Origin of the sequence: Pseudogracilibacillus sp. SO30301A (assembly GCF_037072025.1) — a bacterium.
Taxonomy (GTDB): domain Bacteria; phylum Bacillota; class Bacilli; order Bacillales; family Amphibacillaceae; genus Pseudogracilibacillus.
On the sequence record NZ_JAXHDD010000021.1, the window covers coordinates 1 to 57,671 of the forward strand.

At 35.4% G+C, this 57,671-nt stretch carries 54 protein-coding genes and 2 pseudogenes (1 of these 56 running past the window's edge); 15 read left to right on the top strand and 41 right to left on the bottom strand.

Going from position 1 to position 57,671, the window contains the following annotated elements; all coding sequences use genetic code 11:
• The 3 genes and pseudogenes from SPD89_RS11475 to SPD89_RS11485 all read left to right on the top strand — a co-directional run.
• Positions 1–244: pseudogene (locus SPD89_RS11475) on the top strand (hypothetical protein); the annotation flags it as partial.
• A gap of 487 nt (positions 245–731) precedes the next feature.
• The gene (locus SPD89_RS11480; protein ID WP_336262150.1) at positions 732–983 is read left to right on the top strand and encodes a DUF3173 domain-containing protein; all 252 of its coding nucleotides are present in this window, start codon (positions 732–734) and stop codon (positions 981–983) included.
• Positions 976–2,154 (top strand): site-specific integrase, encoded by a 1,179-nt coding sequence (locus SPD89_RS11485; RefSeq protein WP_336262093.1) that lies wholly within the window; start codon positions 976–978, stop codon positions 2,152–2,154. The genes SPD89_RS11480 and SPD89_RS11485 overlap by 8 nt, the downstream gene beginning before the upstream one ends.
• Positions 2,155–2,220: 66 nt before the next feature.
• On the opposite strand, the gene guaA is transcribed toward SPD89_RS11485, so the two are convergent.
• Positions 2,221–3,756 carry a glutamine-hydrolyzing GMP synthase gene (guaA, locus tag SPD89_RS11490; protein ID WP_336262094.1) on the bottom strand — a complete coding sequence of 512 codons (1,536 nt, stop codon included), beginning with the start codon at positions 3,754–3,756 and terminating at the stop codon, positions 2,221–2,223.
• A 270-nt stretch (positions 3,757–4,026) separates the two neighbouring features.
• Between guaA and SPD89_RS11495 the strand changes: the two genes are divergently transcribed.
• Both SPD89_RS11495 and SPD89_RS11500 read left to right on the top strand, forming a co-directional pair.
• Positions 4,027–4,905 (top strand): PucR family transcriptional regulator, encoded by an 879-nt coding sequence (locus SPD89_RS11495; protein WP_336262095.1) that lies wholly within the window; start codon positions 4,027–4,029, stop codon positions 4,903–4,905.
• A 121-nt stretch (positions 4,906–5,026) separates the two neighbouring features.
• Positions 5,027–6,124 carry an ABC transporter ATP-binding protein gene (locus SPD89_RS11500; protein ID WP_336262096.1) on the top strand — a complete coding sequence of 366 codons (1,098 nt, stop codon included), beginning with the start codon at positions 5,027–5,029 and terminating at the stop codon, positions 6,122–6,124.
• A 207-nt stretch (positions 6,125–6,331) separates the two neighbouring features.
• Here the strand turns inward: SPD89_RS11500 and SPD89_RS11505 are convergent, their stop codons facing one another.
• The 3 genes from SPD89_RS11505 to SPD89_RS11515 all read right to left on the bottom strand — a co-directional run bounded on the left by SPD89_RS11505 (position 6,332) and on the right by SPD89_RS11515 (position 9,672).
• The gene (locus SPD89_RS11505) at positions 6,332–7,684 is read right to left on the bottom strand and encodes a TRAP transporter large permease subunit (RefSeq protein ID WP_336262097.1); all 1,353 of its coding nucleotides are present in this window, start codon (positions 7,682–7,684) and stop codon (positions 6,332–6,334) included.
• A gap of 81 nt (positions 7,685–7,765) precedes the next feature.
• The gene (locus tag SPD89_RS11510) at positions 7,766–8,452 is read right to left on the bottom strand and encodes an aspartate/glutamate racemase family protein (protein ID WP_336262098.1); all 687 of its coding nucleotides are present in this window, start codon (positions 8,450–8,452) and stop codon (positions 7,766–7,768) included.
• 32 nt (positions 8,453–8,484) lie between these two features.
• A complete protein-coding gene (locus tag SPD89_RS11515; protein WP_336262099.1) occupies positions 8,485–9,672 on the bottom strand; it encodes an NAD(P)/FAD-dependent oxidoreductase in 1,188 nt (395 codons plus the stop codon).
• A 142-nt stretch (positions 9,673–9,814) separates the two neighbouring features.
• On the opposite strand from SPD89_RS11515, the gene SPD89_RS11520 reads away from it, so the two are divergent.
• Entirely contained in the window at positions 9,815–10,525 is a 711-nt protein-coding gene (locus tag SPD89_RS11520; RefSeq protein WP_336262100.1) for a glycerophosphodiester phosphodiesterase, read from the top strand.
• 152 nt (positions 10,526–10,677) lie between these two features.
• Here the strand turns inward: SPD89_RS11520 and SPD89_RS11525 are convergent, their stop codons facing one another.
• The 11 genes from SPD89_RS11525 to SPD89_RS11575 all read right to left on the bottom strand — a co-directional run bounded on the left by SPD89_RS11525 (position 10,678) and on the right by SPD89_RS11575 (position 21,045).
• Positions 10,678–11,367, bottom strand: coding sequence for a copper homeostasis protein CutC (locus SPD89_RS11525; RefSeq protein WP_336262101.1), 690 nt, complete (start codon positions 11,365–11,367; stop codon positions 10,678–10,680).
• A complete protein-coding gene (locus SPD89_RS11530; RefSeq protein ID WP_336262151.1) occupies positions 11,358–11,630 on the bottom strand; it encodes an ROK family protein in 273 nt (90 codons plus the stop codon). The genes SPD89_RS11525 and SPD89_RS11530 overlap by 10 nt, the downstream gene beginning before the upstream one ends.
• Before the next feature lie 454 nt (positions 11,631–12,084).
• Complete coding sequence (locus SPD89_RS11535; protein ID WP_336262102.1) at positions 12,085–12,453, bottom strand: HAD-IIIA family hydrolase; 369 nt, start codon at positions 12,451–12,453, stop codon at positions 12,085–12,087.
• Positions 12,454–12,516: 63 nt separating this feature from the next.
• Complete coding sequence (gene nagE / locus SPD89_RS11540) at positions 12,517–13,974, bottom strand: N-acetylglucosamine-specific PTS transporter subunit IIBC (RefSeq protein WP_336262103.1); 1,458 nt, start codon at positions 13,972–13,974, stop codon at positions 12,517–12,519.
• A 163-nt stretch (positions 13,975–14,137) separates the two neighbouring features.
• The gene (locus tag SPD89_RS11545; RefSeq protein ID WP_336262104.1) at positions 14,138–14,956 is read right to left on the bottom strand and encodes a PRD domain-containing protein; all 819 of its coding nucleotides are present in this window, start codon (positions 14,954–14,956) and stop codon (positions 14,138–14,140) included.
• A gap of 32 nt (positions 14,957–14,988) precedes the next feature.
• Positions 14,989–15,489 (bottom strand): PTS sugar transporter subunit IIA, encoded by a 501-nt coding sequence (locus SPD89_RS11550; RefSeq protein WP_336262105.1) that lies wholly within the window; start codon positions 15,487–15,489, stop codon positions 14,989–14,991.
• A 590-nt stretch (positions 15,490–16,079) separates the two neighbouring features.
• The gene (locus SPD89_RS11555) at positions 16,080–16,205 is read right to left on the bottom strand and encodes a hypothetical protein (protein WP_336262106.1); all 126 of its coding nucleotides are present in this window, start codon (positions 16,203–16,205) and stop codon (positions 16,080–16,082) included.
• Between the two features lie 207 nt (positions 16,206–16,412).
• Entirely contained in the window at positions 16,413–17,942 is a 1,530-nt protein-coding gene (locus SPD89_RS11560; protein ID WP_336262107.1) for an amidase family protein, read from the bottom strand.
• Between the two features lie 325 nt (positions 17,943–18,267).
• Positions 18,268–18,981 carry a glucosamine-6-phosphate deaminase gene (gene nagB, locus SPD89_RS11565; RefSeq protein WP_336262108.1) on the bottom strand — a complete coding sequence of 238 codons (714 nt, stop codon included), beginning with the start codon at positions 18,979–18,981 and terminating at the stop codon, positions 18,268–18,270.
• A 5-nt stretch (positions 18,982–18,986) separates the two neighbouring features.
• Positions 18,987–20,153, bottom strand: coding sequence for an N-acetylglucosamine-6-phosphate deacetylase (nagA, locus tag SPD89_RS11570; protein ID WP_336262109.1), 1,167 nt, complete (start codon positions 20,151–20,153; stop codon positions 18,987–18,989).
• 16 nt (positions 20,154–20,169) lie between these two features.
• A complete protein-coding gene (locus tag SPD89_RS11575) occupies positions 20,170–21,045 on the bottom strand; it encodes an ROK family protein (RefSeq protein WP_336262110.1) in 876 nt (291 codons plus the stop codon).
• 152 nt (positions 21,046–21,197) lie between these two features.
• On the opposite strand from SPD89_RS11575, the gene SPD89_RS11580 reads away from it, so the two are divergent.
• Positions 21,198–22,223, top strand: coding sequence for a glycoside hydrolase family 3 N-terminal domain-containing protein (locus SPD89_RS11580; RefSeq protein ID WP_336262111.1), 1,026 nt, complete (start codon positions 21,198–21,200; stop codon positions 22,221–22,223).
• A gap of 331 nt (positions 22,224–22,554) precedes the next feature.
• On the opposite strand, the gene SPD89_RS11585 is transcribed toward SPD89_RS11580, so the two are convergent.
• The 7 genes from SPD89_RS11585 to SPD89_RS11615 all read right to left on the bottom strand — a co-directional run bounded on the left by SPD89_RS11585 (position 22,555) and on the right by SPD89_RS11615 (position 28,595).
• Positions 22,555–23,277, bottom strand: coding sequence for an amino acid ABC transporter ATP-binding protein (locus tag SPD89_RS11585; protein ID WP_336262112.1), 723 nt, complete (start codon positions 23,275–23,277; stop codon positions 22,555–22,557).
• Positions 23,277–23,912: an amino acid ABC transporter permease gene (locus SPD89_RS11590; protein ID WP_336262113.1), complete on the bottom strand. Its 636-nt coding sequence runs from the start codon at positions 23,910–23,912 to the stop codon at positions 23,277–23,279. The genes SPD89_RS11585 and SPD89_RS11590 overlap by 1 nt, the downstream gene beginning before the upstream one ends.
• Positions 23,913–23,997: 85 nt before the next feature.
• The gene (locus SPD89_RS11595) at positions 23,998–24,828 is read right to left on the bottom strand and encodes a transporter substrate-binding domain-containing protein (RefSeq protein ID WP_336262114.1); all 831 of its coding nucleotides are present in this window, start codon (positions 24,826–24,828) and stop codon (positions 23,998–24,000) included.
• A gap of 459 nt (positions 24,829–25,287) precedes the next feature.
• On the bottom strand, positions 25,288–26,010 hold the full coding sequence (locus SPD89_RS11600) for an amino acid ABC transporter ATP-binding protein (protein WP_336262115.1): 723 nt from the start codon (positions 26,008–26,010) through the stop codon (positions 25,288–25,290).
• Positions 26,011–26,015: 5 nt separating this feature from the next.
• Positions 26,016–26,735 (bottom strand): amino acid ABC transporter permease, encoded by a 720-nt coding sequence (locus tag SPD89_RS11605; RefSeq protein WP_336262152.1) that lies wholly within the window; start codon positions 26,733–26,735, stop codon positions 26,016–26,018.
• Positions 26,736–26,848: 113 nt separating this feature from the next.
• Positions 26,849–27,625: a basic amino acid ABC transporter substrate-binding protein gene (locus SPD89_RS11610; protein WP_442961139.1), complete on the bottom strand. Its 777-nt coding sequence runs from the start codon at positions 27,623–27,625 to the stop codon at positions 26,849–26,851.
• A gap of 616 nt (positions 27,626–28,241) precedes the next feature.
• Positions 28,242–28,595 carry a DUF3006 domain-containing protein gene (locus SPD89_RS11615; protein ID WP_336262117.1) on the bottom strand — a complete coding sequence of 118 codons (354 nt, stop codon included), beginning with the start codon at positions 28,593–28,595 and terminating at the stop codon, positions 28,242–28,244.
• Between the two features lie 219 nt (positions 28,596–28,814).
• Between SPD89_RS11615 and SPD89_RS11620 the strand changes: the two genes are divergently transcribed.
• The 4 genes from SPD89_RS11620 to SPD89_RS11635 are packed head-to-tail and all read left to right on the top strand — an operon-like array spanning position 28,815 to position 31,699.
• Entirely contained in the window at positions 28,815–30,032 is a 1,218-nt protein-coding gene (locus tag SPD89_RS11620) for an MBL fold metallo-hydrolase (RefSeq protein ID WP_336262118.1), read from the top strand.
• Between the two features lies 1 nt (position 30,033).
• Positions 30,034–30,294, top strand: a complete 261-nt coding sequence (locus SPD89_RS11625; protein ID WP_336262119.1) for a DUF3006 domain-containing protein — start codon at positions 30,034–30,036, stop codon at positions 30,292–30,294.
• Between the two features lie 55 nt (positions 30,295–30,349).
• Positions 30,350–31,087: a DUF3784 domain-containing protein gene (locus SPD89_RS11630; RefSeq protein ID WP_336262120.1), complete on the top strand. Its 738-nt coding sequence runs from the start codon at positions 30,350–30,352 to the stop codon at positions 31,085–31,087.
• A gap of 9 nt (positions 31,088–31,096) precedes the next feature.
• On the top strand, positions 31,097–31,699 hold the full coding sequence (locus SPD89_RS11635; RefSeq protein WP_336262121.1) for a class I SAM-dependent methyltransferase: 603 nt from the start codon (positions 31,097–31,099) through the stop codon (positions 31,697–31,699).
• A 733-nt stretch (positions 31,700–32,432) separates the two neighbouring features.
• On the opposite strand, the gene SPD89_RS11640 is transcribed toward SPD89_RS11635, so the two are convergent.
• Positions 32,433–34,115: a M20/M25/M40 family metallo-hydrolase gene (locus SPD89_RS11640; protein ID WP_336262122.1), complete on the bottom strand. Its 1,683-nt coding sequence runs from the start codon at positions 34,113–34,115 to the stop codon at positions 32,433–32,435.
• Positions 34,116–34,481: 366 nt separating this feature from the next.
• On the opposite strand from SPD89_RS11640, the pseudogene SPD89_RS11645 reads away from it, so the two are divergent.
• Positions 34,482–34,676 (top strand): annotated as a pseudogene (locus SPD89_RS11645) (DUF4277 domain-containing protein); the annotation flags it as partial.
• Positions 34,677–34,912: 236 nt separating this feature from the next.
• Here SPD89_RS11645 and SPD89_RS11650 read toward each other — a convergent pair.
• From SPD89_RS11650 to SPD89_RS11670, 5 genes are all read right to left on the bottom strand, one after another.
• Positions 34,913–35,833: an LCP family glycopolymer transferase gene (locus SPD89_RS11650; RefSeq protein ID WP_336262124.1), complete on the bottom strand. Its 921-nt coding sequence runs from the start codon at positions 35,831–35,833 to the stop codon at positions 34,913–34,915.
• 150 nt (positions 35,834–35,983) lie between these two features.
• Positions 35,984–36,925 carry an MBL fold metallo-hydrolase gene (locus tag SPD89_RS11655; protein ID WP_336262125.1) on the bottom strand — a complete coding sequence of 314 codons (942 nt, stop codon included), beginning with the start codon at positions 36,923–36,925 and terminating at the stop codon, positions 35,984–35,986.
• Between the two features lie 81 nt (positions 36,926–37,006).
• The gene (locus tag SPD89_RS11660; protein WP_336262126.1) at positions 37,007–38,497 is read right to left on the bottom strand and encodes a PH domain-containing protein; all 1,491 of its coding nucleotides are present in this window, start codon (positions 38,495–38,497) and stop codon (positions 37,007–37,009) included.
• Positions 38,490–38,969, bottom strand: coding sequence for a PH domain-containing protein (locus SPD89_RS11665; protein ID WP_336262127.1), 480 nt, complete (start codon positions 38,967–38,969; stop codon positions 38,490–38,492). The genes SPD89_RS11660 and SPD89_RS11665 overlap by 8 nt, the downstream gene beginning before the upstream one ends.
• A gap of 667 nt (positions 38,970–39,636) precedes the next feature.
• Positions 39,637–41,091 (bottom strand): DEAD/DEAH box helicase, encoded by a 1,455-nt coding sequence (locus SPD89_RS11670; RefSeq protein ID WP_336262128.1) that lies wholly within the window; start codon positions 41,089–41,091, stop codon positions 39,637–39,639.
• Between the two features lie 461 nt (positions 41,092–41,552).
• On the opposite strand from SPD89_RS11670, the gene SPD89_RS11675 reads away from it, so the two are divergent.
• On the top strand, positions 41,553–42,470 hold the full coding sequence (locus tag SPD89_RS11675; protein WP_336262129.1) for a DMT family transporter: 918 nt from the start codon (positions 41,553–41,555) through the stop codon (positions 42,468–42,470).
• Positions 42,471–42,551: 81 nt separating this feature from the next.
• Here SPD89_RS11675 and SPD89_RS11680 read toward each other — a convergent pair whose 3' ends face one another.
• The 4 genes from SPD89_RS11680 to SPD89_RS11695 form a co-directional block, all read right to left on the bottom strand.
• The gene (locus SPD89_RS11680) at positions 42,552–43,262 is read right to left on the bottom strand and encodes an alpha/beta hydrolase (RefSeq protein WP_336262130.1); all 711 of its coding nucleotides are present in this window, start codon (positions 43,260–43,262) and stop codon (positions 42,552–42,554) included.
• Between the two features lie 131 nt (positions 43,263–43,393).
• The gene (locus tag SPD89_RS11685; protein ID WP_336262131.1) at positions 43,394–43,852 is read right to left on the bottom strand and encodes a YppG family protein; all 459 of its coding nucleotides are present in this window, start codon (positions 43,850–43,852) and stop codon (positions 43,394–43,396) included.
• Between the two features lie 67 nt (positions 43,853–43,919).
• Complete coding sequence (locus SPD89_RS11690; protein WP_336262132.1) at positions 43,920–45,302, bottom strand: hypothetical protein; 1,383 nt, start codon at positions 45,300–45,302, stop codon at positions 43,920–43,922.
• Entirely contained in the window at positions 45,295–45,993 is a 699-nt protein-coding gene (locus tag SPD89_RS11695) for an ABC transporter ATP-binding protein (protein WP_336262133.1), read from the bottom strand. Before SPD89_RS11695 ends, SPD89_RS11690 begins: the two co-directional genes overlap by 8 nt.
• Before the next feature lie 271 nt (positions 45,994–46,264).
• On the opposite strand from SPD89_RS11695, the gene SPD89_RS11700 reads away from it, so the two are divergent.
• Positions 46,265–46,894: a VOC family protein gene (locus SPD89_RS11700; protein WP_336262134.1), complete on the top strand. Its 630-nt coding sequence runs from the start codon at positions 46,265–46,267 to the stop codon at positions 46,892–46,894.
• A 45-nt stretch (positions 46,895–46,939) separates the two neighbouring features.
• Here the strand turns inward: SPD89_RS11700 and SPD89_RS11705 are convergent, their stop codons facing one another.
• The gene (locus tag SPD89_RS11705; protein ID WP_336262135.1) at positions 46,940–47,746 is read right to left on the bottom strand and encodes a DUF368 domain-containing protein; all 807 of its coding nucleotides are present in this window, start codon (positions 47,744–47,746) and stop codon (positions 46,940–46,942) included.
• 444 nt (positions 47,747–48,190) lie between these two features.
• Between SPD89_RS11705 and SPD89_RS11710 the strand changes: the two genes are divergently transcribed.
• Positions 48,191–49,690 (top strand): catalase, encoded by a 1,500-nt coding sequence (locus SPD89_RS11710; RefSeq protein WP_336262136.1) that lies wholly within the window; start codon positions 48,191–48,193, stop codon positions 49,688–49,690.
• 250 nt (positions 49,691–49,940) lie between these two features.
• Here the strand turns inward: SPD89_RS11710 and SPD89_RS11715 are convergent, their stop codons facing one another.
• The 8 genes from SPD89_RS11715 to SPD89_RS11750 form a co-directional block, all read right to left on the bottom strand.
• Positions 49,941–52,091, bottom strand: coding sequence for a Tex family protein (locus SPD89_RS11715; protein WP_336262137.1), 2,151 nt, complete (start codon positions 52,089–52,091; stop codon positions 49,941–49,943).
• 295 nt (positions 52,092–52,386) lie between these two features.
• Positions 52,387–53,187 (bottom strand): RNA polymerase sigma factor SigB, encoded by an 801-nt coding sequence (gene sigB / locus SPD89_RS11720; protein ID WP_336262138.1) that lies wholly within the window; start codon positions 53,185–53,187, stop codon positions 52,387–52,389.
• Entirely contained in the window at positions 53,162–53,644 is a 483-nt protein-coding gene (gene rsbW, locus SPD89_RS11725) for an anti-sigma B factor RsbW (RefSeq protein ID WP_336262139.1), read from the bottom strand. Before rsbW ends, sigB begins: the two co-directional genes overlap by 26 nt.
• A 5-nt stretch (positions 53,645–53,649) precedes the next feature.
• Complete coding sequence (locus SPD89_RS11730) at positions 53,650–53,985, bottom strand: STAS domain-containing protein (protein WP_336262140.1); 336 nt, start codon at positions 53,983–53,985, stop codon at positions 53,650–53,652.
• 68 nt (positions 53,986–54,053) lie between these two features.
• Positions 54,054–55,064, bottom strand: a complete 1,011-nt coding sequence (locus SPD89_RS11735) for a PP2C family protein-serine/threonine phosphatase (RefSeq protein ID WP_336262141.1) — start codon at positions 55,062–55,064, stop codon at positions 54,054–54,056.
• A 318-nt stretch (positions 55,065–55,382) separates the two neighbouring features.
• Positions 55,383–55,757: a DUF4870 domain-containing protein gene (locus tag SPD89_RS11740; RefSeq protein ID WP_336262153.1), complete on the bottom strand. Its 375-nt coding sequence runs from the start codon at positions 55,755–55,757 to the stop codon at positions 55,383–55,385.
• A gap of 125 nt (positions 55,758–55,882) precedes the next feature.
• Complete coding sequence (locus SPD89_RS11745) at positions 55,883–57,148, bottom strand: cytochrome P450 (RefSeq protein WP_336262142.1); 1,266 nt, start codon at positions 57,146–57,148, stop codon at positions 55,883–55,885.
• Positions 57,149–57,609: 461 nt separating this feature from the next.
• Positions 57,610–57,671: the end of a penicillin acylase family protein gene (locus tag SPD89_RS11750; protein ID WP_336262143.1), read on the bottom strand. It continues 2,302 nt past the right edge of the window; only the last 62 of its 2,364 coding nucleotides appear in the window; the start codon falls outside the window, past its right edge; its stop codon occupies positions 57,610–57,612.

The window sequence follows — 57,671 nt, forward strand, 5'->3', positions numbered from 1 at the left end:
AAAAAATAATGATTTCATTTGGCATTTCATAAAAAGTCTTGTTGAAGGTTATGAAAGGGGAAATCATCGCCCACTTTGCAGTATCCATATGAAGGAAAAGAAAGACAAGGTTTTCAAGTGGCTCACTTCAAAATTACTTGCAGAAGCAATGAAAGTGGTCGTTCTGCATTATGGAAGCTATATGAAAAGCCTGTCTACGCATAGCTCCGTGTTGAACAAGGAACTACGCATCAGGGATGGATAAAAATACACATGATTGCTTACGAGCGAAGATTGTGAAGCGGTTTCACCTTTCAAGATTTGATGAAATAATGGTTAAGTTTTCCCTTTCATTAATCATATGTTTGTTCTTTAACAAAGAAAGCACAGAAAATAACACTGTGCAGTATAAGCAAAAAATCAGATACATTCTGCTGATGATGAGCTACTTGATTCTTGCGCCATGACTTTCTTTGGAAACGAGCGATTATCTATGAATCTAATGCAATCGTGGTGAATTGCTGGCGATAACTCATTAGTTAGGATAATGATACTCCCCTACCGTCATGGTTCGAGCATTCAAAGCGTCGCAAGCTATTAGTAGGCTGGAAGAAATACTTGCAGGGGTGAAATTCCCGTGGAGCTGTACCAACAGCCGTCTGATTTTTAAAGTTTGCTCTATCAAAAAACATCATGAAGCATGGTATAATAAATATATATTGTATTGGCTCGACCGAGAAAGGAGCAATATGATAATTACTATAACCCGTAAAGACTTAATTGCTTTAGGTTATGGTCCATCTTTCTCCCGTGACATTATCCGTCAGGCTAAATGTCTAATGGTGCAGAAAGGATATGGTTTCTACAATACGAAAAAATTAGGTCGAGTACCAGTAGAAGCTGTAGAAGAGATATTGGGAATAACACTTAATCAAGAAGATTTATTAAAATCTTGTGGTTCCAGTGAGGCTGCTTTAATCAAGGAAAGGAAAAACAATGATTAAAGTGAAGAAACACCCCAATGGAACATATCAATTTAGGGTAAGTTTAGGATTTGATCCAGTCACAGGAAAAAGAATACAAAAAAGAATGAGTGGATTTAAAACTAAAGCGGAAGCTGAAAACGCTTATGCTAAATTGATTTTAGATCATAGTGAAGGTGCTTATAACCCAAACAGTAGTATGACTTTTGAGAAGTTTACGAAGGAGTTTTTTGTACCTTGGTATAAGAACCAAGTTAAAGAAAGCACTTTTGAGAATAGGCAACACACAATAAATAAACACTTTGCTTATTTTTATAACGTAAGTCTTTCAGATATCACGCCATTAATCTTGCAAAGATGGCAATTAAACGCTACCGAAAAATACTCTAGTCAATACGTTCGAGGCATACAAGGTTTATTATCCTTAGCTTTTGATAGAGCGATTGTATTAGGTTTAATGAAAGAAAATCCATCAAAGATAATTGGAAATGTTAAAAAAGTTACAGCCGAAATTGACTTTTGGACGAAGGAAGAATTTGAGGCTGTTATATCCAAGATTTATCTAGGCGATTACTTTCAGCATTTTCAATTTATCATTATCTGGCTTTTATTCATGACAGGTATGCGTATTGGTGAAGCCTCTGCCTTACAATGGGATGATGTGGACTTTGAAAAAGGCACATTAGATATTTCTAAAACACTCTATTATAAGAATGCTGCGGATTACCGCTTTACCGAACCTAAAACCAAAGCAAGCATTCGTGTTATTGCTTTAGATTCTGACACACTGCGTTTATTACAGGAATGGAAAGAAATCCAACAGAAACAATGTAAGACCAATTTCATATTGTCTTACAATGGCATTCCGACTCAAAAGCACACTGTTACTCATTCGATTAGACGTTTTTCCAAAGCTGCTAATGTCCATCGAATTAAGATTCATGGTCTCAGACACTCGCATGCTTCTTTGTTAATTAGTATGGGAGAAAATCCTTTAGTAATTAAAGATAGACTGGGACACGAAGATGTACAGACCACTTTAGGTACTTATGGACACCTTTATCCAAACAGTAACTTTCAAGTTGCCAACAGGTTAAGTAATGTAATTCAGTTCAAAACAAGCGAGGATACACAAATTGAACATTACAGCAGTAACCAATTTGTGAGAACGACTTTTCGAAGTGTGCCATAACTGTGCCAAAGAAAATATAAAAGCCCTAAAAACCCAGTGTTACCAAGGCTTTTAGGGCACCTATTACTACTCCCACTCAATCGTCGCCGGCGGTTTACTTGTAATATCATACACGACACGATTCACTTGCTCTACTTCCGCAACAATACGACGAGAAATTTTCTCTAAAATATCCCAATCAATACGTGCCCAATCCGATGTCATGCCGTCGACTGAATGAACCGCGCGAAGTCCAACGGTATAATCATAGGACCTTGCATCTTCACGTACACCTACACTACGAATGTTCGGTAGTACTGCAAAGTATTGCCAAATATCACGATCTAATCCTGCCAAGGCAATTTCTTCACGTAAAATAGCATCTGCTTCTCTTACGATCTCTAACTTTTCTTTTGTTACCTCACCGAGGACACGAATTCCAAGTCCGGGTCCTGGGAATGGTTGTCTCCAAACAATTTTATCTGGCAATCCTAATGCTGTACCGAGTTCTCTCACTTCATCTTTAAAGAGAGTACGAATTGGCTCGATAAGTTTAAATTGCATGTCCTCAGGTAGTCCACCTACATTATGGTGGGACTTGACCATTTTACCCATCTCAGTTCCACTTTCAATTACGTCACTGTAAAGCGTCCCTTGTGCTAAAAAGTCAACATCTGTTAATTTACCTGCTTCTTCATCAAAAACTTCAATAAATTCGTTCCCAATAATTTTTCGCTTTTTCTCAGGATCGTCTACACCAGAAAGTTTTGATAAAAAGCGGTCAGCTGCATCGATTTGAATAATATTCATATGAAAATCTTCAGCTAATGATTCCATAACTTCGTTCGCTTCGTTTTTTCGTAATAATCCATGGTCAACAAAAATACAAGTTAACTGATCCCCAATCGCTTTATGGATCAAGGCTGCAACGACAGAAGAATCTACTCCACCACTTAATGCACATAGAACTTTTCTATCTCCAACAACTTCTTTTATATGAGCTTTTTCCGTTTCTATAAACCTTTCTATCGTCCAATCACCTTTACAATTGCTAACAGTAAACAAGAAATTTTTAAGCACATCTTTTCCATACTCAGACTCTTTTACTTCAGGGGAAAATTGAATGCCGAACACTTTTTCAGGTTCATTACTAATTGCTGCAATCGTTCCATCTTCCGTTTTTGCATCTATTTGAAATTGATCTGGTACAGTAGAAATAGTATCCCCTTTGCTTATGTATACACCTTGTTCTTTATCTAAGTCACTAAACAATTGGGCGTCACGTTCAATCGTTATGGTTTCCGTCTCATATGATCGTTCTGTTATATGCTTAACCTTTCCACCAAAATGGTTGGTTATTAACTGAGCTCCATAGCAAATTCCTAAGATCGGAATACCACTTGAATAGAGTGAAGCATCAATCCGATATTTATGTTCATCATGAATATGATACGGCCCACCAGATAAGATAATTGCTTTGGGAAAAATAGCCTGTACCTCTTTAGCAGTTACTGTATGGGAGCGTAATTCACTATACACTCCGAGACTTCGAATCTGTCTCATCAACATTTGCGTATATGGACTTCCAAAATCGATAACTAATACTACTTCATTTTTACTCATGTTATCTTCTCCTCACTCACTTATCATACTTGCCTATTATACAACTTCACGATTAAATTTGGTAATATATTAAAAAAGACCTTAAAGTGCGTGTTCAAAAAGGAGGTTAAAAAGGATCAAGAAATTCGAGGCGGCGCAGCTCCCGTCAGCGGAATGTATGCATTTAAATACATGAGCGGCGGAGAAACAAGCCAACAAAGAAATTCGAAGTGTCATTTTTACCGGACTTTTTGAACATCCTCTTAAATCCACACAAGGAGTTTTGCTCTTATGTTAAATCAATTAAAAACAATTTATCCATCTATCATTAGGTATGACCAACAAAAACAAGAACACGTAAATGACTACGTTTGGTTTATAACGGATCAAAAAGAAGTATTTGGTATACTTCGAAAAGAACTTTCCAAAAAGGACCTGATCCTATTATCCACTTTATTAAAACGATATAATCAACTTTTACCTGAAAAAACAAACGAAGAAGAGTATTGGTACGACTTAATAGCGGAAAAGTCGAGTACAGCTCACTTATCCCCTTTTCGATTCATTTATTTTACGATTCAGCCAGACCAAATTGATCCTACTTCCTTTAAAGCAGCAATTACTGAATTATTTGGTAAGTATGTTCCTATATTATGGGAGGATGAAACGACTGGAATTTTAGTCGAGGAAATTTCCATTACAGAAGAACAAATTGATTATGCCCAAATTATCGATATTTTAATGGCAGATTTATCGGTTCATATTCATTTTTATATTGGAGATATACAGGCTAATAGTAGCGATATAAAACAATATTATACTTCTTTATTAAAAGGTGGCAAAATAATTTTTCAATTAACAAACGAAGAAGTAATTAGCTATCAACAATCTATCCCTTACTTACTATTAAATCAAACGGATAAACAAACGAAAAAACAGTTAATCACATCTGTTTTAAAAAAATTTGAAGACGATGAGGAAATGTTAAAAACGTTAGAAATGTTTTTTAATCACAATTTAAATGTCTCCGAAACCGCGAAAAAAATGTACATGCACAGAAATAGTTTACAATACCGAATCGATAAGTTTACGAATGAAACCGGTATTAATATCCAAAAGTTTGATCAAGCGCTTGCTGTTAAACTGGCACTAGTAGCTAAAAAAAGTTAATACTTCTCTTCATTCGTCAATTTGCACATAAAGCAGACAAATCTTTGTGCAATTTTGTCATATATGAAAGCGCTGTATTATTTTACAATTACAGTAAGATAAAATTTAAGGGGATGAAGAGATGGCAGAACTTAAACTAAATAATATCAAAAAAATATATGGAAAAGATGTTGTAGCGGTTAAAGACTTTAATTTACATATTGAAGATAAAGAATTTATCGTATTTGTAGGTCCTTCCGGTTGTGGAAAGTCTACAACTCTACGGATGATTGCGGGACTGGAGGAAATCTCTGATGGTGAATTATATATTGACAATAACTTAATGAATGATGTTGCACCAAAAGACCGTGACATTGCGATGGTTTTCCAAAACTATGCACTTTACCCACATATGAATGTTTATGACAATATGGCATTTGGATTAAAATTACGAAAGTTTAAAAAAGATGAGATAAAAAAGCGTGTAGACGATGCTGCTAAAATTTTAGGACTGGAAGACTTTTTAGACAGAAAACCGAAAGCACTTTCAGGTGGACAACGCCAGCGTGTTGCTTTAGGAAGAGCAATTGTTAGGGATCCAAAAGTGTTCTTAATGGATGAACCTTTATCAAATTTAGATGCTAAATTACGGGTTCAAATGCGTGCAGAAATTCAAAAGCTTCACAATCGTTTACAGACAACAACCATTTACGTTACTCACGACCAAACAGAAGCGATGACAATGGCAACTCGTCTTGTAGTTATGAAAGATGGAATCATTCAACAGGTTGGAACACCGAAAGAAATTTATGATAATCCGGAAAATGTGTTTGTCGGTGGTTTTATTGGATCGCCTGCAATGAACTTCCTACATGGAACCGTTACAAATGGTCATATCCAATTAGGAGAGAATTCAGTTAAAATCCCTGAAAACAAATTAAAAATGTTGAAAGATAAAGGATTTGACAACAAAGAAGTGATTCTTGGTATCCGTCCTGAAGACATTTATGACGCTACTTCTAACCAAGACTATTCAAATGAATTAAATATTGACATTCGTGTTGACGTCGCTGAATTAATGGGATCTGAAACGATCGTATATGGAGAAGTGAATGGACAAAATGTTGTATCCCGAATCGATGCTCGAACTGGAATTGTAGCGGGCTCTACATTGAAGCTTCATTTTGATATGGATAATTGTCACTTCTTTGATCCTGAAACAGAATTAAGAATTAGATAACGAACAGTATTTTAAACAAATCCGCTGCCAGATGAGCGGATTTTTTTGTACATATGGGATACGGAATCACACGCTGAAATTTTGGTTTAATCGATGAATTTATTTGTGTATTCGATGAATACTTAAGGAAAACCGCTGAATTTCCAGGCAATTTCGCTGAATCTTTATCAACTAGAAAATAATACGAAGGTTCGTTCTACTATGAACTTAAATAAACCAGGCAATTAGACCAACAAGCAAGAAGTAAAAAGAATTTGGTAGTGCTAGTATCATCACTTTAATCGGATCAACTTCTTTACTTAAAATTCCGCCGATTAATCCACAAACGACAAAAGCAGTTAACCCAACTGGTGGCATATTTTGTCCAGCCGCCGCGATATGAGAAGCCCCGAGTGCAATTAACGTTGGATCGACATTCATATTTTCTAAAATAGGACCTAAAAATGTAACATTTACTGTCTGAGCGGTAGTTTGTGATCCGGTCAACATTCCTACAACGACAATCGATGCAGCACCGCCAATTTTGATCATTGATGCCGCTAATCCTTCTGTCATCGCTGCAACCTTGTCAATTAATCCAGATGCATAAAAAACTCCAACCATAATCCCCGCACAAAGTTGAATTTGGACTGTTTGGCTAACTTTTGTAAGTCCACCTTTTAATACACCTTTTGTTTCTTTCCAAACCGATGGAAATAAAAAACTAACGAAAATAGCAATAATAATAGCGGAAACTACTTGGAAAGATATTCCTTGTAGAATTGGTACTTCCTTGATTGGCTCCAATATGGCAGCAAATATAGCCCATTCTGAGAAAATATTATACTCAAAGAGTGTATTTGCAATAACGATTGCAATAAGTATGGCTAACGGGATGAGCGTGTTCCATTTTTCTTTTATTATTTGAAATATAGATTGGGTTGTTTTTAAATGTTCAGGCATCTGCTTACCTTTTACAAATCGGAAAGACTCAAGGATTGCAAATACTCCTCCGATCGCGACAGTGATATAACCAATTTTTATGACAGGACTTGGGTCAATACCAATCAAAGAAGAAGAAAGAAAAATACCTTGCGTTATCGGTGGCATTATTGAACCAACAGAAGCCCCAACTAAAATAATCATCCCTATTTGTTCCGGTTTTACTTTTAATTCATATAAAGAATGAATCACTAAAAAGCCAATTACGGTTGCTGCTGCAATTGCATCACCAAGAAAAGAACCTGCAATTATTAATGTAATAAAAATTGCAGCAATTAACCCTTTTGGTGAATTTCCAAATGCTGAACGAAGACTATTTAATGTCGTGTCCATCGCTCCAAGCTTAACTTGCGATTCGGCATATAAAGAACCGAAAACAGATAGCATAATGACCCATGAGAGTCGATCAATCCCATCAATAAAAGCCAAAACTGTTTCCATTGGACCAAGACCAGAAATGATGGCAGAGGTAATTGCAGCAACGATTAACGCAACTCTAATATTTCCTCCAATTTTCGGAATCTGCTTTACTAAGGCAATGATAAAAAGCAATAATAACGGCAGAACAATTTCAAGCATAAAACCAATCCCCTTCGTTTTTTAGTTTTGCTTGATAGTACTAACTTTCACCAAAACTTACTCTTACAAAAAATAAATCAATTAATCTGGCAAACTCCTATATACAGATTCTATTAATGTATTGCAATCGAAAATTGGTATATTCGTTATTTCCCTAATAGCTCGTAGGTACGGAGGCATGTTTGTGCATTCTAAAACAATTGCTTTAAGATCTGGGTTTTCTTTTATAAGTTTAGTAGTAACTTGCTTCATTTCTCCATATACTGCCGTTTCATTAAGGCATATCATTTCATCGATGATTGCACCGGTAAAATTAGACATCTCATCCATTCCCTCGATAACAAGCTGATATCCTAATGCGTTAACACCATTTAAATGTTTTGTTGTTAAACTCGTTTTTGAAGCAGTAATCACTCCGATTGGCTCACCTGCTATCATACTGATAAAAGGAATCTGTAGGAGACTTGATGATAAAAATGGTACATGTAGTGCTGTTTGAATTTCCTTTTGAAAAATCGCTAAAAATCCACAACTCGTTGAAATAGCTTGAATACCTTCTTGTTCAAATTCTTTTGCCGCTTTAATAAACGCTGCAACTAAATGGGCATCCGCTTCACGTACAGCTCGGTTAATCGTTGCTCCCACTACTGTCTTATATGCAACTGGAAATGAAAAAGTATCTTTATTCCCTATATCACCGACAGGTCTATGAAAATGATTGTCTAACATGAGAATTCCAAGCTTTGCATTTTTCAATTTATACGTCATTACACCACCTTAAAATTTTTCATTTTAATCATTTAACTTCCAAGTGCAAATCGTTCCAGTTTTAAGCCATCTAATAAATTATTCTTTTTGCCTTGGACTAAGTCAGCGACAAGTTTTCCCGTAATCGGAGCTAGAGCAATTCCATCTCCTTCATGCCCTGCTGCAATAATTAGCCCTTGAACACCTGGTGCTTCATCAATAATCGGTAATCCGTCTCCAGTAAACGGTCTGAAACCAACCATCGTGCGAATGATTCGCAAATTACCTAAGACAGGAGCAATTCGGCAAGCATGACGGGCTATTTCAGAGAAAACTTCGGTAGAAACTTTTTTGTTGAACCCAACAAATTCTCTGCTTCCACCGATTAATAAATTCCCACTCTCTGTCTGCCCCAATGAAAGACCTATTCCAAAGGGCGATAATTTTTCTTCTGGGGTTAAATGTTTTGCAGCAAGATATTGCGAGCATAAAATACTGCCATTAATGATTGGTCCAACTTTTTCTGTAATTAAAATGACCCCTCGTCGCGGCTTTATTGGTAAATCTACGTTCACCATTTTAGCTATACTGCTTGCGAACGGGCCTGCTGCATTAATAACTAGATTAGTCGCTATTTTTCCTTTATTAGTTTCCACACAAGTAACTTTTCCTTTTCTCACTTTAATACGGATAACTTCCGTGTGAGTACGTATATCCACGCCATCTCTTATTGCTGCATCAGCAAAAGCTTGACTTAATAATAAAGGATTTACTTCAGCATCATCCTTACAATAAGTAGATCCAAATACATGAGAGGAAAAGCAAGGTTGTTGTCTTAGTGTTTCCTCTTTATCCAGTAGTTTTACATCCATCCCTGCCATTCGTTGACTTTTAATAAAAGACTCCATAAAAGGGAGATGCGATTCTGATTCGATCACTATCATTCCACCAGATTGCTTATATTCAACGGACATATCAAGTTCTTCCTCAAGATTTCTATACATATTACTGCTCGCTTTTGCTAGTTTACTAGGAAATCCAGGTCTTTTTGATTGTAAAAAAATTGCTTTGTCACAGGATGCAGAAGTTTGTCCACCAACTTCTCCTTTTTCAATTACTACAATCTTTTTAAAAAGTTTTGCCAAACGAAATGCAATGGAAGTTCCAATTACACCTCCACCGATAATAACAACATCTGTGGTTTCCATATGTCCATCACCTTTATTAACGTTTTCATTCATTTTAGATTTCATCAAAAAAACGAGAAGTTAATTTTAGATTTTTAACATAATTACTATAATATATATTATGATTTAATAGCGAGAAATATTATGTACATTTTGTTATAGTGGGAATAAGCTTTTGAAAGAGAGGATAAAAATAATGAATATTATTGCACATAGAGGTGCTTCTACATATGCTCCTGAAAATACGTTAGCCGCTTTTCAAAAAGCACTTGATCAAGGAGCAGATGGAATTGAACTAGATGTCAGACTTACAAAAGATAATGTACCTGTCATTTGCCATGATGCTACAGTGAATCGAACGAGTAACGGAAAAGGATTTATACACAATATGACTTTAAACCAATTGAAAAAACTTGATTTCGGATCAACGTTTAGTAAAAAATTTAAAGGAGAAACGATACCCACCTTGGATGAAACTCTATCATTGATCGGTGATAAACCAATAACGATTCATATTGAATTAAAAAATGGTCCTGTTATCCCTAAAGACTTGGAACGAAAAGTCCTTGATCTCGTTTACCGTCATGGCGTTGAACATAAAGTTGTCTATTCATCTTTTGATCATGTTAGTTTACAAAGATTAACAAATATTGACCCAAATGCAAAAATAGGATTACTATTTCATATAAACTTAATTAACTTATTTGATTATATACAGAATACAGGTTTACATATTTATAGCATTCATCCTAACCATTTCTATGTAACGGAAGAGATGATTGACGAAGCTCATGAACGAAATATAGAAGTGAATATTTATACGGTCAATAATCGAGACCAGGCAAAAATATACCAAGGATTAGGTATCGACGGATTAATAACAAACGACCCACTAATATTAAAGTAACTTTGAATGCAAGAAAAATAGAAACCTAAGGCATGAAGTAAGCCTCAGATTTCTTTTTTCTACGCGAGTAATGATATTCATTTTATGATATTTATGATTTTAATATTTGTTAATACCATGAAGGCTTCATTACGTCTACTAAAAATGAGCCTTTATTTCGCTTTGGTTAACTCTTTAATTCTGGTAATTTGTTCTTTAGAAAGATCCTTATCAAAATCGAAATTTTCTCTTACACCTGAACCAAAATGAAGTGCCTTTGGTTGGACTTCTTCATAAAATGACCGTAATGTTTCAATCCGTAATCCATGCCCCGGCATAATCGTCAAATTCGCTCCTTTTGCTCTTTCAATTAAGCGAATTAAATTTGATGCTGAATCGGTTGCAAGTCCATCACCGCCAGCTGTTAAAATAGTTGTAATTTGCTTGTACTTAAGGATTGTTTCTAATGCTTCCATTTGATCACTTACAAAATCAAATGCTCGATGAAAAGTAACTTCTAAGCCGTCAGCCGCTTCCAATAAGACTTTTAACGCAGGCTCATCGATTGTTCCTTCTCGTGTAAGAGAGCCAATAACGATCCCATTAGCTCCTATCTGTTTAATTGCTTGAATATCATGACAAATCGTTATGAGATCATCTTTATCATAAACAAATGATTTATTATGAGGCCTAACCATTACATTGATCGGTATATCCACTGCTTCTACAGCTGACTTTATTAGTCCATAACTCGGAGTTAATCCATCTTCAGCTATACTCTGACATAGCTCTACTCGATCAGCATAATACTTTTCAGCTGCTTTTACATCCTTTAAAGATGTTCCAATCACTTCTAATAACATGTTGCTGTCTCCTTACTCAGTGCTGTTTTAATCAAATAACCAGCACCAATAATTCCTGCATCATTGCCTATCTTTGCGATTTCTACTTGTGTAGTTTGACTAATCCAACGAAGAGAATGTTTTTTAAAAGATGCCTCTATTTGTTGTACAAATGTAATTCCTGCTTGTGATAGGCCGCCACCAATTAATATTTTATATGAATTAACGACTGTTCCAACGTTTGCCAAAACAAATCCAAGATAATCAACTAATTGGTTAATAATTTCCTATGAATGTGCGTCCCCTGCTTCCGCTAATTGAAACACATCTTTAGCGGTCAGTTGCTGATGAGAGGAATATAATTTTGCTAACTTGGAATTTGGTTCCTGCTGCACAATTTTCATTGCTTCTCGTTCTATGCCAGTTGCAGATGCATGAGTTTTCAAAGCGTATTTAAACGAATAGCATAATCTTTGGTACTGTACAATGATAACTCTAAAGGAAGATTCAAGACTAACCTAACCAATTCATCTCACGACTTTATTAAGTTCGAAATTTTTCTCTTTTTAAATTAATTATAATCCAATTAACTGCATCTAGAAGATGAGACGCGACATAATCGGTTCAATCGTTTCCCAATGCTTGCGATCTTTAGTCAGTGACCCTTCTCCCCAACCTGTTTTAACGAGCACTTTTTTGTACCTGCTCTGTCATCAGCTATCATATCAGTACTGCTTATCACCTACAACATAACATTCTTCGAGAATTAAATGTGCACATCTCTTTTGCTTTTAACATCAATCCAATATTTGATTTTTGACAACTGCATCTGTCCTCAGGCTTATGTGGGCAATAGAAAATATCATCCAGAAACGCAGAGTGGCTCGCTAGTTCTTCCTCCATCAGCTTAAATCCGTTTAGCAAAGCTGTCTCTGTAAAATATCCTCTTCCTACTCGTGTTTGATTCGTAAAAAGAAATACTTTTATTCCATTGTCGTTAAGCGATCTTATCGCTTTAGGGGAAAAATCATACAATGAAACGTCTAATGGATGCACTCCGCCTGTACCACCAATGGTACTATCTCGGTCTAAAAAGACAGCTCTCACCTAATGGCATCTCCTTTATCACTAAAAGAAAAGCCATCCCCGCAAAGGACAGCTCTTCTCTCATCATTTATTTTTTCGGATTTTTTCAATAGCGTCAGCGACAAACTGGACACTTGTTCCGACGATGACCTGAATATTATGTTTTCCTACGACATTCGTTCCCGGAACACCTGTCGATTTAATTTTTTCTTCATCCACTTTATCCATGTCCTTAACCTCAACACGTAGACGCGTTGTACAGTAATCAACAGATGCGACATTGTCATCTCCGCCAAGACCTTCGTAAATTTGAGCAGCCATCACAGCGGTTTGATCCTCTTCTTTTGGAACGTCTCCACCTTCTACTTCTTGGGTGTTTTCAAGTTCATCTCCGTCTTCACGGCCTGGTGTTTTTAAGTCAAATTTAACAATCAAGAATCGGAATAAGAAGTAATAAATGACGGCAAACACAAGCCCTTGAACGAGCAACATGTATGGCCGGTTAGCAATTGGATTTGTAAAATGTAATATATAGTCAACAAATCCAGCACTAAATCCGAAACCTGACGTCCACTGGAATGTTGCAGCGATAAAGAGTGACAATCCTGTTAAGAGTGCATGAACTACATACAGGGCAGGTGCAAGGAACATGAAAGCGAACTCAAGTGGTTCTGTGACACCTGTGAAAAATGCAGCGAATGCAGCTGCCATCATTAAGGATGCAGCTGTTTTCTTACGGGCTGTTTTAGCTGTATGATACATCGCTAAACCGGCTGCAGGTAAACCGAACATCATAATCGGGAAAAATCCTGCTTGATACATGCCTGTGACACCTTTTGTACCTTCGGCCGCTAAGAATTTACCTATATCATTAATCCCTGCTACGTCAAACCAGAATACAGAGTTCAGTGCGTGATGGAGACCTGTTGGGATTAGTAACCGGTTAAAGAAACCATATAGTCCTGCTCCTGCAGCCCCCAAACTACTGATTGCTGTACCAAAGGCGACAAGCCAGGAATAAACAACGGGCCATACGAAATACAGTACAGCAGCAAGCACAACCATTGCGGCAGCTGACATAATTGGAGCAAGTCTTTTTCCGCTGAAGAAAGCAAGCGCATCAGGCAGTTTAACATCGCTGAAACGATTATACATTGAAGCAGCGATGATTCCCGTGATAATTCCTATGAACACGTTCTCATTCTGCTCAAAGGCAGGATTGACAACTTCCGGATCAATTCCCTGCAAACTTGCCACAGAATCAACCGAGATTAAATTTGTCACAACTAAAAATCCAACTAAACCACTTAAAGCCGAAGCTCCATGTTTATCCTTTGATAATCCGATGGCAATACCGACGGCAAACAACACTCCTAAATTATCAAGAATAGAAGTACCTGCGGTAAATATAAATGAACCGATAACATTATCGGGTGAAAAGCCGAGAATCCAGTTTCCGATTCCTGCCAAAATTGCCGCGGCAGGTAATACAGCAACTGGTAGCATGATAGCCCGGCCTAAATTCTGCAAAAATTTTATCATCTGTTTTTCCTCCCTACTCATTTTATAAATTTCATTTAAGCAACTGCTTTTCTACTCTTCAAATCTTATACATGTGATGAGCTTTTCGATGTTCAGGAAAAGCACATTGAAGCGACCTGGTGATAAATGATAGATACTTTTATAAATGCAAAACGAAGTACGCTTACTTTTTTCTAAGTCTTTCAATATGAAGTGTGATATAGCCTAGTTCCTCTTCTGGAAAATGGACACCATGTTCATCAGCCACTTTTTCTGCTACCCTGACGGCACATTGGTAAGATAGTTTAAATTTATGTTTAATCATTTCCAGCATTTCTTCATCCATTGTATGCACTTTATGGTCATTGCTTCTAATTAGCGCAAATCGGAGATGGGTGATCAATCGTTCATATGCTATATCATCTTCTTCAATATCGATCTGTAATGTATTCTTAATTGTAGAAACCATATCGCTTACAATTGTGGTTTTCCTGACTGTTTCGTGCAAATCACCTCCTTGAATTTTCATTGTATGAATATGAAGAGCTATGAAAGCAGCTTCATCAACTGGCATTGTGACATCAAGCTTTTCTTTAATATACTCAAGAGCCCAAAGACCAATTTCAAACTCTTTTCGATATAATACTTTTATCTCTTGCAGAAGCTTATTTTTTAAATGAATTCCCTCACCTGCCCTTTCAATCGCAAAGGACAGATGATCTGTCAGGCCAATTCGCACATGTTCGTTTAATTCAACGCCCAAATGTTTTTCGGCATAATCAATGATTTCTTCCGCAAGAATAATATGTTCTTCAGGAATGCGCTGAAGAAGTTGCTGTAATTTTTCATTCTCTCTTAAGATAAAAAGCTTCTCTATTTTATTTGGTTGCACGAGATCATTTTTCACTTTCTTGAATCCAACACCTGATCCGATGGCAATCTTCTCTTGATTATCATCCATGATGATGACGGCATTATTATTTAATATTTTTGTTATTTTCATGACTAGTCACCTTTGCTCCTGTTTCGTCTTGCTTAAAGAGATGAAGCTGTCATGATGACTGTATTTCCCGGTTGAGCCTCTTTCTCCTCGGACATGGTAAATTTTTTGTCGATGTCATTACTGTTAGTAATAACAATCGGCGTGATGATATCATCCGCATGCTCTTTAATATACTCTAAATCAAAGTCAAGCAATGAATCTCCAACAGATACTTTATCCCCGGTTGCTACGTTCACTGAAAAACCTTCACCTTTTAAGGCCACTGTTTCCAGGCCAACATGAATTAAAATTTCTATTCCATCCGTTCCTTCGATGCCTATCGCATGCTTCGTTTCAGGAACTTGAACAATTTTTCCTTCAATAGGAGAAACGACTTTACCTTCGTCCGGAATGATAGCAATACCTTCACCCATCATTTTTTGGCGGAAAACAGGATCAGGCACTTCTTCAAGTGGGACAATCTTCCCGCTCAACGGTGCATAAATATGAAGTTCTTCCTGATTTTTAGATTTTTTAAATAGATTTTTAAACATTCATCTAATCTCCTTTTTGAACAATTATCGTCCTTCTTACCAACAGACAACCTATTTTAAAGTTCATTTGTTCTAGTTTTTAGTATGATGTTACGTCAAAAATATATACCTTACTTCCCTAGCTCAATAAGTTTTTAACTTGACACTTATCAGTCGTGTAGTGACTTGTGTCATAAGTGTGAATGAGGAAAGTTTAAAGGCTGCTAATGATCACCTATTTTAAATCAGCCTAGCAAAAAAGGCATGGTGGTTCTCTTGAGATATTTTATAAAATCTCTTAGAAGTTCCACCATGCCTAATCAAGTTAGTAACATGTGATCAATATTTTATTCTATTTTGATAATAACATTGACGCGGAAAAATATCAATTATTTATGAATATCGTTCGTAATTCTAATTTTTCTTCAAGGATTTTTTCAAAGAAGCTAGCTTCCAATTAAACTGAGCCGAGAGCTCGATGATGCCCCTCTTTATTGTCAATCAATCCTGGTAGACCGATACAAACACCGATCACCCGATCGTTCGCAATATCTTCCCTATCAATCAATTCATTTACAGTCTAGCCGATAAAATCAGCCACTCTTTCATAACTATCTGTTTGAAAGGGAAGAAATGTTCAGCAATTCTATTAAATTCATGAAACCAATTCGAATTACGCCAACATCAATTTCAACCCCCACATAGATGACAGAATCTTCATTTGCCATAAAGTACATAGCTTTTCTCCCTATATCATTCGTATGTAAGTACACTCATTTTCATGTTGCATGTTCATTTACTCCTATTATGATATGTATTCCAATATTCTTTCATTACCATCTTTTAATGCGTTTTTGAATGTGTATAATATTTAATGAAAAACACAAGCTCTAACTATCATTAGTTAATTATCGAGTAACAGTTGCCACTTTGCATTAAGGCACTCACTTCATTGGTGCGAAAGTTGAGCTACTATCAAAATAAGGATTACCTTTCATTCCAACCCAAAGTCCAGTATCTTCAAGTTGATAAGCTAATCGTAACAATTGATGATCGTTCCCTTTAGCGGCCATTATTTGTACTCCTAAAGGTAGCCCTGATTCAGTCAGATGGACTGGAACGCTAACTGCCGGCTGTCCAGTTAAATTAGCAAGTTGTGTAAATGGTGTGTACGTCAGGCTTGGCAAAAACATTTCATAAATGACTTCTTGCTGTTTTTCCGGAATCTCTGTCTGAATTTGTTCAAGTAGCTCCACTTCTCTTTCCTTACTATGGGTAAGTTCTCCTATCTTCGGTGCAGGATATGCTGTTGCTGCCGTTATATAAAGGTCATATTTTTCGTGGTATTTAGCCATTTTCAAAGCTGCCTTGTCCCATGAGGCTAAGCTTAAAGAAAATTGTGCGGCCGAAACATTTTGACCAGCTTCATGAAGCAGCCATGTTTCGATTTCTATATCGTCTGAAGTTAATTTTTCGTTATGTATTTTTTCTAACTGGTATGTAAGTGCTGAGATTTCTCCGCTATTCATCAAATAATAATCTCGCATTAGCTGAACACCATCAATATCTGGAATCGACTGTTCTACTGAATGTCCTTGTTCCTCTAACCATGTAATGACTTTATGAACAGCTTTTTTGGCTTCATCAGAAACTGGTGTCCCTACTGGTGATTCTGTTGTAAAACCAATTTTTAATGGACGTTTAAATGGTTCTTCCATTGCCCATTCGTAACGGTTTGGAAATAATGGTGTTTGAAAAGCTGCTTCTTGTTGAACTGTCTGCATAATGGTTAAAAGTCTCGCACTATCTCGAACTGTCCTTGATAAAACAAAATCAATTGCAGCTCCGTGCCACTGACGACCAACACCTGGTCCTACCGGTGTTCTTCCTCTCGTTGGTTTTAATCCGAATAAACCGGTAAAAGAAGCCGGTATCCGAATAGAGCCACCACCATCACTAGCTCCGGCGATAGGAACAACGCCTGATGCAACGAGTGCTGCTGCACCACCGCTTGATCCTCCTGGAGAAAATGTGTGATTCCAAGGATTTCGAGTTGGACCATGAAGTTTTGATTCTGTTATATTTTTTAACGCAAATTCTGGTGTTGTTGAATGTCCTAAAGGAAGAAATCCAACTTGTTGAATCTTTTTCACAAAATTTGACGTCTCTGAGGCGATTGTCTCTTTAAATATATTGGCACCACTCGTACTAGGTTCTCCTGCAATTGACTGAGATCCATCTTTTAAAAATATTGGTACTCCATTAAACTCACGTGGTGGATAATGAGGAACAGGAACTGATACTTCTTCGATAACCTTTTCCTTCCTTGTATGAGTCACTGCATTTAACTGGTCATTTACCTTGTCTAAGAGAGTGTAACTTGCTTTTACTACTTCTTCTCGCGTAATTTCTTTCTTATTCATTAATGTTGAAATTTCGGTTCCATCCAATGCTATATACTCTGATAATTTCATTGCTTCCCCAACTTTCATCTTAATACGTTTATCATAACAAAAATATGCTCTAAGTAAAAAAGAATCCAGTACACTAACTAATGAACAAATAAGGAATAGATTGTTCTTTTCATATAGCGTAAGGATTCTACTTAAAGAGGATGTTCAAAAAGTCCGGTAAAAATGACACTGCGAATTTCTTCGTTGGCTTGTTTCTCCGCTACTCATGTATCTAAATGCATACATTCCGCTGCTCGAAACTGCGCCGCCTCGAACTTCTTGGTCCTTTTTATCCTCCTTTTTGAACACGTACTTAAATACAAAATGCTTATCTAAAGATATAATCTTATATGTCGATATCAGTTACTAATACAACGTTAGGATGACGTTGTAATACAGATGCTGGCACTTCTTCTGTTACTTCACCGTATAAAACCTTTTTCAAAATTTCAGCTTTTTTCTCGCCTTGTACAAGAAACAAGATCTTTTTCGCTTCCATGATCGTTCCAATTCCCATTGTCAATGCTTGGGTCGGCACATCTTCTTTGTGATCAAAAAATCGTGAATTTGCTTCAATTGTCGAATCATCCAAATCGACAATATGGGTTCTTGCATCAAAAGATGTACCCGGCTCATTAAAAGCGATATGACCATTTAATCCAAGACCTAAAATTTGCAAATCAATTTCACCAGATTTTTTCATCATTTGCTCAAAAGAGTGACATTCTTTTTCAAGATCTTCGGCTTCCCCATCTAATAAGTGAGTATTTTCCTTTTTTATATCAATCCCATTAAATAAATGATGGTCCATATAATAACGGTAACTTTGTGGATCATCAATAGATAAGCCAACATATTCATCCAAATTAAACGTAACCGCTTGTTCAAACGTAATTTCGCCTGCTTTACATTTATCAATTAAATTTGCATATAATTTTTCTGGAGTTGAACCCGTTGCAAGTCCAAGTACTGGATTTTCAATTTCCTTTATCGAATCAACAACAATTTCAGCTGCCTTGCGACCTAACTCATCCATGTCTTTTACTTTAATAATTTCCATTTCCTTCACTCCTCGTAAGCTATTATCCCTCGACAAATCGTATATTTAATAGCCAGGTTTTCATCGACAAGTAGTATATCAGCATCTTTCCCTACTGTTATACTCCCCTTTTGATCAAATATATCAATTTGCTTTGCAGGATTTTCTGCAGACATTTTAATGATATCTCTAATTGTAACACCATTTAATTTTAACATATTTTTTGCCGCTTCATCCATTTTTAAAATGCTACCAGCCAATGTTCCATCTTCTAGAGTTGCTCGACTATTCAACACGGTAACAGGCTGACCACCTAATTCATATGCACCATCCGGCAATGATTTTGCCCGTATTGCGTCCGTAATCATTAATAATCGATCACTTCCAACATTATTATAAATAATTTGTAACATTTCTTCTGATGTATGTATCTCATCCGCAATAATTTCCGCTTTTAGCTCACTTAGTAAAAAAGCTGCACCGACTGCACCAATATCGCGATGATGAACTCCTGTCATTGCGTTGCATAAGTGGGTTAATTGACGAACACCTTGGGCTACTCCTTTCTTAATTTCTTCAAACGTTGCTGAAGTGTGTCCGGCAGATACGTTATGCCCATCTTCTGCTAAATATGATATGAAATTACCTGTGTCACATTCCGGAGCAACAGTAATAGTTTTAATCTTCCCTCCAGCTACTTCCTGCCAACGGTTAAATAATTCCACATTCGGAGTCTTGATAAACTCTGCTGGCTGCGCACCTTTTTTTTCTTCATTAATAAATGGTCCTTCTAAATGAATTCCGACAACTTCAGATTGTCCTTGTTTATTCCCATACCGTGCAATATTTCTTAATGCCTTTTCGATGTTCTCATTAGATTGCGTCATCGTTGTCGCTAGAAAACTTGTTGTTCCTTCTTTTGGTAAGCAATTAGCAATTGTATCCAATGCTCCTTCATTGGCATCCATGGTATCCGCACCTGCAGCTCCATGGATATGACCGTCAATAAAACCCGGTATTGCAATTAATCCTTCTCCATCAATACAGCAGTAATCGTCACTATTTTGATCGAGTAAAATTGGATGTTTTGATATTTCAACTATTTTTCCCTCTTTAAGTAGTAAAAAACCATTTTCAATCTTTTCATCTTCTGTATATATAGTTACATCTTGAATTAAAATAGATGCTGACATCTTTTTCTCCTTTCTTTTATACATGGAGTGAAACTGCACCTAACATTCCTGCTTTATTTCCTAATGAAGCTTTTACTATGTTTACTCCTGCGAAACTTTCCAATACCATCTCATTTACTTTTTTAGAAATCATATGTATTAACACTTCTTGTTCCATAATTCCTCCACCGATTACGATTGTTGTTGGATTAAAAATGTGAATAATAGATGTTAGTCCAATTACGATTTCCTCTACCCAGTTATCAATTACTTCCTTAATTTGATTGTCATTTTCATAAAATTTCTTGAAAATAATTCGTCCATTTGTGATGTCTGAATCAAGCTTTTGCGCTTCTCTAAGTAATGCAGTAGTCGAGGCGTATGTTTCGTAACAGCCTTTTAAGCCACATTTACATGGTAAGCCATTACCATGAGTTATCATATGTCCAAACTCTCCCGCATATCCATTCCTTCCATAATAAAGTTCTGAATTATCAACAATTGCTCCTCCAATTCCAGTCCCATACGCTAGAAATAAGAAATCATTATAGTCTCTACCTGCGCCAAAATAATTTTCTCCTAGTGCGGCTGCGTTAACATCGTTTTCAACGTTTACCGGAACGTTAAAATGATTCTCTAATATTCCTTTTATTGGTAGACCAGATGTTTGAGGAATATTTGCTGATTCTTGGACAATCATTCCATTTTTTCTATCAACTTGCCCGGCTGTACTAACTCCAATAGCATCCACCTGTTCAAATTGTTCTATTTTATCGATTAGATTTTGTAATATGTAATTTCCTCCTTTATGACTATTTGTATCATATTCGATATTATCATACATTTTACCAGCACTGTTAAAAAAACCAAGTTTAATAGAGGTTCCTCCTATATCAACACCAGCAATCCTCATTTCCCCACTCCTTTATTATTCAAAAAATATCTATTTCCTTAATTGGTGTATTGCCAACATTCATAATATACGATATTATAGCACTTAACATGAATATTCTATATTATAATTACATTCGTAATAAAGATGTTTTAAAAAGGAGACTACTTAAAATGAATGTCCACAAGATGTCGATCGCTGAAAAGGTCGGACAATTATTTATGGTAAGCTTTGAAGGAAGCAAACCTGCAGGTGAAGTAATTAATCTCATCTCTACATATAAGGTCGGTGGACTATGCTATGTAACCGATAATTATAGAAATCCACGACAACTTCATAGACTATCTACTGACTTACAACATTATGCAAATAAAGATCTCCCTTTATTACTCTCCGTTAATCAAGGTGGAGGAGAGTTTAATAGTATTACTAGGGGAGTAATTCAAGGTCCAGATCAATCAACATTAGGAATTATAAATAACCGACTATATACAAAACAAATGTCAGAAATGATTGCAGAGGAACTACATGCCTTAGGAATAAATATGAATTTTTCCCCATCTTTATATATCAGTAAGGGTCGAAAAGATAGTTTTGGTGATTCGATCGATCTTGTAGCAAAACATGGGGTCGCATCTATTCAAGGGTACCAAAAGAAAAACGTTTCGGCAGTTGCAAAATATTTCCTTGAAAATGAAAATAGACCTATTGACACACTGTTAACAGAAGCTTATGATATGTCCCATTCAACACTATATCCTTATTTCTTAGCAATTCAAAAAAATGTCGACGCGATTCTCTTATCTAGTTCTTTTGAAAATGAAGGACGATCGATCATTCAAAGTTTACTTAGGGAAACGCTAGACTTTGAAGGTGTCTTAATGAAAGAAGTTTCTGATGAGAAGACATCGAATACTATTGCCGAAAATGCCGTCAAGTCTATTCATTCTGGAGTTGATCTCGTCTTATTATCTCTGCCGTACAGAACACAAATTGCTGTTATTGATAAGGTTATCGATGCTGTAAAAAAAGGAGATATACCTGAAAATCGTTTAAATGAAGCCGTTGAGCGAATTTTAACACTTAAAGAGAAAAGAAAAGTAGGATTAATTAAACCGTTTGACCGTGATGTTTTTGAGAAAAAACGCGCCGTTCAATTTATCGAAAAGCTTCAAAATTTAGCTGGGTCTCGGATTTAACTGTTTATCAATTTTCTGATATAGACTGTGTCTATTTATCTTCTATTCTTAACCTCCTCTTTTGATGGTAAACGATAAATAGACAGAAATATTTCGTGAGCAATATCCACCACAATTGCTCACGGAATATTATTGTGTTTAGTTTGCGGTCTTTTTTAAAAAAATCTACAAATTATGGCATACAAGAACTTCTTCCGTTTCTTTTTTGAAAAAACTGTACAAATTCAGGCACACGAGAGCTTTTTACGTTCCCCTAGGAGCCGATAAAAACTCCACTAAAAAGTTTAAAAGGCTGATGATAGTTTCTCGACCACCTACTATTCTCGATCTCTTACAATATTTGTCCCAAGAACGTTTTTAGCCGTTCACTCTTCGGATTTGCAAACATTTCTACAGGTTCGCCTTCTTCCATAATAACCCCTTCGTCAATAAAGATAACCCGGTCTCCAACTTCTCTTGCAAAACCCATTTCGTGTGTGACAACGACCATGGTCATTCCTGATTTAGCTAAATCTTTCATAACTGCCAAAACTTCTCCGACAAGTTCAGGATCAAGTGCAGATGTCGGTTCATCAAATAACATTACTTTAGGATTCATCGCTAGAGCACGAGAAATTGCAACCCTTTGCTTTTGTCCTCCTGACAGACTTCCGGGATAAGCGTCCGCCTTATCAGACAGTCCCACTTTTTCAAGTAATTCTCTGGCAGTCTTTTCGGCTTCATCCTTGGATATTTTTTTCACTTTCAACGGACCTAAGGTGATGTTTTCCAGAACAGTCTTATGAGGAAATAGATTAAAATGTTGAAACACCATGCCTACTTGTGACCGAACCTGGGGCACATTCGTATTTTTATTCGTTATTTCTTGACCATCAATCGTAATGGTACCCGATGTTACTTCCTCTAATAAATTCAAACAACGTAAAAAAGTACTTTTACCTGAACCCGATGGACCAATAACACAAACCACTTCTTTTTCAGCGATTGTATTGGAAATCCCTTTTAATACTTCATTTTCTCCAAAAGATTTATGTAGATCTTCTACTACGATCATTATACATCAAGCCTCCGTTCAACACGTCTTAAAATAATACTAGATGGAATCGTAATTGCTAAATAAAAAAGTGCTACCATCAAATAAGGTTGAAAAGAAACAAACGTTGTAGAAGCATATGTACGACCTTGGTATAATAACTCATGTACGGCAATTGCAGAGAATAAAGAGGTATCTTTCAAACTAATAATAAATTGGTTACCAAGTGGAGGAATCATTCGTTTAAACGCTTGCGGCCAAATAATATACCACATCGTTTGTGCTTTCGTGAGCCCAATTGAATCTCCTGCTTCAAATTGCCCCTTATCAATGGATTGTACACCTCCACGAACGATTTCAGCTATATACGCTCCAGCATTTAACGAAATCGCCATAATCGATGCAATTAATTTATCAAAATTATAAAAGTCGGACAACCCGAAATAAATAAAAAATATTTGGACAAGAATGGGAGTACCGCGAATAACTTCGACATAGACAGTACAAAGCCAAAAGATAAATTTATTTTTAGATATACGACCTAAACCTACAAATGCCCCGATAACAAATCCGATTCCTACACCAACAACAGTTATTAAAAATGTTAATTTTATTCCTTCCCACAAATAGGGAAGTACTCCAACAATATGTTGCATAGTTTCTACCACCTCATTTATGCCTTAGAATAGAAAAGCGTGACACGATGATCACGCTTTTCACTAGCCTATATTTTGTTATATTTTATGTTCCTTCAGGTCGCTCACCAAACCATTTTTCATAAATATCATCATAAGTTCCATTTTCTTTTAACGTAGTTAACGCTTCATCTATCTTATCGCGTAACTCTGACCCTTTCGGAAAACCAATTCCATAATCTTCACCAGTTAACTTTTCTCCAACGGTGATTAGTTCTCCCCCTGCTTCTTTTTCAGAATAAAATTGTACGTTAGGTAAGTCATATAAAACAGCGTCAGCTCTACCTGCAAGTACATTTTGATATGCTTCTACAATTTCTGGGAAAGCTTCTGGTGTTGCATCTGTTTCTTCTTCTAAATACTTCTGACTAGTAGAACCTTGACGTGTAGCAACAACTTTACCATCCACATCGTCTATCGATTGGATTTCATTTGCATTTTCTTCTGTAACAGCAAGGATCAATCCTGCTTCATAGTAAGGCTGGGTAAAGTCAATATTTTCTTTTCTATCTTCCGTAATTGTCATACCTGCAATTCCAATATCAAATTTACCTGAACCAAGACCAGCTACAATTCCGGCAAATTCCAATGTTTCAATTTCAATTTCAATCCCGGCTTCTTTAGCAAGTTCTGTGATCAAGTCGATATCAAATCCTACTAATTCACCTGACTCTTCATCTAAATATTCAAATGGTACGTATGCATTATCGGTTGCAACCGTATATACTTTACCATCTGAATCGCCTTCTGCCTCAGCACCCTCTTCGGTAGCGCTTTCAGATGCATCCTGCTCATTGTCTGTCGATGATCCACCGCAAGCAGCCAATACCCCTAATAACACACTCAGAAACAAAGTAAGTAATAGTTTTCGATACATGATTAGCCCCCTAGTTAGTTTTTCGAATCTATAGTTGTATATTATAACATAGAATTTTCTTAAGAAAAGAATTTTTCTAATAAGGCAGAAATATTTACTGGGTTTAGCTATTCATTAATTTTAAATAACGTGATCATAGCTTTTACGCTTCACGGGAGTTTTTTTAATTGCTTATACGAAAACTAGTGAACTAGTTAATAGTTACCTACTGTTTTTTATAGAGGATGTTCAAAAAGTCCGGTAAAAATGACACTGCGAATTTCGCACGAATGCTTGCTTTTTCGCTCCTAGAAAAAGGAAAGCACTTTTTCTACGTGCTAGAAGCGTTTCCTTGGAAAAGAAGATCACTTTTCCTGCGTGCCAGATCTTTGCTCATGTATTTAAAAGCATACATTCCGCTGACGGGAGCTGCGCCGCCTCGAACTTCTTGGTCCTTTTTTCCTCCTTTTGAACACGCACTTATAATACTTTTCCTAAAAATGCTTTTGTTCGCTCATTTTTGGGATTATTAAAGATCTCATCAGGTGTTCCTTCTTCTACTAAATAGCCACCATCGATAAAAACAACCCTGTCTGCAACCTCACGAGCAAAGCCCATTTCATGTGTTACAACAACCATTGTCATCCCTTCATGAGCGAGTTGTTTCATAACGTCGAGCACTTCTTTCACCATTTCAGGATCAAGGGCTGAGGTTGGTTCATCAAAAAGCATAATCTTCGGTTTCATTGCTAGAGCTCTAGCGATTGCAACCCGTTGCATTTGTCCACCAGAAAGTTGTTCTGGATAACTCGTTGCCTTATCACTAAGTCCTACTTTCGTTAACAATTCATGTGCTAATACCTCTGCGTCTGCTTTAGACATTTTACGAACCTTTATAGGGGAGATCGTAATATTATCAAGTACTGTCATATGTGGAAATAAATTAAATTGCTGAAATACCATCCCTACTTCTGTACGAATCTCATTTATATTTGTTGCTGAATCATTAACTTTTACATCTTCAATATAAACGGCTCCATCCGTAATATCTTCTAGTAAATTGATACAACGAAGAAATGTAGATTTACCTGATCCACTTGCACCAATGATACAAATTACTTCTTGTTCTTTCACTTCATAGTCGATCCCTTTTAATACTTCAAGATCACCGTACGATTTTACAAGACCTTCAATTTTTATCATTTTTCTCACCTTCCGTCCGATATCGTTCGACTAAACGAAAATGCTTTTGGTCTCTTTGACGGAACATAACTCGTACTAAATCTTTTTTCAACGTAAGCAATTAGCTTTGTACAAACCCAAGTTAACACCAAATACAAAATTGCCGCTAGAATATAAGGTTCCCAAACTCTGAAACTTGCACCCGCTACAACTTTTGCTGCATACAATATATCTGTCGCTGCAATGACTGTAACAAGAGAAGAATCTTTAAGTAATGCAATTAGTTCATTGCCTAAAGGTGGGACCATTCTGCGAAATGCCTGAGGTAAAATTATCTCCTTCATCGCTAACCCATGTGGCATTCCAAGAGAGCGAGCTGCCTCCATTTGTCCTTTATCAAGCGATTGAATTCCTGCACGAAAAATTTCCGCACTGTACGCACTGCAATTTAACATGAGAGCTAGTGCACCCGAAACAAAGAAGCCTAACGAATGTCCAAAGATCGTTGGAATAACAGCTAAATGAATTAGAAAAATCTGAACGAGCAACGGTGTTCCTCTGAAGAAGTCAATATACCATTTACATGGATAATGAATCCATTTCCGTTTTGATAACTTACCTAAACCGAATACTAACCCAAGTAACACCCCACATGTATACCCAACAATAGTTAGTCCTAATGTGATCCAGATTCCTCTAATAAAAAGATCTTTATAATTCCAAAGTATGTCAAACCGTATCGACATGATCAACTCTTTTATCGCTTCTATAATGAACACCTCCTATTCCCTACAGTGGAGAGACAATTTTCACCGTTAAAAAGATACTGTCCGCAAATGGTTACGGACAGAATCATCGCTTATTCTTCCATTTCAAATCCTGAGATTTCGGCAAGTTTACCATTCTCTTTTATTTTTTTAATTCCTTCATTTAAAAGCTCTAATACATCCGTGTTACCTTTTTTAACCATCAATCCATAGTATTCTTTTTCAAATTCGTCGTCTTCTATCGTTTTAACTTCAACGTTTGGATTGTTTTTAATGTATTCGTTCACTGTAGAATTATCTCCTACTGAAGCATCTGCATTGCCATTAATCATTTCACTGATTGCTAAAGGCATCGTTTCTGCCGCAACAATGTTTGTACTTGTTTCTCCAAGCAGTTTTTTTACAGCAATATGTCCAGTCGTATTAATTTGTGCAGATACTTTTTTATCTTTTAAATCTGCAAAACTTTCTATATCACTATCTTTGGGAACTAAAATTAGCTGATTAGCGATATAGTAAGGGTCGGTGAAATCATATGATTCTTCACGTTCTTCCGTAATGGTAATGGAAGAAACTGCAAAGTCAACTTCTCCATTATCTACTGCCGGAAATAGTGGCTCCCAACCGATATTTTTAAATTCAATTTCAATTCCTAATTCTTCTGCAAGCGCATTCACAATATCGATATTAATTCCAACAATTTCTCCATTTTCGTCCATATATTCCATTGGTGCATATGTAGCATCCGTTCCTGCCACTAATTTCGTAATTTCATCACCGGTCGCCTCTTCCGACGTTTCCGTATCATCGGAGCCCCCACCGCCACACGCAATTAATAATGCACTAATACTAACGACTAAAAAAGCCATTATGAATAAACGCAAATTTTTTTCCACTTGTTCTTCCCCCATTTTTTATGAATTTAAGCAGGATTTTCGTAGAATAAAAGCGTGACAAATTAACCCCCTTTATTGTATCTTTCACAATTTTGTTTATCTTGTATCGATATTATACGTTAATATCTCACGCTATTCAATACAATTTAAAATTATATCTAGATTCTAATTGTTCTATCATTTCTACCTATCAAGTTTATGTACCAATTTTTTCACAGATAATATACTCCCTTTTTCCAAGAAAATTTGGAATAACCGAAATGATTATACCGCCTCATTATAGATTTCTGAATCAAACTATAAGGGTCTTCACTTTAGGAAAAAATAGTATTGTTCTGATCTAGCAGTCAATAAAAATGGAAAAATACTAGTGGGGTTACATTTATTAATGACACTGTTATTAATTTATTAGGTGATTATGGGCCTTTTGCTGTCTTGATTGATTTTATCTATTAACAACAACTATAAGTGCGTGTTCAAAACTCCGGTTGCTTCACCTACAAACGCACTTGTCATGAATGCTGGTGGCTACAAGTTTAAAGATTACGTAAAAATCGGCATACCAATACAACTATTTTTAAGCATTATTCTACTCATTTTTATCCCTGTTTTCTACCCTTTCTATGAAGGTAGGACTCTTTCTTTTTATTTCTTTGCGAAAAAGTATACTTTTATCACGATGTTTTTTTGTTCGCTTATGATCAAGTGTGACTTTTACATGATCATTACCTTCATAAACACGAACCCACACTCCTTCTTGATAATTTACTGGTAGTTTTTCGACTGGTATTATTATTTGTCTCCCTTTATCTTCAATTAAAAGAATTGCATGCCCCTCCTCAACCCGATCTATTACACCTGTAAAACTTGGTTGATGCTGCACACTTGAAGTTTGGATTATTATGAGAAATAAAACGATAATATTTTTTATATAATTACCCATCATATCCCACCTTTTATTGTAGTATCTCAAGAAATTAAATAAACTGCATATTGACACTTTGCTATTTTAGAGCACAATAGGAATGGAGAAATGGAATTATCTCTAAAGGATAATTCTATTTTGGACATGATTTTTTATATAGAAATTGAATTTTATAGTTTTTTTCTAAAAGTTTTGCTACGCTTAAATTATTATTTCTAAAGATAAGGCGGCATCAAGATGCGTAAGTATTTATTCATAATAGTAACTTTTATTTGTTTATTAAGTGCTTGTGACAGCACAGAGCAATCTTCTCAAAATATATCTAGTAGCGAATCAGATCCTGTAAATGAACCAACAGAAGCGCTCCCAGAAAATGTCCCTTCTGAAAAGGAACAAAATAATGCAGAACAAACAGAATCTCTTCCTGAACTAACGGTAAATTATATTGATGTTGGTCAAGGTGACGCTACCTTATTCCAATTTAGCGATAAAGAGAAACAGTATACTATTTTATATGATGTAGGCGATTGGCAAGGAAACGAAGTTGTTTCTTTTTTAAAGAAAGAGAATGTTAATTTTATAGATTTAGTCATTATCAGTCATCCGCATGCTGATCATATAGGACAATTGGATAAAGTCATGGACAATGTGGAAGTTGGAGAAGTTTGGATGTCTGGAAATACAGCAAATACAAATCTTTACCAAACTGTTATGCAAGCAATTCTTAATAGTAACACGGATTATGATGAACCAAGAGCTGGCGAATCATATGATGTCGGTCTAATGGAAATAGAAATTTTACATCCAAATGAGTTATCCGGAGGGTTAAATGAAGACTCCTTATCACTTCGGCTTACTTACGGCAACATATCATTTGTATTTACAGGAGACGCATATAAGGAGCAAGAAAGACAAATAATGCAGCGGATAGATGATCTCGAAGCTGACTTTTTACAGCTTGGTCACCACGGTTCTAATACATCAAGTGATCCTGCATTTCTTGATCACGTTGATCCAACCTATGCTATTTATAGTGCTGGAGTAGGAAATTCTTATGGTCACCCGCATAATGAAATCGTTCAACTAATTTTAAATAAAGGAATAAACTTACTCGGAACAGATGTACATGGAACGATTACCGTTCATACAGATGGGAAAGATTACGAAGTATTTACTGAGAAAGAGGGTAAGGTAGAAAAAGGGTACGATGATCCTACAAAAAGCGAGAAGGAACCTTCTAAGTCAGATCCTGTAGACGTAGATTGTATTAATATTAATACAGCGAACATGGAAGAATTAATGGAAATTACACAAATAGGTGAAGCACGTGCAAAGGATATCATTAATTTAAGACCATTCCAATTTGTTGATGAACTGACAAAAATTAACGGAATTAGTGATGCTAGACTAGATGAAATAAAACAGCAAGGAAAAGCTTGTGTAGGAGGTGAATAAATTGAAAGGTGTATTAGATAGAATTGAAGATGGTATTGCTGTCATATTAGTTGAAGAAAAAGGTGATGAATTTACTGTAAAAGAAGATGACTTACCGGTAGACAGTAAAGAAGGAACATGGTTTCAATTAGATGTTAATGACTCAGGTTATACCATTTTAGCAATTGACGAAAACATGACTAATAAAGCAAATGAAACATCTGCATTATACTTAAAAAAGTTACAACTAAAGAAGCGTAAGAGTAAATTTAAACGTAACTAATGTTGTTTGACAATTTTTGCTATAGGCGAACCTTTTTCGTAAAGTAGGTGGAAATTTGAAGACGGGAACACTTATATATATTATTGCAATGGGTTGGACAGTAATAATTTATGGAGGAATCACCTATTTATTTAGTAAAAAACAAGACCATACATTATTGAGCGGCTTTTCCAATCGCCCTAAGGAAGAAAAAGAATATTTGAGACAAAGCGGATATTTAGATGCGTTAAATAAATTATTCGTAACAACATTTTGGTTATTATTTGTCGCATTTATCCTAGGGCTATTGCCAATTTCATTTGCTTTTGAAATTAGTCTTGCAATATTTATTCTCGTTCTTATGGTAGGTCTTGTCTGGATTCAGCGCTATGAAGTACCCCATAAACGAAAAAAGAAGCTTTGGCTTTTTGGTGCCTTTTCCACAGTAACAATAATTTTTATTATTGTCATTACAGGAATTGGATATATTGATAATGATATTAAAATCGAGGATGAAACCTTTACAATTACAGGAATGTACGGAGTGGAATGGGACATCGCTGATATTGAAACTATTGAGTTAATGAACACCCTACCTGAAGTGAATTTTAGAACGAATGGATTTGCAACTGCGGGCATATTAAAAGGTAATTTTAATTTGGAACCACCGTACGGCAATGGCCTTTTATTTATCCAAAAAAATTCGGCACCTTATTTATATATTGAAACGAAGGAAAACTATATGATTCTAAATCGGAAGGATCCGAAAGAAACAACTGAAATTTATAATGAATTACTAAAAATGATGGGGTGAATAAAGTCAATGGCACAAGAAAAGTGGAATAAACAGTTTTCGGAAAATCAATTTACATATGGAAAAACGGCGAATGCCTTTATACAAGAAAAAAGTTCTTTATTTGCTCCACATTCACAGATAGCCTGTTTTGCTGAAGGTGAAGGAAGAAATGCAGTTTACTTAGCAAAACAAGGACATACCGTAACATCCTACGATCTATCATCGGTAGGTCTAGAACATACTAAGGTTTTAGCAAAAGAAAACGATGTGACGATTGAAACGGTGGAAGCCGATTTAACGAAAATTAAATTGGAGAGACAAAAATATGATAATGCAATGATGATTTTTGGACATGTTACGGATAAAACCCAAGAATATTTTATTAAAAATATGATTAATGCAATAAAGCCCTGTGGACTCTTTATTTTTGAAGTTTATTCAAAAGAGCAGATCAAATATAATACAGGTGGTCCTGGAAAAGAACAATTTTTATATGATCCTAAACGTATATTAACATGGATTGAACCGTATACATGTCTTCACTTTTATTATGGAGAAGCAAATCGTGAAGAAGGTTACCGTCATACAGGAATTGGACATGTCATACAAGTTGTGATAAAAAAAGAATAACAACAAAACCTGCATCATTAATGATTTTTCCGTTTTCAGTCTACTAACCAAGATAATCAAGTGAAAAAGTTGCATGATTTTTTTCAACTCTTTGGCTAAGAGACCATGGGAGATCGCGATGGGACACTTCTTCGTATTTTCCACATTGATCAGATGTGCGGGAGTAATTACTTATACATTTTTTTACGGAAGAGATAAGAAAAACACTAGGCAGAGCCTAGGTTTTCGAACTATTCGAAGCGTCTTTTTTGCGAAATCAGTTGTTTGAAGGAGATAAAGTTGCTTAATTGCTCAAAATGGAATAGAAGGAAAACACAGTAATAGTAAGGGGTTCAGTACAAAACAGCATCTGAAAACCCCTATGTTTCGGGGTGCGAAACTTAAGTTTTAAATTTCGAGGATTTGCCCCCTCACTCTAAACTTCCCCAAAAACTAAAAAAGACGGTTTCCGCTTTTTCAGCATAAGAAATCGTCTTTATGATCTTCTCTGTTTTTTTCACCGATTTTTTTTCACCGAATAGATATTATTCTAAAATGAAAAATCAGTTTAAGGAATTCCAATGTTTTTCTTTTGGCATTTTCTGAATCAACATTATGATTCTACCTATATAATCTTTTGGAGATGCGCCCGCGTGTTCATAACCGCTGGATGGAAACCAATAAGGGAAATCTGTTTCCACATTTTGGGCAAGCATCAAAACCTTGAAAGCAAACCCCTAGTTTTCCTTAAACCTTACTCGTTCTCATCACTCAGCACATACTGAATAACATGATTCGTTAAATTTGGTACAATCTCTAATGAATACGTCATTTCCATTCGCTCTAGTTTTTTATGTCCGTCCATTCCATAAGGACCGATATTAATAACTGGAATATTCAAATCAAATACGTCTTCATATGCGACGTGAAACTTTTCACCCCAAGATGGAGTATTTTTCACCTTGTATTCAATTTCATGCATGTTATCACTCATCGCAATAAAACTCATATCAGATATATGCGGAAAGAAATTTTTGGCAACAATCGGATATTGGTACTCTGGCTTCAATGTATTAATTGCATGATCCAATGCTTGTAATAATCTTTGTTCATCTTCCGTTTCTCCGGTTAATGCGACTCTAGGTGAATAAAGGGATGAATAAAAAACAATAATCGCAGGACTTTTATCTGTCATAAACTTCCATGATTCCTCTACGACACGAGCGGCAAACATTCGGGTATCAAGCATTTCATCTTTTAGTAATTCCTCTTTAAAATCCTTCATATGTAGTTCATATTGTTCTCCATGTGTACGTATTAATATTTCTTCCATTTCACTATACGTCAAAACTCGCGGTTCCCAGGGGATAGAACGATATGGCTGATTACTCATCTCGCAATATGTTTGATAACGTTCTTCAAAAGAAGTCAATGCATTTGTAAAAGCAACGGTTGCCTGTTTTTTTAATAATGTGAGCACTTTTTCCGGTGACCATGAGTGAACAAAGAAGTTAAAATACACATATGCTGATAAGGCTGTTTGTACCGTATAAGAAGGTTTTAAATCCATTTGTTTTAATGAAACTGGTGGTATGGTTGACTCTCCTAAAGCCGTGTCACTTAAGTCCGGGTTGTAGTTCATTTGCTTTGTTAATGCAGCTGCGATGAAATTCGGGTCAAGACCATCAAAAGCTGATCCGACATGGGTTTCCTCACCAGTTATAAAAAAGGATGGTAATAACTTTCCTATTGTTCCTTTATATACATAACGATTTTCATCCCCTTGATATCCCGGAGCAACAAAATCACTATTAATAGCTGCAACATAATCAAATTTATTTTCTTGCTTCCATTTTTTTAATGTTTTTAGGGCAGATAAAATACCATGAGAACTATCCTCTTCGTCACATTCAGCAATAAAAACGAGATTACCTTCTAATAATTCTGGATGTTCTGCATAATAGGTTAATAGATATATATTGCTAGCTAAACCACTTTTCATGTCCAGTACACCACGTCCAAAGAGCCAATCCCCTGACTCTAAATGTTCTTGTGCTAGTTCTGGTAATCTCTCGTTTTGTAAAAATTCCATCCAATCTTCCGGGGAAAAAGCTAAATCACGTTGTTGATTAAAATCATCCACTCCAACCGTATCCATATGCCCCATCAAAACTACTGTCCGATTGCTTACTCCCTTTCTACCTTTTACATAGGCGAGAACATTATATCGTTCCATTTCATCATTAACCGTTTTTTCCAATACGAGTTGGGAGCGTTTTTTTAAAAAGTAAGGGTGAGCTGCCAAATAATCATATATAAATTTTGCAATATCCTGTTCTCCACGTGTATTGACAATGCTTTCAATAGCTACAAGCTTTTTTGTCATCGCCAAGATTTCTGCTCGACACACAAGTTTACTTATGTTTGTTTTGTTCATAAGATATTCCCCCCATTCTTTTAGTCATAAAGCCATATTGTTAGTATTTTCGACAGATTGGAAATATAAAATCTTCCACATCTCACTAGTTAAGAGCTTTAGTGTACTTGCACTTTCATTCGTCCCAAGAGGTTCGATGGGCTTCTACTAACTAACATACTATTAATTCTTCTTTTTAAGGATTAATAGTAAGCGCTTTTTCCACTAACTCGCTCGTTAGATAATATCTTGATATTTCAATACTAACATAATATTTCGATAATAATTCCTATTTCGCACCCATTTGAAGCGATAAAATCTTTTTTTGCAGGAATTTTGCCTTGAAATATCGAAGGATAAAGGTATCGGCACAATGAAGTGATAACATTGAACAACCAAATCCCGCAGATTCCTGACTTTCAAGTATGTCGAGTGGGAGCTGCTCCTATTATTCATCAGTTAATAGAAGCGTTGGGGCTGATCGACCGAATAGATCAGCTGTCTCCTGTTAAAAAAGAAAATTGTAAGGTGTCTGTTGGCACCCGCATTGCAGCGATCATCATTAATCAATTGACGGATCGATAAAGTTCTCATTTCTACTTCAATAGGCGCCCTAAAAAAAGTTATGAGTTACATAAAAAAGGTAATTCGTTACTTGTGGCAAAAGAAAAACATTACTGATTAAGATGACCGTTAATGAGTAAGGAGCCGCGAGATCTTCTGTCTTTTCCCCCAAGATCAATGGCGTAGAAGAATATAGCATTTTTTTAAACAAAAAACCTATGGAGAAATTTTTAATCATCCCCATAGGTTATTAGTTATTCTTTTGATACTAATAATTCATGTGCTTTTTGTACTTCTTCATCTGGTACTATTAAATAATAGATTCCATCAATTTTTTGTCCTGAACCAGCAATCATATATTCAGAAACATTTCTTCGGGTATCTTTATATCCACTAAATAATTGCTTCATATCGTCAAAATCCATATTCGTAGACATATTGGTTCCTAAAATATCCATCATGCCACTAAATTTCGGTACAGAACCAACAGATGCGCCTTCATTAATGATTCCTTCAATGACTTTTCGCTGACGGTGAGTTCGTCCAAAATCACCCATCGGATCTTTTTTACGCATTCTCACATATGACATTGTTTTATCGCCATTCATTTCCACAATACCTTCAGGAAAATCATATTTACTGTCCGTCCATGCTACCTCATTACTAATTGTTATTGTCCCAAGTTCATCTACTAGTTCTACTAAACCATCCATATTAATACTTACATAATAATCAATATCTATACCAAGGAAATTCTCCACTGTCGCAACAGACATCTCTGCTCCACCAAACGCATACGCGTGGTTAATTTTGTCGTCAATACCCTTACCTACAATTTCTGTTCTTGTATCACGAGGGATACTTACGATTGTAATTGCATCAGTTTTCGGGTCAAGCTGCATTACCATGATCGCATCAGACCGTCCTCTTTGGTCATCTTCGGAATCGATTCCTAATAATAATACGTTCAGAGGCTCTGTCGCTTTTAGTTTTTCTTTTGTTAAATCTGTATCAATCGTTTCAACAGGGTCATGCATTTTTTCATTCACTGTATTCTTTGCGTTATTATATACAGAAAAAGCATACGCACCAACACCTAAAACTAGTAATATCACAATTATAACCGGTATTTTTAACCATAATCTTCTCGGCTTTTTTCTTTCTGACCTTTTCAAAATTCACACCTCATATTCCATTATACCCTGTTTTTTTTGAGATATTTTATATATTTACTCTCACAAAATTATATCATTTTTAATCCAAAAGACAACTATTATTGCCAATTATTAACGGATATTTTTATAAACTTCTATCTTTTTTACTAATTAACTTTGACAATACATCCAAATTCCATTCTCAAGTCCTCTTGTACACTCACCTTTTTCCCGTAAATATTCCAAATGAGCAATTGTTTCTCCAATTGCAAATTGATAATCATAAACAGAAAGTTCCTTTTGAAACAATATTTCACTTACTTCAAAAATAGATTTCGGCTGTTTTAAGGAATCAAGTATAATAGAAAACCTTTCTACATGATGATTCCAAATTTCATCAATCCGTTCATTTGCACCATAGAAAGGTTCCCCATGAGATGGAAAAACTACCTCCGCATCAAGTTGTTTAATTTTATGAAGTGAATTCTCAAATGATTGCAATGGGTTTTTTTCACCATAAAACCAGTTAGATATATTCGGTGTTATTTTCGGCAAAATATGATCCGTTGAAAATAGAACATTTTTTTCACGGTTATAAAAACAAATAAGTCCTTCAGAATGTCCAGGTGTAAAAATAACTTCGTATTGATATTTTCCGATTTGAATACGCTCTCCATCTTGCAAAAAATAATTAACGTTTGGTAGTGGAGTTACGGATGGTCTGAACTCTTCAGTCATTTTCACAATAGAGGTTGCTAATTTTTCAGGTATAGCCGCTTCCTTATAATCATTTATTAACCTCGGTAAAGCCTCTTCTGTCCATATACTTCCTAATGCTACTGCATCTGTCTCTGACATGAATACAGGTGCATTTGTCTGTTGTTGTAAAACTCCTGCATATCCAGAATGGTCGGGATGAAGATGTGTTAATATTATCCGTTCAACAAGTTTATTATCTAATTTTTCATTCCAAACAGCTCGTGCATTTTTGTCATTCAATCCTGTATCTATTACAATATATCCCTTTTCCCCTTCTGCCAAAAAACAGTTCACATGGTCTAATCGAAACGGAAGATCGATTGTCACTTTCTCTATTCCCAACTGTGTTAACATATATATCCCCCTAAAATGAATGTATATTCATTATTTAATAAAAATAGAAGGGAGAATCTGTCTCCCTTTATCAATAGTAACTTATTCCAAAGGATCTAACAAGTCTGTATTTTTGCTCGTCTTTCTATATGAATACCAGTCAGCAACTTTATTAGCATCTTTTTCTTCTAAATGCTTTAGCGAATAATGTGTTCCTAAACCACCCAAACCAATAAGTGAGATTTCAATTGTTGCAAGTTTTTGCAAAGCTTGAATTTTATGTTGCCGCTTTTTAAGAGACTGAATACGACGATGGTAGGTAGTCACCGTAACCTTATTAAATACCCGTCTTTGAAGTGTAAAACGTTTTCCGTCAATTGCATAACCTCCGTCCTTAAACTGCAACCATCCATACCATAAGCTCAGGCCAAGCAGAATAAGTGATATCCAAATAAATGATGGGAAAAAATAAGCCGTTGCTAGAAGTGCGAGAATAAACAAAATGGAGGATTTAAATAAGTAAAACTTTAAACTCCTTTTGGATAATGGTATCAATTCGGTCTCTAGTTGATCGAATTCCGGCAAAAATTCCTGTAAAAACTTGTCTACTTCTCGCTCATGGATTAGGGGAAACAGAACAGGAAATGGTTCCATTTTATCAAAAGACCCGCCTGCAACTACTGCGAAAACTTGTACAAATTTCATCGGCTGACGAATTGGACTTTGCTGAATTCCAATCGCTTGAATTCGCTCGAAGGGGATCGTTAATTCTTTTGTTTCTAATAACCCTCTTCGAATAAACAATTCTTTTTCACGCTTTTCAATAATAAAATTACCGTACTTTATCATCGTACCGGCTATTCCGACTATCCATAATAATAATAGGATAAAAATAATTAATCCGATCAGTATGACAACACTTTGTCCAATCACCCATGTATAAGCTGAGTTATATATTCTTTTCGGAATTAATTCTTCAATTTGGGTAAAACCCGCCAGTAATGCAAACAGAATAATTCCTACACTGCCTGAAGTTGTCCCGGCAATAAATAAGCGTGACCATGATATTTTTTCAGTTGGAATTGTTTTTTCAGATTTTTCTTCATCAATCACAAAATCATTTTCTCGCTTCTTTAAAGCCCTCCGGAGTCGTTCTCCCTCTTCTACCTTAATTGCACTGAGAGATACTTCAGCTCCTCCTCCGCTACTTGCGGTATCAATTTGCACTTTCACTAATTTGATAATTCGATGTACGACATTTGCGCTTAAATCAATTTTATGGATCCGGTTAAGTGATATATATCTTTTTTTCCGAACAAAAATTCCTTGTTCTATTCGTAGCTCATTATCTTCAATACGATATGTGAACCTAAGCCATGATAAAACACTTGATATAATGAGTAAAATTAAAAATACCGAAGCGAAAATTATAAAATAAAATAATGATTCTTTTAGTGTTAAAATTAACCCTATTCCAAATCCAAAAATCGTTTCTTTTATGACTCGAATGAGATCGAAATACATTGCTGCAGGATGAAGTCGGCGTGGCTGTTTAAACTGTTCTAATAAAGAAGTTTCCTCGGTATTACACATCGTCTTCATCCACCCTTGCTAAAACAGAAATTCGATCACGAATTGTTGATGCATCTTCCTCATCTAATGCCGGGATTTCATGCGTTGTCGCCGCTGTTGAAATAGATACAGTCGCCAATTTATACCGTTTTAATATTGGACCTTGTTCTGTATCCACATGCTGAACACGAATCATCGGAATGATTGTCCGAGTAACGACTAAAATTCCGTGTTGGATATATACTTCTTGCTCAAATATTTCATAACGCCATCTGCGGTATCTAAGTTTTGGAATTAAATGAACAAAAACAAATAAGAATAACACCCAAATCACGATAGCAATTCCTACGTATAAATAGGTAATTTCAAAAATGTATGATAATACGGCTCCCACTATAATGAGTAAAAATAATCCTCCCATATAAATAGAAGCTGTAATTCTCCAAGCTTTAACAGCATCATGTGCTATATTATTTTTCGGCTGTTCTCTCATCGTTACTCCCTCTCTTTCATTCATAATTTTAACACAGAAAGTTTTTTAGAAAAGCATATTTAATATTTATTTTAGATTTACAAAGCAAACCCACCGCTCTCCAGTGGTTAATGCGCAATGTTCTTCGTGGTTATTTCTCGGTTCCCGTGGTTAAATTGCGATTCCCATGGTTAACGCAGGTTTTCGTGGTTATTTCCAGATTCCCGTGGATATATCGAAAATTGTGTGGTTATTTCGCAATCTTCGTGGTTAAATTGCGATTCCCGTGGTTAACGCAGGTCTCCGTGGTTATTTTCAGATTCCCGTGGATATATCGAATAGTGCGTGGTTATTTTGCAGTCTTCGTGGTTAAATCGTAATTGCCGTGGTTAACGCAGGTCTCCGTGGTTATTTTCAAATTCCCGTGGATAAATCGAAAAGTACGTGGTTATTTTGCAGTCTTCGTGGTTAAATCGTAATTCCCGTGGTTAACGCAGGTCTCCGTGGTTATTTTCAGATTCCCGTGGATAAATCGAAAAGTGCGTGGTTATTTTGCAGTCTTCGTGGTTAAATCGTAATTCCCGTGGTTAACGCAGGTTTCCGTGGTTATTTCCAGATTCCCGTAATTAATTTGGTATCTCAGTATTGTGAATATAAAAAGCTCCCCATTTTGAGGAGCTCAATATATTTATCTTCCACGACGTTTTTGAAAGTTACCTTTTCGTCGTCCGGCGCCACCTTGTGGGCGTTTTCCGTAAAATCTTTTGCCACCGCCTTGGCGACGTTTCGAATCACGGCTACCTCCACGTGGTGCACTTTTAACACTAATGGGTTGGACTGAAGAAATTCTAACCGGTACATCTTTTCGTTCTTTTGTTAGTAATTTTAATGCTGCTGAAACGACAGATACTGAATCATGGTCTTCCAACAATTCTGTTGCTGTTTGATTAAACAATTTTATATCTTCTGTTTCAATCGTCTTTATAATATTTTCAGCAGTCGCCTGTTGTTTTCCTCGTGCCGCTTCCTGATTTGTTGGTGGAACGATACGTTTCATTTTACTTTTTGTAACTTGTTCAATTAATCGTAAATGTGGTATTTCTCTCGGTGTCACAAATGAAATCGCTTCTCCAGTACGTCCCGCTCTACCAGTTCTACCAATCCGGTGAACATAGCTTTCAGGGTCTTGTGGAATATCAAAATTATACACATGTGTCACGCCGGAAATATCTAATCCTCGTGCTGCAACATCTGTTGCGACTAGTACTTCAATTCTTCCATGTTTAAATTTATTTAAAACTGACATTCGTTTCCCTTGCGTTAAATCACCATGAATACCTTCTGCACGAAAACCACGTACTTGCAAGCCATCGGTTATTTCATCCACACGCTTTTTCGTACGTGTAAAGACAATTGCTAATGTCGGGGAATGAATATCGAAATGATTCGTTAATGTATCGAATTTGAACCGTTCTGGAACTTCCATAAAGTATTGGTCAATGTTCTCGACAGTCATTTCTTTTGCTTTTACCTTAATTTCTTCCGGTTGCTTCATTAACGTAGTAGCAATTTCACGAATTTCCTTTGGCATCGTTGCTGAAAATAACAACGTTTGTCTCTCTTCAGGAATGGATCGTAAAATTTCTTTGATATCATCAATAAATCCCATGTTTAACATTTCATCTGCTTCATCTAAAACGGCTACTTTAATTTGCCCTAATCGTATTGTGCGGCGACGTAAATGGTCTAGAAGTCTTCCTGGTGTTGCCACAACGATTTGTGGTCGGTCTTTTAATGCACGAATTTGCCGATCCATATGTTGACCGCCGTAAACAGCAAGGGCACGAATCCCTTTAAATTTTCCCAGTCGGTTAATTTCAGCTGCTACTTGGATCGCAAGTTCTCTTGTCGGAGCAACGACTAGTCCCTGCACTTCACGTGTTTTTGAATCAAATTGCTCAATCATCGGGATTCCGAATGCAGCTGTTTTACCAGTTCCCGTTTGCGCCTGCCCAATAACATCTCTTCCTTCTAATGCATGAGGGATTGTTTGTGCTTGGATCGGGGTTGCTTCCTCAAATCCCATCGACTCAAGTGCTTTTAAAATTGGTGCCGATATGTTTAATTCGTTAAAAGTTGTCATATATTCTTCTCCTCTTTCCAACTTTGTAAAATAGTTTACATAAGCGGAAACCTTCTGTCTTACTTTAAGAGGTCGTTCAAAAACTCATCAAAATTACATAACAACTGTTTACATTTAAACAATACCAACAGAATTTTTGAACGTACACTTAGTAGATGCAAATCGCAATCTATTATTTCTTCTATATCCATTTTAATTTTAATTTTAGATAAACCTTAAAGTTTTAGGAGGCTTCCTCCGTAATGGATAGTTGCCCTACTCCATTTCTCATGTATACACAGCCTTTTAATTATAGCATAATGTATAAACCTTACCAACTTTTACTTTTGTATTCTCATATATTCTATACCCGTTTCACAAAAAATTAAAAACTTTTCCATATACTTTCCCTGCTAAAAAGCACATAATAAGATATAATAGTTTTGTTACAATCTAGACGATACGACAAAGGAGATTATACATTGCGTTTTCCTCCAATCAATCCATATATTGCAGTAGTAATCGGTGTAATAGCAGTTTCAACCTCAGCAATTTTTGTTAAATTGGCTTCAGGAGCACCTGCAGGGATCATCGCATTTTACCGTCTATTTCTTGCAGTTCTAATTATGAGCCCAGTTATTTTATTAAAATATAAGGAAGAACTACGATCCGTTAAAAAAAAAGATTGGATTTTAGCAAGCTTGGCCGGAGTGTTTTTAGCACTACATTTTATTCTTTGGTTTGAATCACTAAACTATACGTCTGTTGCAAGTTCAGTTGTTCTAGTAACGTTACAACCTGTTTTTGCCTTTATTGGGACATATCTATTTTTTGGTGAACGTTTTTCAGTAGCTGCAATAATTAGCATGTTAATAACCCTAGTCGGTAGCTTTATTATTGGATGGGGTGACCTGCAAATTAGTGGCTTAGCTTTGTTAGGTGATATTCTTGCACTTCTTGGTGCCGTGACGGTAACAGGATATTTTCTGCTTGGTCAGCAACTTAGAAGAAACTTATCACTTATGACCTATACCTTTATTGTTTATGGGATAAGTTCAATTACCTTATTACTATACAATCTGATTCTCGGGAATAATTTATTTCATTATTCCGCAAACCATTGGCTTTTATTCTTGGCGTTAGCGATTATTCCCACCTTTTTAGGCCATACGCTTTTTAATTGGGCTTTAAAATGGGTAAGTACCTCGAACATCTCGATGGCGATTGTTTTTGAACCTATAGGAGCAACTTTTTTAGCTTATTTAATTTTGGGAGAAACAGTCACTTCATCCCAATGGCTAGGTGGCTCTATCGTCATATTCGGATTATTTTTATTCATCATGAGTACAACTAAAAAAGCACACGTGACGATCTCACATCGTGCAAATGGTAATGATTAATAATGGAAAAATCCGCAGAATGAGCGGATTTTTTTATGCTGTTTAATTATTTTTATTTAATTCATTTTTTCAACCTTTATCTTAAACGGGTGCATTCACTTCTATTTTTTGTACTAAGAAATCATAAATCATTTTATTTAAGACATTACTATCGTCACCCAAACAAATAAGATGATCCGATTGTTCAAAAAATACAACTTCTTTATGTTCTGATCCAATTTCTTCATCTAGATGATAAGCAGCTTTAAAAGGAACCATCTCGTCCTTTTGGCCTTGTGCAATAAAAACAGGAGTTTTTACATCTTTTAAATATTGTTTTGTATAGTTCACCAGCTTCATAAATTCAATATTTGCTTTAATTGGAACATCCCCAAATTTACTCTTAAATTGAGTAAATAATTCGTTATCGTTTATTTTTCCTTTAAAGCCGTCTCCAATCATTTCGGCAATATGATAACTTAAATATTTTAATGACAAATACCTTCTCGCGGTAGCCAATAAAACTAACTTATCAATCTTATGCATAGCCGCTAAATAAGCTGCAATCATTCCACCCATTGAAAAACCGATGACATAAACTTTTGCACATTTTTCCTTTAATTTTCTTAAAGCTTCATCTGCTTCCCTCAACCACTCTTCATGCGAAGCATTTTCCAAATTCAACTCTTCTCCGTGACCTTTTAAAACAGGCACCTCAATTGTCCAATCCGTTCGTTCTGACAAATATACCCGTAATGGATCCACTTCGTGTGGTCCACCTGTAAATCCATGTATGATCAGACACCCAATCACTGTTCCTCACTCTCCTAAAAACGAAGAAAATTCACGAAAGGAAAGAAGTTAAATTTCACAGTCGATACTATTCTTATACCCTCTTTTCGATATTTTATAACAATTACAAAACAATTTAGGCGGTGATCAGCTTAAGCTCGAAAGTTTCTGATTAGATCATTTAATTGCTTTATGACAGGAGAAACTTGTTGAACAGTATCGGCTAATTGACCAACTGTTGAAAGCATTTTTTGAACATCAACATTTCCATTTTCATCTAAAAATTGCTGCATTACTCCCGGCGTAACCGCTCCTCTTCCTTCATTTGGAGCTGGATTCGGAGCATAGCCAGGCTGTGCATTATTTACCCCGTTCATATAAGGTTGTTGATTCATATTTCCGTACATATAAATCTGCTGCTGATTTGGATTATCGTAAATAAAAGGCAGTTGGTTTACATAACCATATTGATTATTATTTCCATACATATAAGGATAGTAATACTGATTTTGTTCTTCATACATAGCATCATAATAAATTGGTGTATGTGGTGGTTGAGAGTAATATTGATAATTAGACATCACAGGTCGGTAATATTCATTTTCATTCACCATGAAAACACCTCACAAATACATCATTTAGTAATTTAATATATGCATTTGTCCCGGAAGGTGTGTATTACGGAAATGTGCTAGCACTCTTTTTAGATTTAATAAACGGAATTACTCCCATAATAATACAGGAAATAACTAGTAAATATGGGTATATTCCACTAAATATAAGAATCAATAATAAAACATAACAAAGAGTTTCTATCCAACCGCTTTTAGGTAATTCATTATCCCATTTTTTATATGACTTTTCTATTTTAGAATGTAATAAAAAGATGAAAGTAAAAATAATGACACACAGCTGAACGAAAATCCATAGCGAATAATTTTTAACCGAATATATGATGAATGGTAAAAGTAAAATTACACTCACACTTAGTACCCACTTCATATATGTCTTTTTAAATACCGGCAAATCCCAAGGTAAAACTTGGACGATATCCGTTTGCAAACGATCATTAAACATGCTTGTCACAACAGTAGTAAAACTATGGATTGTAACAGCTACCGCAAATAAAAAAAGCTTATCTTTTACGAAAAGAAATACGAGCATCAACAACACAAGTGCACCAATTAATTGTAACCAAATGCGAATATTTTTTTCCAAATACAGATGCCAAAGTCGGTGATATCCTGCTGTCTTTTCATAAATAAAAGGACGTTTCCAAAATGACATCCTCTGCCACATACTATATTGACGCTCTTTTTTATATTTTATTTTGGTTGCTTGTGAAACAATAAGCATATTCCAAATTTTGAAATCACTAGCGGCTGTAACCTTTTTCCAATCAATATTACGGAACAACTTAGGAATAAGAACAATATTAATAATAAGTAAGGTAATAATAAATAATATTGCGATTAATTCAGTTCCTAGTAGAATGTTTACTATATTGATCGATATAAATCCGATTAAAATAAATATTTTTATGACAACATGCTGTTGAAAAAGTTTCCATTCAATTGTCGTCATTAGAATATTTAACCCTAGTAGAACGAACACATATAATAATAGGAGTGGTAAACTCGTTGGAGAAAGTAAAAATATTATCCCTCCACCAACCATATAGGTTAAAAGACTTTTCGCCCAGCGCTCTAATGCTACGACTCGCCAAATCTCCTGAACTGTATGAGGCAAAATGGTAAGTATATATTCTGCAGTAGAAAACAGAACTCCCGGCTGCTGAAAAGACCGAATGATGTATACTATCGGAATAGCAGTTAAAATGATCCAAAATCGTTCTACTGTAAATGCTTCTAATTGGATCATTTTTTCAAAAAAAATAACCTTTATATTTCCTTCTGCTATAATGGCAAAAGCGAAATAACCAATAACGAGAAGCGTATAAAACAAAGATGTTAAATCAAAAGAGAGCAGTATTACTTGTTTATTAAGTTTCCACTTTTTACGAATTCGATTTCTTTTAAGAAAAAGTATTTGTTTAATCATTATGAAATCCTCTTGTTATTGTTTCAAACTCACCAATTGGTCCTTCAGCTTTTACTTTTCCATCTTGAAGTAAAACAAACCGATCGGCAAGTGTCTGTAATTGATTGAGTTGATGCGTTGTTAAGAGAATACTTGCCCCTTCAACTACCTTTTCCTTAATAATCTCCAATAAATATTCTACTGCATAAATATCCAAACCCATAAATGGTTCATCGATTAAAAGGACTGGAACATCAGGTAGTAATGAGCAAATTGTCTGCACTTTTTGCCGCATCCCTTTTGATAATTCTTCTGGATAAGCTTGAAGCTTTGTCGTAAGTTCAAATCCTTTCACAAAACGATCAAGTTTTCTTTGAAAAGTTTCTTCCGCTATTTCGTAACTCATCCCATATAATTGAAAATGTTGCATGACTGTTAGTTCCGTTAATAACATCGGTTCTTCTGGTAAATACGATATATATTTTTTAAAGAGCAAAAACTGTTTGTCCTGGTCAAATTTTTGCATGATTTGAATTTTGCCAGTTCGTTTTTCAAGCATTCGCATAATTGTTTTCATTAATGTAGATTTTCCTGCACCATTATGACCTACTAACGCTACAATTTCGCCTTTTTGAATTGAAAATGATATATCTTTAATAAGCTCTTTTTTATCTAAAATAGTTGTAACATGTTCTACACTAAGTTGTGTCAATTAGTATCACCTAACTTGCATTTATTGCCATTCATTATAACATAGTTTTAGGTAACAGATTTGAAACTTTATTTTCTTTTAATGTTAGTGAAACTACTATTACGCTGTATTGTTTAGTAAAAGCGCTGAACGTTTTCGTTATTCGCTGAATTTGGTCCAAAAGCGCTGAATGATGACTTGAGATCGCTGAAAGTTCAGCGTTTTAATAGTTCACTCGTATTTTTTAGCATTATTTTTGTATAATAAAGAAAAATTCGGAGGAATGATTTAAATGCTTTCATTAGATCACATCGTTATTTCCGGAAAAAATCTTCTTGCGGCAAGTAAAAAACATGAAGACATTCTAACAATAAAGGGCGGTGAACATCAAAATTGGGGTACACATAATTATTTAGGTTATTTTGCAAACGGAAGTTATTTAGAATGGCTCGGAATTAATAATAAAACCGTTGCGCATCAATCAGATAATCCATTAATTCAACATTTAGTATATTTACTGGATGCGGGACGTGAGGAAGTCTTTCAATTTGCCTTACAAGCTGATATCGATACATTTGTCGCGCACTTTGAGAAAGCGAAAATTAATTATGTCGGCCCTTTAGCAGGCAGAAGAACAAAGCCCGACGGAGAAACACTGACATGGCGAATGCTTTTTCCAACATATGATTTTACAAAAGAAACACTCCCCTTCTTAATTGAATGGAATCAATCTGAAGCGGAGCGTATAGATGCTAGTATCGTAAATAATAAGAGGATTAAAGTTATTCACTTTGGAGGAACAACGATCGAACGGTTTGCGCAAATTTACCAGTTAAATCAAGGAGAAAATAATAAATTAATTTTGGAAAACGTTGAAATTATTTTTAATAAGACTGAGAAATTTCATTTTGAAATTGAATAAAGGGAGACAGTTTGTCCCCCTTTTTTCATTGTCTAGCACAATTTATTAATACTCCACTTTCCCCAAAACATATGCGGCGAAAAGTCCGATTGTAAATACAAGTATAGAAATAACAAGTTGTGACAAATTATGTGCCCAGCCCGGAAATATAACAAATATTGATCCAATTACAAGACCGATTATTAACGCAAAAGTAGCTGTACGGTAATGCATTAAAAAATAATGGATAATTTTACTCATTGTTAGGATTCCAAGAGCGATACCAATTCCTACAACGATAATGACTTTTAAATCAAATGTACTTACTCCGTGCATAATCGTTTTATAGACACCGATCACAACCAGCACAAACGAACCACTTATCCCTGGCAAAATCATTGCTGCACTCGCAACAAATCCAGAGAAAAACAACAAAATATATGTTGACAATGTTTTATGCTCAATTATTGCTCCTTCATTTGGACTAAGTGGCAACAAAATAATCAATATTATACCAATTGCAAGTAGCAAAATATGTTGCCATTTAAACGTTGTTCTAGCCTCTGATTCTCTAAATAAATAAGGCAAAATCCCAATTATTAACCCTAGGAAAAAATAATAGGTGGGTTGTTCATAGTATTTTAACAACCAATTCATCACACGACTAAATGTAAATATCGCTGTAGCCATTCCTACACCGAGCGGGATTAAAAATGCTAAATGTTTTTTCCATTCTCTTGAAAAGATCCCATTGATCGCAGCGATTAGTCTGTCATAAAACCCAAGAAGAACGGCGATCGTGCCACCACTTATACCAGGGATCAAATCAACTGTTCCCATTACCATTCCTCGGTATATATTTTTCCATTCCATGTAATTTCCCCACTTCTTTAATATAAACAGTTTTATAGCATACCGATATCATACCAAAAAAAATTTTCTTTTTAATATAATATGTGACAAACCGCAGACTTTAAAATTTTATAATTATCATTTGTTTTTTCTAATTAATAATCACTTTCACAAAAAGTTAAAATATTATATATTATTTAGAATATTTGATATAATATAGTTATAGATTGTTATGAAGGCGTGTACAAGCCTATTACATCTGTAGACTCTAGTAATTTATGAATGTACCTTGAAATTAAACACAAATGGTTGTTTATTTATAACGAGTATGATATTATAATTATTATAAAGTAAGGTGTACGTACTTGTTAAATCGCTATTACTTAGCTTGTTTCAAAAATTATGTAGATAAGAATAAATAATATCGTTCTTATTTACGAAATATATTTGGAGGTGCTTTTGTTTATGAGTAACAATAAACAAAATAATGACAATAAGAGAAGATTAACTACGGCAACAGGAATGCCTGTTGCGGACAACCAAAATTCAAAGACTGCAGGTCCTCGAGGTCCGGTATTATTAGAAGACTTTTGGTTAATTGAAAAGCTAGCAAATTTTAATCGTGAAGTAATTCCAGAGCGTAGAATGCACGCAAAAGGATCGGGTGCATTCGGGACATTCACTGTAACTAACGACATTACTAAATACACTAAAGCAAACATTTTCTCAGAAGTTGGCAAGAAAACAGACATGTTCGCACGTTTTTCAACGGTAGCAGGTGAACGTGGAGCTGCAGATGCAGAACGAGATATTCGTGGATTTGCATTAAAGTTTTATACTGAAGAAGGTAACTGGGATTTAGTTGGAAATAATACACCTGTATTTTTCTTTAGAGATGGCTTACAATTTCCTGATTTAAACCACGCAGTAAAACGTGACCCTCGTACAAATATGCGATCACCGAATAATAACTGGGATTTTTGGTCTTTACTACCTGAAGCGTTACATCAAGTAACAATTATTATGAGTGACCGTGGTATTCCAAAATCATACCGCCATATGCATGGATTTGGCAGTCACACATATAGTATGATCAATGCAGATAATGAGCGAGTTTGGGTTAAATTCCATATGCGTACACAGCAAGGTATTGAAAATATGACAGATGCGGAAGCAGCAGAAGCTGTCGGGCATGATCGTGAAACACATCAAAGAGATTTATATGAAAATATTGAAGAAGGTAATTTCCCGAAATGGAAAATGTATATTCAAGTGATGACAGAAGAAGAAGCTGAAAATATGCCTTATAATCCATTTGATTTAACGAAAGTTTGGTATAAAAAAGACTTCCCTCTCATCGAAGTTGGAGAGTTTGAATTAAATAGAAACCCAGATAACTATTTTGCTGATGTAGAACAAGCTGCATTTTCTCCTGCTAGTATTGTGCCAGGCATTGGTTTTTCACCTGACAAGATGCTACAAGCTAGATTGTTCTCTTATGCGGATGCACAACGATACCGTCTTGGAGTGAACCATCACCAGATTCCAGTCAACGCACCAAAATGTCCATTCCATAGTTATCACCGTGATGGACAAATGCGTACAGATGGAAACCAAGGTAGTACATTACATTATGAGCCAAACAGCTATGGTGAATGGCAAGAACAACCTGAAGTAATGGAGCCACCTCTTAAAATTAATGGTGATGCAACGCATTGGGACTTTAGAGAAGATGATGATAATTACTACGAACAACCAGGAAAACTGTTCAACTTAATGTCTGATGAACAAAAAGAAGCTTTATTTAATAATACAGCTAGAAATTTCGAAGGTGCAGAAGAATTTATTAAAATTCGCTATATTGTCAGTTGCTATAAAGCAGATCCTGCATATGGTGAAGGTGTTGCAAAAGCAGCAGGAATTGATATGAGTAAAGTAGAAGCGGCAGTTAGTGAAAGTAAATAAGGGAAAACACTGTTAGCAAAAATGCTAGCAGTGTTTTTTAATGCTTTTTAAGCTTGGAAAATTTCAGCTAGATCAACTTGAAATCCACGCAGAAATTTTGAATTAATTATCCCTTTGTCCGTTTTCACATTATGCTGTTCAACATTTTATCAATGCAACAATCTAATTAGATTTGTAAATAATAAGAGGTCACTATTATACAATGGAACGAGCTTCATGTTGATTTTTTGAAAATATTCAGGAGATTTTATTATTTAACCATTGTTAGTGCGATTCTTCCACGTTTTACATCAACATCGTCTACCCAAACAGTAACGACATCTCCAACAGATACTACATCCATTGGATGCTTCACAAATTTAGGCGATAATTTAGAAATATGGACAAGCCCATCTTGCCCAACTCCAATATCTACGAATGCACCAAAGTCCACAACATTCCTGACTGTTCCTTCCATCTCCATTCCTTGCTCTAAATCTTCTAATGATAACACTTTTTGTTTTAAAATTGGTTGTGGAAAATCATCTCGTAAATCTCGCCCTGGACGTCTAAGCGCATCAATAATATCTGTTAATGTGGGTTTACCAACAGCTAATTTTTCGGCCATCTCACTCACATTAATATTCGTTAATGCTTCTCGTAATTGTTCTGTTCCAACATCCGTTATAGCAAAGCCAATTTCTTTTAAAAGTTTTTCAGTTACTTGATAACTTTCTGGGTGAATCGGCGTTCGATCAAGTGGGTGTTTTCCATCGATAATTCGTAAGAATCCAATACTTTGTTCATACGTTTTCGGTCCGAGTCGAGAAACTTTTTTCAGTTCAGATCGATTCGAGAATTTACCAAGTTCTTCGCGTTCTTTTATGATGTTTTTTGCAGTTGTCTTACTTAAACCTGCTACATGTTCTAATAACGAACTAGATGCCGTGTTAACGTTAACTCCTACCTGGTTTACCGCAGTTTCGACAACAAAATGTAATGATGTCGTTAATTCCTTTTGACTCACATCATGCTGATATTGACCGACTCCGATTGATTTCGGATCAATTTTTACGAGCTCTGCAAGCGGATCTTGTACTCGTCTAGCGATTGAAACAGCACTTCTTTCCTCGACCTCTAAATCTGGAAACTCTTCTCGAGCTAGTTCCGAAGCAGAATAAACACTTGCACCAGCTTCATTTACAATTATATAAGGAATGTCAAGTTTATTTTTTTGAATAACGTCTGCGATAAATTGCTCTGTCTCTCGTGAAGCTGTCCCATTTCCGATTGCAATGAGTTCAACCTCATATTTTTTCAATAACTGAAGAACAACTTTTTCAGCACCTGCTACATCATTTCTTGGTGCCGTCGGATAAATGACACTAATTTCAAACATTTTTCCAGTTTCATCAATAACAGCTAATTTGCAACCTGTTCGAAACGCTGGGTCTACTCCTAAAATGGTTCTCCCTTTTAACGGTGGCTGAAGCAGTAAGTTTCGTAAGTTCTCCGAAAAGACACTAATCGCCTGCTCTTCTGCTGCTTCTGTTAATCTATTTCTTAATTCCCTTTCAACTGAGGGTTCAATAAGTCGTTTATAACTATCGTCAATTGCTTCTATTAAAATATTCATACATTCAGCAGACTTATTATCCTTAATGACTTGCTGTTTTAAATATGTAATAATTTTTTCTTGAGGAGGTTCAATTCTAACACGAATAATGTCCTCTTTCTCTCCCCTGTTAATGGCCAAAATACGGTGTGAAACAATAGAACGAACTGCTTCAGAATAGTCGTAGTACATTTTGTATATTTCTTTTTCATCCAATTCTGCTTCTTTTACTTCTGTTAAAAGTACTCCTTGTTTCCATGTCGTTTCACGTATAAAATCTCTGTATGCTGGATCATCAGAAATCCATTCTGCAATTATATCGTTAACTCCAGCGACCACCTCTTCGATCGTATTTAGTTCATGTTCTTCTGAAAAATACTTTGCAGCTTCTTCTTCAAGATTTTCAACTGCTTGATGCCACACAAGTTGCGCAAGGGGTTCGAGTCCTTTTTCTTTAGCAATAGTTGCTCTAGTTCGTCGTTTTTGTCGATAAGGTCGATATAGATCTTCAACTCGTTGTAATTTTGTTGCCCTTTCAATTTCTTTTTGTAAGTCCTCTGTTAGTTTTCCTTGTTCATCTATTAAACGAATAACTTCTTCTTTTCTCTCTGAAAGTTGAACTGCATATTCCCAATTATCTTGAATTGTTTTAATAGCAACTTCATCTAAACCACCGGTAGCTTCTTTACGGTAGCGTGCGATAAACGGTACAGTATTTCCTTCGTCTAGTAAAGATATTACTTGTTTTATTATCGATTCTTTCATTTTAATTTCTTTTGCGACTAATGAGATTAAGTCTTCTGCCATGTCTATCTCTCCTTCCACATCATCCATTTTACCAAAGATAATCGAGATAATACATGTTAATTTACTTACGAATTGTTTCAGGAGATATTTCACCACTGGAATTTGAATTATCCACACAGAATCCAAACTAACGATGGATTTTTCGGCTTTTTACATGTAGCACAAAAAACTCCAGCCTTTGTAAATGCTAAAGTTTTTGTAATATTGTCGTAATATTCTGTAATCTATAGATATATTTATGTTACAATGTTACTAGGGAAAGACTGGATACGTCTCATCTACTAACCCTCATATATTAATCAGCAATAAAATAATTATCCGACTCTGTTTCCAGTACTTCTCTAAGTTTTCTTAACGAACGTCGTTGTAGTCGAGACACATGCATTTGGGATATCCCTAGTAATTCTCCTACTTCTTGTTGACTCAGATTGTCGAAAAAGATGTATTTTAGAATTTGCTGTTCACGTTTCGGTAGAACATGGAAAACACTCTCGAGCATCATATGTATATCTGCTTTTTCATAATTTTTTTCTTCTTCGCCAACTAAATCCAATATTGAGACAGAACCTCCCTCTGCATTCACATCATGATTGTAATCCACCGACAATGCATTATAACTTTTTGTCATTTCCATTGTCTCCAAAACATCTTCCTCTGAAACTTTTAAATAATCAGCAATTTCTTGAACTGTCGGAGATTTTTGTAATTGATATGTTAAATCATCAACTGCTCGATTTATTTTTGGCCCTAGTTCTTTAATGCGTCGTGGTACGTGCACGCTCCAAGTTCGATCTCGGATAAACCGTTTAATTTCTCCTATGATTGTCGGAATGGCAAAGGCCTCAAAAGACTTTCCAACTTCCTTATCAAATCTTTCTACCGAAATTAATAAACCGATTATACCAACTTGAAACAGATCTTCATGATTACCTCTATTATGTGAATATTTTCGTGCTAATGAATGAACAAGTCGTTCATAATGCAACACGATTTTTTCTTTTACTTCGTTGTCATTAGGAGATCTTTGTAAATGTTCAATCCAACTGTACACATCGCTTTCTTCTTCATTGTTATTGTTTTGCTTGGACTTGGTCATTTACATCCACCTCGGTTTCATCGAGATACTTTGTCATTAATACTATGACTCCATATTCATTGTTGATTTCGACTTTATCCATCAAAGCATTAATTAAAAATAAACCAAACCCTCCTTCACGCATTTGTGAGACAGACTTTAAATCTTCACTATAAGTAACAGGACCGATTCGATTTTTTATTTCTTCAAAATTGAAACTTTCTCCTTGATCAGATACCATCACTTCTAACCGGTTTTCATAGACACCAAAACCAAGTGTTAATTCGCCTTTTTCTTTATTCTCATATGCGTGGGCAACAACATTTGTTGCTGCTTCAGAGAGTGCGACTTTTAAGTCTTCGATCGCTTCATAGGAAAATCCCATTCTACTGGCAATTCCGGAAACGCCTAGCCGAAGTACTCCCACATATTCCGCTTTTGCAGGTACTTTCATTTCAATAAAATCAAAGTCTTCCATCTCAGTTACTCCCCCCTGTCTTTTTCGTCTACAGCCATGATTTCATGCAGACCAGTTACTTTAAATAAACGGAGTACACGATCACGAACATGAATCAATTTTAATTCACCATCGTTCTCTTTCGTCGACTTATAAGCACTAATAAATACACCTAGACCAGTGCTATCTAAGTAATTAATATGTTCAAGATCTATTTTAACTTTATTTCCTTTTTGCTCTGTTAAGGGAAGGATTTCTTTTTTTAATTTTGGGGCTGTGTAAACATCAATTTCTCCATGTAGTTTAACAACACAATAATCCTTTTCTTCCACCACATCGATCGTTAAATTCAATATGATCACCTCTTCTGTCTATCGGTTACAGCTGTTTTTTCGTCTCTCAAACTTTGTATTCCCATACTTTTGAACTATTAAACTACTTTTTTAATAATAATTAAAGTAAAATCATCTTTTAATTTAAAATCGTCTAACTGATTAAAATGCATATAAACATGTTCAACATGTTTTTGAGCTGGCAAATGAGCATACTTCTCAATAACTTCAATCACTTCTTCTCGTTTTATAAAACGTTTTCCTCTTCTGCACTCAGTGACTCCATCAGTTAGAAGAACAATCATATCATCCTTTTCGATTTTAATTTCATACTGAGGATAATTTGTATTTTTCAGTACTCCAAGGACAAGTCCTTTCGTATCAAATTCTACAAAAGATTTTTCTTTTGCACGATATAAAAAGCCTGGTTCATGTCCTGCAGATGCAAAACGAAAAATACTAGTCTTCGGAAAAAATTGCCCATAAAACATTGTAATAAACATGTTTGAAGCAACGTTTCGTTCCACAACTCGATTCAAATTACGTAAAATACCACTCGGACTCATTGCTTCTTCATAAAAACTATCCATTGCATACTTGATCATTGACATGGATAAAGCAGCGGGTACCCCTTTCCCAATTACATCCGCAATAGCAACGCCTAATGCCCCATTTTCTGCCTTAGTAAAATGATAATAATCCCCATTCATTTGATGAAAAGGAACGCTTATTGCTCCAATATCAAGCGTTTCAATGCTCGGAATATCAGTAGCTAGAAGTGTTTTTTGCATATTTGCAGCCACTTGGATTTCCGAGCGTAATTCAATTTGTTCTAGTTTTAATTTTTCAAATTCCTCATTGGCAACACGATAAGCAATTAAAGCTTCTAATAAAAAATCTAAAGATCGTCTATAATCGTTAAAGCCATCACCATATAATGTATCAATTGCATCAATATGTATTCTGACAATTTCCTCTGGATAAATATTTCTACTTACAAATGATATACTCATTTGTTTCGCTTCTTCTAAATAACATTTATTATTACTTTCTAAATATTGCTGTAATAATTTTTTATATGTCTGTCTATCTGCTTTTATTTTATGCATATGCTTAAGTCTCCCTATCTATGTTTTTTACTGACCGTACATATGATTTGGTTCCCCTGTAAATATGTAATTGTTTATGTATTATATCGAAATTTTACTAATTTAAAGATTGTACTGGTGATTTTCTATAACATTTTAATTACTTATTCGTAATAAACTCCTTAAGGCAAGTCACTATCCAAATAATTGCTATTATTTAGAAATTTCGGCTTGATACGTTATGGCGTCCCAAGCTGTATGTATTAGTTGGATATTTCTAGTTGCTATCATAGTTGCTAAATTTATCCATAAAAAAACGAGCAATATTATTACCCGTTTTTACTTAATCAATCGGAAAATTAATGGTATTCTGTACATTTCTCCGTTATAAGCTTTTACTGCGGCAATAATTGTAAATACAAAAGTTGCAATTCCCACAAGAGGAGCTAATAAAAAGCCAATGAGGATAAACATTGAAATAGCTGCGACAATTCCATAAACAAAATATGAAATAACAAAATTTAAATATTCTTTGCCATGAAAATCAATAAATGCAGATTCTTCACGTTTGATCAACCATATAATAATTGGTCCAATAATGGTTGTAAAAATGCTTGTCGCATATATGAGCATTGCGAGTAATCGCTCATCACTGGAAGTAGTCACTTGTTCACCTCTTTCATTCTGATCAATTATAATGATTTCATCTTTAATATCAGACACACTTTCCACCTCTTTAAATAAACTATGCCAATAACATGTTTAAATAATATCATTATTACAATCTTTTTACCATGGTAAAAAAGCCACAGTGGACCTACGTAAGGAAAAGGAAGGACTTAAACATTTTTCAAACGTTCAACATTTTTAATAATAAATCCACTATTTATCATCGGTGGCATGCGTACACCACTTATCTGCAAGTTTTGTTTTGGCACCGTGTAGGTAATCTTGTTTGTTAAAAACTCAAAACTTTTTTCCATAACAGTTATCGTCACAAGTTCTCCCGCACAGCGGTGATTTAGGTGAAAGTCTCCACCACCTTGTGGAATAAAGTCATACGCTTTTAAGTGTTTATCCTTAAAACGTTCAGGTCGAAACTCACTTGGACGTTGCCAAATCCGCTCATCATGATTCATTCCATATACATCTAAAATAACTAACTGATTTTTTAAAAAATGATGCCCCGCCCAATAGAAATTTTCTCGAACTCTTGCACCTGTAAAGGGTGTAAAAGGATAATACCGTCTTACTTCTTGAGTAAACATTCGTGTGTATTCTACTCCACCATTATTTAATTTTTCTTTTTCCTTAGGGTGTGCATGTAAAGCTAACGCTCCGAATAATACATACAAACTGATCGCTACAATTGGACGTAGAATATTGATTACTTCCACTGCAGCTACTTTTTCATCTAAAAGTTTCCCATTTACATCTTTGTGCCAGGCAATTTCATATAATGCAGTGCCTCTTTCAGCATAGAGCTTACCTGCACGTAATTGATGAATCATGTTTTCAATCAAACGATCTAAGGTTTTCCTTGCTATGCGCCCTTGCCAATGCCTAACACCTACAGCACCGAATGAATCGACAAGTGCCCATAATTCATTTGCCAGCTTTTCGATTTTTTCATCTTTAATCGGAACTCCAGACCACTTACAAGCAATTCGACACATTACTTTTTTTGTTTCTTGAAATAGATTGATTTCCTCCATAGTTATCCACTTATTAACAACAGCATCCCATTCATTTGCTGTGAGCTGTTTTAATGTTTCGATATACTCTTCTGTAAATAAAGACATAACTAATGACTTACGCTCGCGATGTGCTGCATCATCTAAAGTTTGTACACCGCCATCCCCAAAAAGAGACTTTCTAATTCGTCTTGGTGGTGCATTACGTCTTTTAAATTTTTTCTCATCATAAAAAACTTTTGCTGCCTCAGGTCCGCTAATACAAATTGTCTTTTGTCCCATCAATGTAACTTCAAAAATATCAGATTGAAATTTGCGCCTACGGTTCGGAATGAAACGGTAACCTTCTCGTAATAGAGCAATCGAACTATCGAATGTTTTGTCTTTCGGTATTTCCAAACGGTAAACCATAAATGATAACAACCTCTCCTAAATGTTTAATTATATCATTACCGTTAAATAAAAAAATAATCATCTTTGAAACCGTAGAAAAATCCTTTCTTATTAATTTTTAATAAACGTTGTAAATCATTTTCATTATCCACTAAATTATTAATCGTATAAGAGAAAAGAAAGTGATGTCATTACCTCTTTCTATTTAGATACCGTCGACGGAGATCCTTTTCTGCCTCATCAAGCCGGCTAATATATTACAGAGTAAGAGCTAATATGCAGAGTGGATCGAATTTATGCTGAGTCGCGAAAAAAATATCCGAATTTACGTCGCAGTCGTTTATGGAAATTACCTATAAAGTTTACAATAGTAGAGAAAAGAAAATCCGAACTACTACAAACTTGAATTGAAGAAGTTTACATGATAGTTCGGATTTTTCTATGACTAAAATACTCTTCTCCTAACTTTTTTGAGAAGACTAATCATTTTCAGGTTCTATTAATAATACTGACCCTTCATAATCTGAGAGAGCCGTTTCAT

Coding starts and splice junctions, on each gene's coding strand:
- SPD89_RS11735 (WP_336262141.1), bottom strand. CDS start 55,064: ATGCATAAAATAAAAGCAGATAGACAGACATATAAAAAATTATTACAG.
- SPD89_RS11600 (WP_336262115.1), bottom strand. CDS start 26,010: ATGATAAAAATTGAAGGTCTTGTAAAATCGTACGGTGATCTTGAAGTA.
- sigB (WP_336262138.1), bottom strand. CDS start 53,187: ATGACCAAGTCCAAGCAAAACAATAACAATGAAGAAGAAAGCGATGTG.
- SPD89_RS11660 (WP_336262126.1), bottom strand. CDS start 38,497: ATGTGTAATACCGAGGAAACTTCTTTATTAGAACAGTTTAAACAGCCA.
- SPD89_RS11580 (WP_336262111.1), top strand. CDS start 21,198: ATGAATGTCCACAAGATGTCGATCGCTGAAAAGGTCGGACAATTATTT.
- SPD89_RS11610 (WP_442961139.1), bottom strand. CDS start 27,625: ATGGCTTTTTTAGTCGTTAGTATTAGTGCATTATTAATTGCGTGTGGC.
- SPD89_RS11665 (WP_336262127.1), bottom strand. CDS start 38,969: ATGAGAGAACAGCCGAAAAATAATATAGCACATGATGCTGTTAAAGCT.
- SPD89_RS11585 (WP_336262112.1), bottom strand. CDS start 23,277: ATGATCGTAGTAGAAGATCTACATAAATCTTTTGGAGAAAATGAAGTA.
- nagA (WP_336262109.1), bottom strand. CDS start 20,153: ATGTCAGCATCTATTTTAATTCAAGATGTAACTATATATACAGAAGAT.
- SPD89_RS11510 (WP_336262098.1), bottom strand. CDS start 8,452: ATGACGTATAAATTGAAAAATGCAAAGCTTGGAATTCTCATGTTAGAC.
- SPD89_RS11640 (WP_336262122.1), bottom strand. CDS start 34,115: ATGAACAAAACAAACATAAGTAAACTTGTGTGTCGAGCAGAAATCTTG.
- SPD89_RS11745 (WP_336262142.1), bottom strand. CDS start 57,148: ATGGTTTACCGTTTGGAAATACCGAAAGACAAAACATTCGATAGTTCG.
- SPD89_RS11655 (WP_336262125.1), bottom strand. CDS start 36,925: ATGTTAACACAGTTGGGAATAGAGAAAGTGACAATCGATCTTCCGTTT.
- SPD89_RS11595 (WP_336262114.1), bottom strand. CDS start 24,828: ATGTATCGAAAACTATTACTTACTTTGTTTCTGAGTGTGTTATTAGGG.
- SPD89_RS11710 (WP_336262136.1), top strand. CDS start 48,191: ATGAGTAACAATAAACAAAATAATGACAATAAGAGAAGATTAACTACG.
- SPD89_RS11715 (WP_336262137.1), bottom strand. CDS start 52,091: ATGGCAGAAGACTTAATCTCATTAGTCGCAAAAGAAATTAAAATGAAA.
- SPD89_RS11520 (WP_336262100.1), top strand. CDS start 9,815: ATGAATATTATTGCACATAGAGGTGCTTCTACATATGCTCCTGAAAAT.
- SPD89_RS11500 (WP_336262096.1), top strand. CDS start 5,027: ATGGCAGAACTTAAACTAAATAATATCAAAAAAATATATGGAAAAGAT.
- SPD89_RS11620 (WP_336262118.1), top strand. CDS start 28,815: ATGCGTAAGTATTTATTCATAATAGTAACTTTTATTTGTTTATTAAGT.
- SPD89_RS11575 (WP_336262110.1), bottom strand. CDS start 21,045: ATGAGGATTGCTGGTGTTGATATAGGAGGAACCTCTATTAAACTTGGT.
- SPD89_RS11560 (WP_336262107.1), bottom strand. CDS start 17,942: ATGAAATTATCAGAGTATATAGCATTGGATGGAACCGAAATTTCAACA.
- nagE (WP_336262103.1), bottom strand. CDS start 13,974: ATGATAAAATTTTTGCAGAATTTAGGCCGGGCTATCATGCTACCAGTT.
- SPD89_RS11605 (WP_336262152.1), bottom strand. CDS start 26,735: ATGTCGATACGGTTTGACATACTTTGGAATTATAAAGATCTTTTTATT.
- rsbW (WP_336262139.1), bottom strand. CDS start 53,644: ATGGAAGACTTTGATTTTATTGAAATGAAAGTACCTGCAAAAGCGGAA.
- SPD89_RS11555 (WP_336262106.1), bottom strand. CDS start 16,205: ATGTACTTTATGGCAAATGAAGATTCTGTCATCTATGTGGGGGTTGAA.
- SPD89_RS11525 (WP_336262101.1), bottom strand. CDS start 11,367: ATGTTATTAGAAGTGATTGGAACATCTTTAAAGGATGTAAAAGCAGCT.
- SPD89_RS11700 (WP_336262134.1), top strand. CDS start 46,265: ATGCTTTCATTAGATCACATCGTTATTTCCGGAAAAAATCTTCTTGCG.
- SPD89_RS11550 (WP_336262105.1), bottom strand. CDS start 15,489: ATGTTTAAAAATCTATTTAAAAAATCTAAAAATCAGGAAGAACTTCAT.
- SPD89_RS11515 (WP_336262099.1), bottom strand. CDS start 9,672: ATGAATGAAAACGTTAATAAAGGTGATGGACATATGGAAACCACAGAT.
- SPD89_RS11615 (WP_336262117.1), bottom strand. CDS start 28,595: ATGGGTAATTATATAAAAAATATTATCGTTTTATTTCTCATAATAATC.
- SPD89_RS11545 (WP_336262104.1), bottom strand. CDS start 14,956: ATGAAAATAACAAAAATATTAAATAATAATGCCGTCATCATCATGGAT.
- SPD89_RS11590 (WP_336262113.1), bottom strand. CDS start 23,912: ATGCAACATATTGTTGGAGTACTTCCCTATTTGTGGGAAGGAATAAAA.
- nagB (WP_336262108.1), bottom strand. CDS start 18,981: ATGGAAATTATTAAAGTAAAAGACATGGATGAGTTAGGTCGCAAGGCA.
- SPD89_RS11505 (WP_336262097.1), bottom strand. CDS start 7,684: ATGCTTGAAATTGTTCTGCCGTTATTATTGCTTTTTATCATTGCCTTA.
- SPD89_RS11495 (WP_336262095.1), top strand. CDS start 4,027: ATGTTAAATCAATTAAAAACAATTTATCCATCTATCATTAGGTATGAC.
- SPD89_RS11670 (WP_336262128.1), bottom strand. CDS start 41,091: ATGACAACTTTTAACGAATTAAACATATCGGCACCAATTTTAAAAGCA.
- SPD89_RS11485 (WP_336262093.1), top strand. CDS start 976: ATGATTAAAGTGAAGAAACACCCCAATGGAACATATCAATTTAGGGTA.
- SPD89_RS11635 (WP_336262121.1), top strand. CDS start 31,097: ATGGCACAAGAAAAGTGGAATAAACAGTTTTCGGAAAATCAATTTACA.
- guaA (WP_336262094.1), bottom strand. CDS start 3,756: ATGAGTAAAAATGAAGTAGTATTAGTTATCGATTTTGGAAGTCCATAT.
- SPD89_RS11690 (WP_336262132.1), bottom strand. CDS start 45,302: ATGATTAAACAAATACTTTTTCTTAAAAGAAATCGAATTCGTAAAAAG.
- SPD89_RS11705 (WP_336262135.1), bottom strand. CDS start 47,746: ATGGAATGGAAAAATATATACCGAGGAATGGTAATGGGAACAGTTGAT.